We start from the raw sequence: 57671 nt of genomic DNA, 5'->3' as shown, positions 1-57671 counted from the left end.
CTACGCGACGCTGCGGCTGGGCGCGGTGGTGGTCGAGCACAACCCGCTCTACACCGCCCAGGAGCTGGACCAGCAGCTCACCGACCACGGCGCCCGGGTGGCGGTGGTCTGGGACAAGGTCGCCCCCCTGGTGCGGGGCCGGGGCGCGGTGGAGACCGTGGTGGCGGTGGACCTCACCGGCGCGCTGCCCCGGCTCAAGCGATGGGCGCTGCGGCTGCCGCTGCCCAGCGCCCGCGCGACCCGGGCGGCGATGACCGGCCCGGCCCCGGGCGCGACGCGCTGGGCGGACCTGCTCGCCGCCGCCGGGCCGCTGCCGGCCGACCATCCCGCGCCCGGCACGGACGACACCGCGCTGCTGCAGTACACCGGCGGCACCACCGGCACCCCGAAGGGCGCGGTCCTGACCCACCGCAACCTGCGGGCCAACGCCGCGCAGGGCCGCGCGTGGGTGCCGGGCCTGCGCGACGGCGCGGAGACGGTGTACGCGGTGCTGCCGCTGTTCCACGCGTACGGGCTCACGCTCTGCCTGACCTTCTCGGTGAGCATCGGGGCGACCCTGGTGCTCTTCCCCCGCTTCGACCTCGACCAGGTCCTCGACGCGGCCCGCCGCCGCCCGCCGACGTTCCTGCCCGCCGTCCCGCCGATCTACGAGCGGCTGGCCTCCGCCGCCCGGGAGCGCGGCGTCGACCTCGCCTCCGTCCGGTACGCCATCTCCGGCGCGATGGCCCTGCCGCCGGCCACCGTGCAGCTGTGGGAGTCGGTGACCGGCGGCCTGCTGGTCGAGGGGTACGGCATGACCGAGTCCTCGCCGATCACCCTGGGCAACCCGGTCTCCCCCGCCCGCCGGCCCGGCACCGTGGGGGTGCCCTTCCCCTCCACCGATGTGCGCGTCGTCGACCCCGACGACCCGTCCCGGGACCGGACCCCGGGCGAGCCCGGCGAGCTGCTGGTCCGCGGCCCGCAGGTCTTCACCGGATACTGGCGACGCCCCGAGGAGACCGCGAAGGTGCTGCTGCCCGGCGGTTGGCTGCGCACCGGCGACATCGTGACGATGGACGCGGACGGCTTCGTCACGGTGGTCGACCGGATCAAGGAACTGATCATCACCGGCGGCTTCAACGTCTACCCGTCCGAGGTGGAGGACGCGCTGCGCCGGCTACCCGGCGTACGCGACGCCGCCGCGGTGGGCCTGCCGGGCGAGCACGGCGGCGAGGAGGTCGTCGCGGCGGTGGTCGCGCACCCCGACGCCGACCTCGACGAGGCCGCGCTGCGGGCCGGCTGCCGTGAGCACCTGGCCGGCTACAAGGTCCCCCGCCGAGTGGTGATCGTCGAGGACCTGCCCCGCTCGCAGATCGGCAAGGTCCTGCGCCGGGAGGTCCGCGACCGGCTGCTCGCCGGACACTGACCGGCCCGGTGCTCGCCGACGGCGAAGACGTCCAGCCCGGCCTCGTCGGCGAGCTGCCCTGCCCGGACGATCTCGCGGATCCGCTGTTCGGCGGTGGTTGGCCGGTCGGTGTGCGGATCGGGAGTGAGGTCGGCGAGGCTGACCAGACCGATCTCCATGAATCTACCTAAGACTTGGCAAATGCCGACAGCGGCTATATATCCTGCCATCCTGCCGTCGCCCGCCGCGGCACCGCACCGTTCGCTACGTCAACGTCTCACACCGTCATGGGTCCCTGAACGGATACGCCGCCGCAGAGAAATCGAGGCCCGTGACGGGTCGTGCCAGGACGGTAGATCGCGTAACGTCGAACCGACCTCGGCAAGATCACCGCGCCGACCGGCGTTCCACGGGAAGGAAGCGGCTTGAAGGTATCCCCTGTCCACCCTCCGTCTGAGCCTGTCGCCGGCCCCAGCACAGCCAGCCTCGGATCGGCAGCCCCGGATCGGATCCGTTGAGGGCCCGATCCGTGGGGAGCGGGCGGCGTCGCGTTTCCCCTCCCACGTCGGCACACCCGACGTAGCACGCCGGTCGGCGCACTTCCGCACCGCAACGGCGCGATGATGTCCGGCCTGACGCTGTCGACGCTCACGCCGGCTGCGGCGATCCACTCTGGTCCTTCCGTCCCCCACGTCGAGCGACCGTCCCGGGCAGCTCCATCGAGCTGGCAGACGAATCGCCAGTCCACCATGCCGAGAGGGCAGGCAAACATGGTCATCGAGCAGCCTGGACAAACCTTCATTCCTGTCGAGAGCCTCAATGCTCGCACTTTCGGGCACGGCATCCGGGCAGCCGCGATCGGCCGGCCGCTGGTCGTCTTCCTGGCGCACCTGCACAGCACGACCGGAAAGAACCTGCGCGTGACGGTTCCGCTCGGGATGACCTACGTGCACTCCTATCTGAAGGCGCGGTTCGGCGACGCGATCCAGATCAAGCAACTCGCCACGACGCAGCAGATCAACGAAGCGCTGAACGAGCAGGTGCCCGACGTCTTCGCGTTCGGCAACTACTCGTGGAACACCGCACTGACCAACGCGGTGATCGGTGTCGTGAAGCAGCGACACCCCAAGGTCGTCGTCGCGGTGGCCGGGCCGAACATCCCCACCGAGAAGCCCATCGCGCAGGCCGGCCTGCGCAGGAACCAGGCCGCCGATTTCTACATCTCCCGCGAGGGCGAGCACCCGCTCGCCAACCTCGTCGAGACGTGCCTGGGCCTGGCTGACCCCAGCGACGTCAAGGGGACGGTGGTGGACGGGTGCTACTCGCTCACGCAGGAGGGGCTGATCCTCCAGGGTGACCCGCTGGACCGGGTGGGCGTCCTGGAGGAGATCCCGTCGCCCTACCTGACCGGCCTGTGTGACGACTTCCTGGCGAATCCCGAGTTCATCCCGTTGCTCCAGACGTCACGCGGTTGCCCGTACCGGTGCACGTTCTGCGTGGCGGGTCACGACTGGTGGTCCAAGCTGCGGGCGTTCAGCGTGGAGCGCGTCAAGGAGGAGATCGACTACATCCAGGCTCGAACGTCGAATCCCCTGCTGCGCATCGCCGACGAGAACTTCGGGATCCTCCCCCGCGACGTCGAGATCGCCGAACACATCCGGAAGGTGAAGGACACGTTCTCCTACCCCTCCGTGGTGCAGGTCTACACCGACAAGCACCTGACCAAGAACGTCAAGCAGGTGACCCTGCTCATGCGGGACCTCATCCCGCTCAACATCAGCTTCCAGTCGCTGGACAAGCAGGTCCTGAAGAACATCAAGCGGGTCAACGTCAAGGACACCGCGATCGAGGAGGCTGCCGCCTTCGCCCGGGAGCACAGCCTGGTGCTCTCCACCGAGCTGATCTTCGGATTGCCCGGTGAGACGATCGATTCCTTCACGAACTCCCTGGACAAGGTCCTCGACCACCGCTTCGACAACGTCGTCATCTACGCGCTCAACATTCTCGACCAGGCCGAGATGGCCTTCGCGGAGTACCGCGAGAAGTTCGGCCTGAAAACCCGATTCGCCCTGTCCGAGAACGGTTACTCCGAGTACGACTCCGTGCAGACCTTCGAGATGGACGAGCTCGTGGTCGCGACCTCGACGATCCCGGAGCAGGAGTACCTCCGGTTCTTCAAGTTCATCTTCTTCTTCAACTTCGCGCTGTTCTACGGCTGGCTGCGGGAGTTGGTCTTCTTCTTCGAGACCAACGGCGTCCGGGCGACCTCCGTGATCCGCTCCATGTTGGCGGATCCCGAGCAGTGCCCGACCCTGGCCGAGTTCGCCAGTCGGTTCCTCACCGGCCATCGGGCGATGATGCGCGACACCCGCGAGGAGGTCGCCGAGCTCATCCGCGAGCTGGCCGAGAGTCAACCCGAGCAGGTCACCGACAACCAGTTCGGGGCGATGCGTTACCAGTACGCGGTCTTCAGCGACCTGTTCACCGAGGGCCGGTTCGCCGAGGTCGTCCACGAGTTCGCGCAGAGCGGCCTCCGGCTCCACCGCGAACTGACCGGTGAGGCGCCGTCAGACTCGTTCCGGGCGCAGCTGGACGTGATCACCCAGTTGCAGATCCAGTCGTTCATCCCGCTGCACGAGCCCGTGCCCGAGACCGTGGTCCTGGAGTCCGGCTACGACCTGGTCGGATGGAAGAACTCCAACTTCAGGCAGCCGCTCGCCGACTTCGCCCTCGTCGAACCGGCGAGGTTCTCCCTGCGGATCGAGGGCTACCAGCACCACGAACGGCTCTGGGACGCACGGGGCAACGACGACATCCGACGTATCTATCTGCGCAGCTTCGCCAGCACCAACGCGAACCGGCGGCGGCACCTCGAACTCTGCGAGGAGTCCCCGCAGGCCTGATCGGGGTGGGCGGCGTCGGCACACGACGGTCCCGACGCCGCCCGCCGACCCCGAGCGGGAGACGCATGACCATCGACACCGGATCTGGACGCCGGACATCGGATGAGCCGATGCGGCACGACCACGGGCGTGGGGGAACACATGGATGACATCGACCTCGACGGCTTCACCCACTCCCACGTTCCACTCATGTACGACCGGGACGGGCTGCACTGCTTCTGGGTGCCCCGGGCGCTCGCCGCATCCCGGTGGGGCCGGGAGCGGCACGACGCCTTCTACGTCCATTTCCAGCTCTGGGTCCACTACAACCACCGGTGGGATCGCTACGACGTCGGTGATCGCTGGCGGGGCGCCGACAGCGCGACGGGCTGGGACACCGGGCTGGGCACCGAGGTGGACGCGGTGCAGGACCGCATCTTCCGCACCCACCTGGGACTGCGTCTCGACACGTTCAGCTCCGGGGGCGAGAACGTGGTGGAGACACTCGCCGGGCTCCTGCGCGACGGCCGCGTCCCGCTGCTCCCCATGGACATGGGTGAGCTGCCGTCGTGCCGCGCCTACTACGACGGCCACCACTCGGGGCACGTCACCGTGGTGACCGGCTACCGCAAGCAGCGCGAGATGTTCACCGTGCTGGACGGGCTGCATCTCGAGTCGCTGACGAACGCCAGGCTGTTCCACGTCGACTCGACGGGCGGGCAGGCACCGCTCGACCCCTGGGAGACACCGTTGCGGTTCGCGGTGCCGTTCGAACCGACGGTCACCCTCCGGCAGGTCCTCGGGGACATCTGCACGACGGCCTACGTGCCGAGCGAACACCTCGCCCGCGCGCACGCGGCCTGGGCGGCCCACGGCGTTCCCTACCTGGTCGGGCAGGTCCTGACCGTCTCGGCCGGGCCCACGCCGACGACTGCCGCCGAGGTGGTCCGCGACGCCGCGAGCGAGCTCGCGGACGTCGCCGACGCGGTTCTCGCCGGCGAGGAGCCGGTACGGGCCAAGGCCGAGTTCCTGGCCGGGGTCGTGCCGGAGTCGTCGTGGCGTCAGTTCGGGTACGTGGACAGCCAACACATCCTGGGCGCCGCGGCGCGGCTGGTCCTGTACCGGGCCGGGGCGAGCCCCGCCGACGCGGCGGCCTGCCAGCTCGCGGCGGCAGCCGCAGCGGGCCGGTGGCGCGCGCTCGTGGAGCGGGCGCTCGCCGACGGCGGGACGCTCGATGGCGCGCTCGCGCAGACCTACGACGACGCCCTGGCCGCCGAGCGGGCCTGGGCGACGACGGTCCGGCGGGCGATGGGGCGCGGTTAGCCGGGCCCTGATCCGAGAGATGGAGAAATGGTGAACAAGATCAAGATTCCGGAGCTGACGCTGTGCCTCATCGTCAAGGATGAGGCCGCATTCCTCCCGAGGTGCCTTGCGGAGGCCGGGCCCGTCTGCGGCGACGTCGTCATCGTGGACACCGGTTCGACCGACGGCTCTCAGGACATCGCGCGTTCCCACACCGACACGTTCATCCAGACGACGATGGACGGCGGCTACTCGGCCGCGCGGAACCTGGCCCTGGAGCAGGTGAAGACGCCCTGGGTGTTGTTCCTCGACGTGGACGAGGAGTTTCCCGCCACCGAGTGGCCACGGGTCGCCGCCCTCATCGAGCAGGCGCCCGACGACCATCTCGCCTACACCGTCCTTCGGTTCAACCTCACGGCCGTGGGCGCGATCTGGGTCGACCGCCCGGTGCGGCTCTTCCGCAGCCACCCGGACATCCGGTACCGGCGGCTCGTCGGTGAATCGGTGGAGGAGGCGGTGCAGGACATGGGGGGCGTCATCGCGTCCTCGGGTCTGGTCCTCAACCATCCCGGCAACGTCCGGCCGGTCGCGGACCGCACCGCCAAGCTGCGGCGCTACCTCGACCTCACCGAGAAGCAGATCGCCGACTACCCCGACCTCGGTCTGTGGCCCGCCTACGCGGGTTTCCTGCACCGCGCCCTCGGCAACTTCGAGCAGGCGGTCGAGTGGAGTTCCAAGGCCGTCGAGTCGGACCCGTCGGCACCGCGGGTGTGGGCCTACCACGGCCACGTGCTCCGTGCGGCGGATCGTCCGCACGACGCCCTCGCGGCGTTCCAGACCGCGGCCAAGCTGGCCCCGGAGGACTCCATCTTCCTCAACATGGTCGGCGTCATGCACCTCATGCTCAACGAGCTGGAGGAGGCCGAAGCGGCCTTCAAGGGGGCGCTCGAGCTGGAACCCGACCTGTTGCACGCCGAGATCAACCGTGGGCTGATCCGGCAGGCCCGGGAGGAGTACGAAGCCGCGGCCGGGATCCTGCGCGGCGTCGCTGACCGCAACTCCGGTCTTCTCCTGCAGGACTGGCGTGGGCGCGTCGAGATCGACCACTTCACGTATCTCTTCAACGAGACGGTTCCGCACTTCGCCGGCCTCGCCTATCACCTCGCCTACTGCGAGTTCATGGCGGCGTCCTCCCGCACCGAGGTCCGGTACCCGGTGGACGGGAGATTCACCCGCACGAGGTAGGGCGTCGGCCGGGTGGCCGTCGATCTGACGCCGCTCACCGTCGGCGGCCGGGACGACCCGGCCGCCGACGCGCGGCCACCGTCACCGGTAGGCGCTCGCCTGGACGGTGAACAGGTCGGCGTAGAGGCCGTTCGCGCTCATCAGCGCGTCGTGGCTGCCCATCTCCCACAGCCGTCCGCCATGCAGGACGGCGATCTGATCCGCCGCCCGGACGGTGGAGAAGCGGTGTGACACGAACAGAGTGATCACTCCGCGCTCTCCGCGCACGTCCGCGGCGGTGTTCACGAGTCGTTCGAACAGCGCGTTCTCCGCCAGGGCGTCCAGGGCCGCCGCCGGCTCGTCGAGGGCCACGAGCAGCGGGTCGCGTCGCATCAGGGTGCGGGCGAGCCCCAACGTCTGCCACTGCCCGCCGGACAACTCCGTCCCGTCCCCGTAGCTGTGCCCGAGCAGACCGTCCAGGCCACCGGCAACCCTCCGCACAATGCCCCGCGCACCGGCCCGGTCGAGCGCCGTCATGATCTCCTGGTCGGCGTCGATGGCCGCCGGCCGGCCCAGCCCGACGTTCTCCCGAAGCAACAGCTCGAAGCGCGCGAAGTCCTGGAACAGCGTGGCGACCCGGGACCGCCACTGTTCGGGGGTCAACTCCCGCAGGTCGATTCCGTCAACGGTGATCCGGCCCGAGGTCGGCTGGCAGAGGCCACAGATCATCCTCACCAGGGTGCTCTTGCCCGCACCGTTCTCACCCACCAGCGCCAACGTGCTGCCGGCCGGGATCTCCATCGAGACGTCCCGGATCACTGGCGCGTCGGCGCCGGGATATGCGAAGGAGACCTGTTCCAGCCGGATCCCCCGACGCAGCCGGGCGGGCGTCCGCGACACCACCTTATGGCCGGCCGGCTCCTGCGACGGATCCGACCTCGACGGCGACGCGGCAGGAGGACGGACCGGGCCGATCGCGGGCGCACGCCCCGGACCGGCCGTCAACTGCCGCAACACGTCGATGCGCTCGACGGTACGACCCATCTGCTGCAACGTCCCGAGCATCCCCAGCAGACCGGCCACCTGCACGCTGACCTGAACTGCGAGGGTGAGCACCAGGACGACCTGCCCGATGTTCGCCTCGCCGCGCACCGCGCTGCGGACGACGAGGAAGATCGCCGTCCCGTACGCAGCCGCGAACAGCACCTGCCCGCCGGCACGCAACAGGGCGCTGCGCCAGTGCGCCCGCCACAGCCGGCCGGTCGTCGCGGCCCAGGCCGCTCGCTGCCGCGAGATCACCGCGTCCCGGGCACCCGCGAGCCGGATCTCCTTCGCGGAGCTTCCGGTCGTAGCCACCTTCACCAGGTGCCGGGACACCTGGATGTCGACGGCGGCGGCCTCCTGGGCGTCGTCGATCACCCGCTGCGCACGGTTGCTGAGCAGCACCGGCGGCAGGGCGGCGAGCGGCAGCATGACGAGCCACGGGTCGACGCTGACCAGCAGCACGGCGGTGAGACCGATCTGCAGCACGACTCCGCCCAACTGCAGCGTCGACTCGAGCGCGTTCCGCACCCGGATCAGGTTCTCGTTCACCAGGGTCAGGGCCTCGACGAACCTCGGATTGTCGAAGTGGTCGATGCCGGCGCTGCCGTGGACGATCGAGGCGACCTCGTCGGTGAGGGCCAGTTGCTCCAGGTCTCCCAATTCGAAGTAGGACAGGTGCGCGAAGTGCATCATGGTCAGCTCGAACACCAGCAGCATGGCTACGGCCAGGGCCAGCAGCACGGCAGCAGTGCCGTCCCGGCCGATCGCCGCGTTGGTGAAAGCCGCGAGGACGACACCGATCAACGGCGTCGCGAGATAGCCCACGGCCATCAGGACGATCGCGGTGAACAGCCTGCGTCGGTCGGTTCGGTAGCCGAGGCGCAGGAGGAAACCGGCCGCGAGGGCGATCTTTCTCATCCCACCGCCGTCGGTTCGGCCGCATCCATCCGGAATCTCCTCGCCTGCAACTCGAACAGCTCGGCGTACCGGCCGTCGTGCCGAATCAGTTCGTCGTGGCTGCCGCGTTCGACGACCCGGCCGTGCTCGATCACCACGATCTGATCCGCGTGGCGGACCGTGGAGAAACGGTGGGAGATCAGGACGCTCGTGATCCCCTTCGCGGTGGCCAGGAACCGGTCGTGGAACTCCACCTCCGCCCGGACGTCGAGCTGCGCGGTCGGCTCGTCGAGCACCAGCACCGAGGCGCCGCCCTGGACGGCCAGCAGCGCCCGGGCAAGGGCGATCCGCTGCCACTGGCCGCCCGACAGGTCCGTGCCACCGGGATAGCGCGAGGACAGCGGCGTCCGGAGCGGGTCCGGCGCTCCGCGCAACGCGTCCAGGGCACCGGCCCGTTCGGCCGCGGCCGTGATCGCCTCATCGTCCGCGAGCAGCCGCGGCGCACCGAGACCGATGTTCTCCGCCACCGTCAGCTCGTAGCGGACGTAGTCCTGGAAGGTCATCGCGAGTTGGCGGCGCCATTCGTCCGGGTCGAAGCGGGCCAGCTCAGCCCCGTCCACGGTGATCCGCCCGCTCGTCGGCTCGTAGAGGCGAGCGAGCAGCTTCACCAGGGTGGTCTTGCCGGCGCCGTTGAGGCCGACGATGGCGGTGGAACGGCCGACCGGGAGCGTGAGGTCCAGGCCGTCGAGAATGGTGGGACCGTCCGCGGAGTACCGGAAGCTCACATTGTCGAAACGGATCTCCCGGCTCGGCCGCACCGGCATCGTCGTCGCCCGCGCACCGACCGTCCGGGCGGCGCCCGCTTGTTGCTCGAAACGCTCCAGGGCGTGGAACGAGTGCAGTCCGAACTGCGTCTGCACATCGCATTCCGGGAAGTAGACGCCGAAGCGCATGGGGATCAAAATCCCCTGTAGGGCGACGGCGAGTTCGAAAAGGTCGACCTGCCCCCGGCCGGCCGCCACGGCCAGCATCGTGATGGCGACCGCTCCGCCGACGAAGCCGACCGCGGAGAACCCGACGAACGGCCAGAACTGCAGGCGTCGGCTACCGGCCCACATCGGCCGGAGGTTGGCCATGGTGTCGGAGCGCAGCCGCTCACGCAGCCAGCCGAGCAGCCCGAACACGCGGATCTCCTTGGCGGCGGTCGCACCGGTCGCCAGGCCACCGATGTACCCGGCCCTGCGTCGATGCCCGGCCAGGGACTCCGACACCGCCGCGAACCGCCCGAGCGTGCCGCGCACCCCCATCCGGATGACCAGTGCGGTGATCATCAGGATCAACCCCGCGAGCGGACTCAACACCACACCGACGAGGACCACGGCAGCTGTCAGCTGGCAGTAACGGGACACCAACGCGGGGATCGCGCCGACGGCATCGCCGGGGGTGTACGCCTGCCGCTCGAACGCCGCCCGCGCGTCGGCGAGCAGGTCCAGCGCCTCGGGGTTCTCCAGCAGGGCGATCGGCGCGTCGTCCAGCGCCGCGTCGAGCAGCCGCCCGATACACACCTCGTCGACCCGGCGCGCGATGACCTCGGTGACCGCGGACTGGAACGGCGTCAGCAGCTGTTGCAGGGTGAACGCGCCCAGGGCCACCGCGAAGACGACCGCGATGCCGTCCCACGAGAGCCCCGTGGGCTCCGCGGCGAGGGCCGGCACGCGAGAGAGCAGCAGGCTGGTGGAGACGATGAACGCCGACGGCAGCAGGCCGAGCGTGACGTTCAGCGCGAGTGCGCCGAGGGCCAGTCCGCGCCCCGCGTGCGGCAACAGGCGGAGCATCTGGAGCCAGCGGGTGGACCGATCCCTGATGGCGAGCGCCAGAGGTGCCACCGAACCTCCCATGTCACCCACGGTCATCGGCGTGGGAACCGACCACCAAGTTCGGGGAGCCTATCGGCGGCCCGATTGATCATCAACAGGGCCGGTCTACCGGGAAGAGTGACGCGCCGCCGGGAGGTCGCGGCCGGAGCGGGACGTCCCTCGCGCCGTTTCCAGGCCCCACTGCGCCGCCGCGTCCACGACAGGTGCGAGTTGTTCACTCACCGTGGGAAGGGCATGGCCGTCCACGAAGTTGCGCAGTCCACCCGGCACCAGCGTGGCCAGCGCGGCGGCCGCGACCGGTTCCTTGGTCCGCCCGCCGTCGGCGGGGGCACCGCACTCGCCCGCCAAGAGCCCCACGGCCACCGCCGCCGTCACAAGGGCCTGCGTCAGGTGGGTCGGCACCTCGCCGTCGCCCGGGCGTCGCGGGCAACCGTCGGCGATCAGCCGCCGCACGTCGTCGTCCCCGAGGCCGTAGGCCCGCAACAGGTCGACGGCCGGCACCTGCCGCCAGTCCTCGGTGGCCGGCTGATCGCGGAACCGGCAGATGGCATCCCCGGTGAACCAGGAGAAGAACGGCACGAGAGCGATCCGGTCGAGGACGGTCTCGCCCGGCGTCACCAGGTCGGGCCGCCAGCACGCGGCCTTGCGCAGGCCGTGCCAGCCGTTGCCGGCGATGCTCACCTCGTCGCCGTGCTGGACGAGATTCGACACCGACACGACCATGGGCACGCCCATCGACCGCAGGAAGCCCAGGAGCACCTCGTCGTCCGGTTCGTCGCCGGCGGTGGCCCGTGCGGCGTACCGGTCGAACTCGCGGGCGACGTCGGCCGGCAGGATGAGCGCCTGGGCCGGCATGTACCCGTCGACGACCTCGACCCAGTCGGCGCCGACGAGCGCGGCGACCCGCAGGGCGTACGAGGTGAACGACCCCCACTCGGTGAACAGACCGAGGGCATGCCCCGGCAGCGCGCGCGTCCCGGCGAGCGCGTGCCGCACGAAGTCCGGCACCAGGACGGAGTCGTCCTGGACGACGAGGTGATGCGTCGCGCCCGGCGCGACCCGCGACCACGCCATGCGCGAGGTGCGGAGCGTGCCGCCGGGCCGGCCTGGCTCCGGGTCGGTCGCCACGCCCGCGTCGAAGTCCGTGAGCGCCACGGCGAGACGCTCCGCGGCCGCCTGCCGGGCGGGATGCGCCATGACGCAGGCCGAGAGCCGAACCGGCGGGTCGAACCGACGTTCGGCGGCCGAGGCGGGCCGGGCACGCGTCGACACATCGTGGGCGGTCATGGAGATCACTGTATCCACCGTTGATCACCTGGGCACCGGCCAGCACGGCATGCTTGACGACGGAAGAACCGGCCGGGCAGGATTCACCGCTGTGTCCAGTGAGAGCTCAGACGGCGGGCTGATGGAGTGGACGTGGGCGGTCGCCACGGATTCGTCGGAGGCGCACGCCCTGCTGTGTGCCAGTGACGGACACCAGGCGGCCCGGTACGGGATGGTCGCTCCCGTCCGCAACCTCGACACCACCGAACGCCGGGTGCGGGCGGGCTCGGTGCACCTGCTGCGGCACGGCACCGCGGCGGCGGCATCGTTCACGCTGTCCCAGGAGCCCCCGCACGGCCTGGACCTCTCCGTCTACCCGCCCGCCACCAGCCCGGTCTACCTGCAACGACTGGCCGTCGCGCCGGCGTACGAGGGATCGATCGTCGGTGTCCGGTGCCTGCGCCGGGCCGTCGAGCTCGCTCAAGAGCAGGGTGCGGACGTGCTGCGCTGCGAAGCCAACCCCGACCTGCTGGCGACGCGGCGGATGCTCGACACGCTCGGCTTCACCCAGCACGGGCCGACCCTGGCGGAGGACGGCGTGCGCCGGGTCCACCTGCAGAAACCCGTCACCGGCTAGCCCACGGCGGCGGGCGACGACGAGCGACGACGAATCAGCGACGTGACCCGACGGGGTCCGCCGGGTACGGACAGCCCACGGCTGTCGTCCGAAGGGAACGGGACTCTGTAGTGGACGAGCTGAGAAAGACCATCGCCGAGCTGGTGCGGCCGTACGTCCATGCTGCCGACGCGCGCGCCCTGGACGATCCCGACGCGGAGCTGGCCGCGCTCGGCGTCGACTCCCTCGCCGTCGTCGAGCTGATCGTCCTGCTCGAGAGCAGGTTCTCGGTCACGTTCGCGTCCGACATGCTCGACTGGTCCACTTTCCGTACCGTCACGTCCATCGCGGACGCGGTCGAGGCCCTGCGCGGACCCACCCGCGCCGACGGGCCCGATCCGGGCGACCTCGATCGCCCCCACTCCCCGAATCGGTTCGCCTAGACATGCGCACAGCTGAAGCCACGGATCACGATCTCGCCCACAGCTACCTCGGCCACCCCTTCGGGCCGCCCTGGGAGTACGGCGGCACCATCGTGGCGACTCTCCTGCGCCAGGTCGCCACGCTCGGCGACGCCGCCTTCCTGACGACCGCCACGGCGGACGGCGAGACGACGACGCTCTCCTACCGCGACGTGGATCGCCTGAGCCGGCGAGTGGGCGCCTGGCTGCGCCGGGAGGCGCGGGTGGGAGCGGGCGACGTCGTGGCGCTCGCGCCGGTCAACGACGCGCGGTCGGTCATCGGCATCCTCGGGTCCCTCCGCGCGGGCTGCGCGGTGCTGCTGCTCAGCCCCGCCGATCCGGTCGCCCGGCTGCGCCCGCAGGTCGAGTCCGCCGGGGCGAAGGTGGTCCTGCACCCCCCGGCGGTCTCCCTCGACCCGTCGTTGACGCCGGTGGTCATTCCGGACCCCGACACCCTGGCGGACCCGGCGGAGGGTGAGGCGGACGCGCCGGTGCAACCGGGCGCCGACGCGTTCCTCATCGGCACCTCCGGATCGACGGCCGCCTCCAAGCTCGTGGCGCAGTCGCACTACAACGTCGTGGCGAACGCCGCCGCGCTGCGCAGCCATCACCGGATCAGGCCGGGCGAGCGGATCCTGGGGTGCCTTCCGATCCACCATGTGAACGGACTCCACTTCACCGTGCTGGGCCCGCTCGCGGCTGGTGCCCACGTGCTGCTCGCGCACGCGTTCGACCCGTTCGGCTACCCCCGGCTGCTCGAACGGTTCCGGCCGCGGATCGCGAGCGTGGTGCCGAGTCTTCTCGAAGCCCTCACCCACACGTGGCGGTCGCCGCGGTTGCCGGGAGACTTCGGGTACTTCGTCTCGGCCGCCGCGCCGTTGACCGCCCAGACCGCGCAGGAGGTGTCGCGGCGTCTCGGAGTGCGGGTCCTGCAGGGCTACGGGCTGACGGAGACCACCAACTTCTCCACCACGGTGCCCACGGACGTCTCGCCGGACACCTACCGCCGGCTGGTCCTGGAGGCGGACATCCCGTCCATCGGGGCGGCGATGCCCGGCAACGAGGTCGCCGTGCTGCTGGAGGACGGCAGGGTGGCCGAGCCGGGCCAGGTCGGCGAGCTCTGCATGCGTGGCCACAACGTGATGAGCCGGTATGCGGGTAACGCCGCCGCCACCGCCGAGGCTTTCCGGCACGGCTGGTTCCATTCGCAGGACATGGGCTTCGCGGTACGCGACCCGGACGACGACCGGCCCTACTTCGTCATCACGGGACGCAGCAAGAACATCGCCAAGGTACGTGGCGAGACGGTTTCCCTCGAGGAGATGGAGCGGGCGCTACGGGCACTGCCGGGCGTTCGCGACGCGGCGTGCGTCTGCCTGCCGCACCGGTTCCTGGGTGACGAGATCGTGGCAGCGGTGGTGTTCGCCCCCGGCGAGCGGCCGGATGTCGGCTCCGCGCTGCGCGCCTCGTTCGCCACCACCGTCGTGCCGCGACGGGTCCTGTCGCTCGACGCCATTCCCCGGACCGCCACGGGGAAGATCCTCCGGCCGAGGCTGGCCGAACAGGTCGCCGCACACCTCGACGCACCGCTGCCGTAACGGTGTCGGACAGGACCGCCGCCGCGGCGGCACCGCAGGGCTCGTGGGACCGGTGCCGCCATCGCCGCGGCGACGAGCGATGGGTCGACGACGCCTGGCGCCGAGCGAAGGTCCTGGTCATCGACGTTTCCGGGGGCGGCGACGTCCTGGTCCGGGACTCCGACCGGCCTGACACCGACGGCGTGTCCGCCACGCTGCCGCTGATGGATTCCGCCGAGGCGCCGCCGGGAGAACGGCTGTTCCTCGGCGCCATCGGCGGCACACCCGTCTTCGCCGTCGTCGCGCCCCTGCCCGCCGTCCCGGGGACGGGCACGGGAAACCTGCGCGGGATCGGGCACCGGCTCTCCGAGACGGAGGCGGCGCTGCTCACCGCGGCGACCGCCCTGCGAAACTGGCACGCCGCCGCTGCGTACTCCCCCGCCACCGGGGCGGTGACCAGGCCCGCCATGGGCGGCTGGGCCAGGGCCGACGACAGCGGCGCCCTGGTCCGGCCGCGGGTCGACCCCGCGGTTCTCGTGCTGGTGCACGACGGCGGGTCCGGGCCCGACGGGCGCTGCCTGCTGGCGCACCGGGCGCCGGGCACGATGGTGGCGGGGACCCGGCAGTTCTCCAGCGTCGCCGGATTCGTCGAGCCCGGGGAGTCGCCGGAGCAGGCGGCGGCCCGGGAGGTCGCTGAGGAGATCGGTGTCACACTCACCGGCCTCCGGTACGCGGGCAGCCAGGCCTGGCCGTTTCCCGGCTGCCTGATGTTGGGCTTCCGCGCCCTGGCGGATCCCCGGGAACCGATCCGGACCGACCCGACCGAGATCGCCGCCGCCGGCTGGTTCACCCGTTGGCAGATCGCCGAGGCCCTCGCCGGCGCCCCGGTGGAGACCGTCGCCGGCGGACTCCTCGCCCTGCCCCCACGGGCGTCGCTGGCCTGGTCACTGCTCGCCGACTGGGCACGCGGCCCGGACACGCGCCCGGCGGCGGACGAGGGGCAGGGGTGACGGCGGGGCGCCGGACCGACGCCACCGGTCACCCCCGGCCCACCGGCCTCGGGGCCGCTCCGGCGGTGCGGCGCGTGGGTTACGATATTGCCGCGAGGCGCAGATGGGGACGAGTACCGCCGCACGCAGCCAAAAGCGACCCGGGGATGGTGGAAGCCCGGGGGTGTTGCACGGCGGGAAGATCACCCCGGAGCCGTCGGAGGAAAGGCCGCGAGGCCGAGTAGAACCGACCGCACCCGAAGAGAGAGGGCCGCACGCGGCCAAGGAGGGTGGTACCGCGGGGCCGCAGGCCTCGTCCCTCCGCCGGAGCTTCACCCCATGCATCCGTCGGAGGAACCATGTACCGCAGCGTCCCGACTCAGGTCGATCTGCCCGATCTCGAACACGAGGTCCTGCACTTCTGGCACGCCAACAGCGTCTTCGCGCGCAGCCTCGAACAGTCCAGCAGCCGCCCGGAGTGGGTGTTCTACGAGGGGCCGCCCACGGCCAACGGCATGCCGGGAGCCCACCACATCGAGGCGCGGGTCTTCAAGGACGTCTTCCCGCGCTACAAGACCATGAAGGGCTTCCACGTCGCCCGCAAGGCGGGCTGGGACTGCCACGGCCTGCCCGTCGAGCTCGCCGTCGAGAAGGAACTGGGCTTCTCCGGCAAGCAGGACATCGAGAAGTTCGGCGTCGCGGAGTTCAACGCCCGCTGCCGCGAGTCGGTGACCCGGCACACCGACGCGTTCGCCCGCCTCACCGAGCGCATGGGCTACTGGGTGGACATGGACGACGCCTACCGGACGATGGACCCGGAGTACATCGAGTCCGTCTGGTGGTCGTTGAAGCAGATCTTCGACAAGGGCCTGCTGGTCGAGGACTTCCGGGTCGCGCCGTGGTGCCCCCGGGACGAGACCGGCCTGTCCGACCACGAGCTCGCCCAGGGGTACGAGACGGTCGTCGACCCGTCGGTGTACGTCCGCTTCCCGCTCGTCTCGGGGCCGCTGGCCGGGCGGGCGTCGCTGCTGGTCTGGACCACCACGCCATGGACCCTGGTGTCGAACGTCGCGGTGGCCGTGCACCCCGACGTGACGTACGTGGTGGCGACCGACGGCAACGAGCAGCTGGTGGTCGCCGAACCCCTGATGGCCCAGGTGCTCGGCGACGGCTGGGACCTCACCGGGGAGTCGTTCAAGGGCCAGGAGCTCGAGCGGTGGGGCTACCGCGCGCCATTCGACCTGGTCGACATCCCCGACGCGCACATCGTGATCCTCGCGTCGTACGTGACGACGGACAGCGGCTCGGGCCTGGTCCACCAGGCGCCGGCCTTCGGCGCGGACGACCTGGTGAACTGCCGGGCGTACGGGCTGCCGATGGTGAACCCGGTGCAGCCCAACGGCCGGTTCCTTCCGGAGCTCCCCCTCGTCGGCGGCGTCTTCTTCAAGGAGGCGGACCGCCCGCTCATCGACGACCTGGCCGCCCGGGGGTTGCTCTTCCGCCACGTCCCGTACGAGCACAGCTACCCGCACTGCTGGCGCTGCCACACCGCGCTGATCTACTACGCCCAGCCCTCCTGGTACGTCCGGACGACCGCGGTACGCGAGGCCCTGCTGCGCGAGAACGACCGCACCACCTGGCACCCCGCCACCGTGAAGTACGGCCGGTACGGCGACTGGCTCAACAACAACGTCGACTGGGCGCTGTCGCGGCGGCGCTACTGGGGCACCCCGCTGCCGATCTGGCGTTGCGAGAACGAGCACCTGACCTGCGTCGGGTCGCTGGCCGAGCTCAGTGAGCTGACCGGATCCGATGTGACCGGGCTCGACCCGCACCGGCCGTTCATCGACGACGTCACGTTCACCTGCCACTGCGGGACGACCGCCCGGCGGGTTCCCGAGGTGATCGACGCCTGGTACGACTCGGGTTCCATGCCGTTCGCGCAGTTCGGCTATCCGTACCAGAACGTCGAGCTGTTCGAGAAGCGGTACCCGGCACAGTTCATCTCCGAGGCCATCGACCAGACCCGTGGGTGGTTCTACACCCTGATGGCGATCGGCACGCTGGTGTTCGACCGGTCGCCGTACGAGAACGTGGTCTGCCTCGGCCACATCCTGGCCGAGGACGGCCGGAAGATGTCCAAGCACCTGGGCAACATCCTCGAACCGATCCCCCTGATGGACCAGCACGGCGCGGACGCGGTGCGCTGGTTCATGGCCGCCGTCGGCTCGCCCTGGTCTGCTCGACGGGTCGGGCACACCGCGCTCCAGGAGGTGGTCCGCAAGATCCTGCTGACCTACTGGAACACGGTGGCCTTCCAGGCGCTGTACGGGCGGACCGCCGGCTGGTCCCCGTCCGACGCCGACCCGGCCCCCGCGGACCGGCCGGTCCTGGACCGGTGGCTGCTCTCCGAGCTGAACACGCTGGTGCAGCAGGTGGACGCCGCGATGGACACGTTCGACACCCACCAGGCGGGCCGGCTGCTGGCCGCGTTCGTCGACGACCTCTCCAACTGGTACGTCCGGCGCAGCCGGCGGCGTTTCTGGCGGGGCGACCCGGCGGCGCTCGCCACCCTGCACGAGGTGCTCTCCACCGTCACGCTGCTCATGGCGCCGATCACACCGTTCATCACCGAGCGGGTGTGGCAGGACATGGTCGTGCCGGTCACCCCGGACGCGCCGCCGTCGGTGCACCTGGCCCCGTACCCGGTCGCGGACGAGTCCCTGATCGACCCGGCCCTGTCTCGGCAGTCGGCGCTCGCGCGGCGGCTGGTCGAGCTGGGCCGCGCCGCCCGCGCCGACTCCGGGATGAAGGTCCGGCAGCCGCTGTCCCGGGCGCTGGCCTCGGCACAGGGCTTCGAGGAGCTGTCCGCGGAGCTGCTGGCGGAGATCACCGCCGAGCTGAACATCGGGTCGGTGACCGCCGTGGGCGGGGCCGGCGAATCGCTGGTGGACACCACGGCGAAGGCCAACTTCCGCACCCTCGGCAGGCGGTTCGGGAAGACCGTGCAGCAGGTGGCCGCGGCGATCGCGGCGGCCGACGCCACCGCCCTCAAGGACTCCCTGCGGGAGTCCGGATCCGCGACGGTCGTGGTGGGCGACGAGCCTGTCACCCTCGGCCCGGACGAGGTGATCATCGTCGAGACGCCGCGCGAGGGCTGGGCGGTCGCCAGCGATGCCGGCGCCACCCTGGCGCTGGACCTGCACCTGACGCCCGAGCTACGGCGGGCCGGGGTGGCCCGCGACGCGATCCGGCAGATCCAGGAGGCACGCAAGGCCAGCGGCCTCGACGTGACCGACCGGATCGCGCTGCGGTACCGGGCGACCCGGGAGGAGACGGCCCTGGCCCTCGCCGAGCACCGCGACCTGGTCGCGGACGAGGTGCTGGCCGTCGACTGCGCCGACGGGGAACCGTCGTGGGCCGACCCCGAGCCGTTCGCCGACGAGTCGCTCGGCCTGACGTTCTGGCTCCGCAAGGCCTGACGTCGCGGCGCCCCGGCTCACCCACGTGGGTGGGCCGGGGCGCGACAGGCCGGGTCAACCGACGGAGAACTCGTGCACCGTACGGTGCCGGTAGGTCTGCCCGGGGTCGAGCCGGACCGACGGCACGTCCGGAAGGTTCGGCGCGTCCGGCCACGCGCCGGCCTCCAGGGCCAGCCCCGCGCGGGGCGCGAACAGCCCGTCGCCGCTGTACACACCGAGCCCCGGCTGGTCGGTGACCACCCGCATCCGGCGACCGCTGCGCTCGTCGTGCAGCTCGGCGGCCCACCGTGGTTCGTCGAGGACGAAGAAGTTGTCCAGCCGGGCGGCCCCGATGCGGCGCGGGGCGCGGAAGTCCAGGTGGGTCCCGGCCAGCGGGGACAGCGGACCGGCCAGCGGGAACAGCTCCTCGTCGAACGGGACGATCCGCTCGGCGTTGAGCGCGAGCAGATGGGTGTCCACCGTCCCCGCACCGGCCAGATTCCAGAACGCGTGGTTGGTCAGGCCGACGAGCGTCGGGGCGGTGGTCGACGCCCGGTACTCGAAGGTGAGCCGGCCCCCGGCGTGCAGGCGGTACGCCACCTCGGCGGTCAACTCCCCCGGGTATCCCTGGTCCCCGTCCGGGCTGACCAGCGTCAGGACCGCCGCCACCTGGTCCGGGCCCTCCTCGACGCGGGCCAGCCACACCCGGCGGTCGAAACCGTTCGTGCCGCCGTGCAGGTGGTGGCGGCCGGCGTTGCGGTCCAGCGCGTACCGGGTGCCGTCGAGGAGGAAGGTCCCGTCCCGGACGCCACGGCAGTACCGCCCGACGGTGGACCCGACATAGGCGTTGAGCGCCCGGTCCTCGTACGCGGCCAGGTCCGGCAGCCGGCACACGACGTTGCTCCGGTCGCCGGCCCGGTCGGGCACCACCACCTCGACGAGGGTCGCGCCGTACGTCCAGACCATCACGTCGATGTCGCCCGCCGAGAGCGTGATCTCGTCGACGGCGCGTCCGGCGTCAGGGCCGTCGGGTCCGGTCACGCCGACCTGCCGCTGCCGCACGCGCGTCGCGTCAGACCGCGTCATCTTCTCCCCCGTCATCCGTCCGAGCGGGCCGATGATAGAGCCGGCCTCAGACCTCCCGCAACGACGCGTACTCACGTAGCGCCGGAGCCACCCGCGTGATCATCAGTTCCACGGTCTGCCAGTCGATCGGCGGCTTGACCGCCAGGAGGAAGTCCCGGACGCCGAGGTCGACATACGGCCTGAGGTCCGCCACGCACTGCTCGGGCGTGCCGAAGCTCAGGTACTCGGCGCGCACCTCGTCCGGCGCTCCGCGCAACAGCTCCGCCGATCGCGCGTCGACGCCGGACGCCCGCTCGACCAGCACCGCCCGGAACGTGACCGATCGACGGATGCTGGCCTCGTCGCGCCCCACCTCCAAGCAGTGCCCACGCAGGGCGGCGAGCTGGCGACCGTAGTCCTCGGTGGTGGTCGCGAGGGTGTTCCAGATATCGGCATGCCGGGCCGCTGTCCGCAGCGTCCGCCGCACCCCGCTCCCGCCCACCACGAGGGGCACGTGGTCCTGCCGGGGCTTTGGCGCGAGCCGGGCCCGGTCCAGCTGGAAGTGCCGCCCCTCGAACGTCGTCTCGGGCTCCGTCCAGAGCCGCCGGAGGATCTCGCAGGTCTCCTCGAGCCGGTCCCCCCGCTCCCCGGCGGCGGGGAACGGGATGCCGTACTGCTCGTAGGCCAGATCCGGTCCGCCCGCGCCGAGGCCCACCTCGAGCCGCCCGTCGCAGACGTGGTCGATGGTGGCCAGGGCGGCGGCGGTGACGGCGGGATGACGCCACATCGCGCCGGTGACCAGCATGGCGCAGCGGATCCGCTCGGTCTGCGCGGCGAGAGCGGCCAGCAGCGTCATGCCCTCGAAGCAGGGCTGGTCGGGGCCGTACAGGTGCGGCCGCAGATGGTCGATCAGCGAGATCCAGTCGTAGCCCAGTTGCTCCGCCCGCCGCCAGAGATCACGGCAGATCTCGTAGCTGCCGTGCAACTGTCCGGAGTGGATCCCGAACCGGAGGGCGTCACCGTACAGCCCCGTCGGGGGCAGGGTGTGCGCGTGGCCGTCGCGGGCCGGGCTGACAGCGTCCATGGCGACGACCCTAGGGTCTCCGCCGGCCCGTCGCCCACCCGCGTCGCCCACCTGTGGACGCCGTCAACGACGGTGGAACGGGACCCGGCCCAGCAGTTCGGCCAGGTCGGCGGCCAGCGGCGCGGCGAAGGCGTGCTCGATCAAGGGGGACCAGGCCGGGGAACACCCCTCGGGCAGCGGCAGCACCAGGTGCGCCTGTTCCCGGATCTCCTCGTCGCCGGGCTCGGCCAACGCGGCCACCAGGTGACCGCGGCCGCGGGCCTGCGCGCACAGCCGCACGGCGCGTTCGTGGCTGGGCCCCGGCGGCGCCAGCACGATCAGGGGGGCGTCGGCCTCGGTGGCGAACCGCTCGACGTGCCACCACTCCTCGAGATCCCGGCCCAGTGCCGGCACGCCGGCACCCTCGATGACCTTCGCCGCCGCGTACCGTGCCGTTCCCAGAGCCGGCCCCCCACCCAGCACCTGCACCGGAGCCGTCCGCAGGATCTGCTCTGCCAACTGTCGGCACGGCTCCACCTGCTGCCGCACCGTCCGCTCCACGAGGTCCGGCAGGGCGGCGAGCCCGCCGGACCCGAGCACGGCGGGGTGCGACGAGGCGTCCGCCCACCCCTCGGCCAGGAGCAGGAGGGTGAGAAGACTGGCCTGGTAGCTCCGGATCCCCGGGGACGGCGGGCGCTTCGGCAGCTCCGTGGTGACGCTGTGGTGTGCGCTGCGGCCCACCGGAGTGTCGGCGGATCCGACGATCGCGACGGTACGGAAGCCGTCCGCCCGGGCCCGTTCCAGCCCGGCCGCCAGCGTGGCGCTGGTGCCCGAGGCCGAGACGCCCACCACCAGGGTCGCCGCGGCGGGCTCCGAGAGCGATCGGCCGACGCCGTGGTCGAGCAGCCGTTGCGTGCTGCGAAGCACGCACGTGGTGCGCGGCAGCCGGTCGAAGGCGTACTCGGCCGCCTGGGCGGCGTACAGGGAGTCCCCGCTGCCAGACAGGACGATCCGGCGGGGAACCGGCTCGACGGAGCGCAGTTCGTCCAGCTGCGTGCCGAGCACCCCGGTCAGCACGGCCAGGTCGGAGGCGAGGCCGTCGACCTCCGCCCGCATCGCGGCCACGGTGTAGGAGCTCATGCGGTCTCCCGGTGCGGCAACGAGTTCAGAATATCCATGTACGACCGGACCTTCTGCTCGGACACATCCCCGGCCCAGCCGCCGACGGTGACGCAGCTACCGACGAAGACGCCGTCGGCGGCGCCGACCAGCCGAGCGGCGTTGTCATGGTCCGTGTGACCGGCCAGGTAGATCGGAGCCGCCGGGGCCGCGCGCCTGACCTGCGAGATCAGCTCGAGGGTACGGGATTCGTCCGGGTCGCCCAGGCAGACGGCGTCGGCGCCCGCGTTCATCGCCGAGCGGGCCACCTCGCCGGGCTGCTTGTCGCCGTTCGGCCAGCTGAAGTGCATGCTGGCGACATCGGCGATCACCTTGACGTCCCACGCGTCGATGGCCCGGCGGTACGCCATCACCGTGGCGGGATCGGGTCGCACCGTGCCCTGCCAGCTCAACGTCTCACCGACGATGGCGCCCACCCGGACGAAAGTCCCGCCGCAGACCTTCGCTGCGGCCAGCGACGCCCTGGTCGCGTTCCGCATGATCTGGACGCCGACCTGAAAGGCCGGGTCCGTCGCCGCCCGGACGGCCTCGGTGATCACCGTGACGGCCGCGAGCCGTGCGGGATCGCAGTCGTCCTCGACCCCGTAGACCCGGTCTGCGGTCTGCAGCAGGCAGCCGTGCGCGCCACCCCGGTCGAGGGCGCGCGCCGACTCGACCGCGCGGGCCAGGGTGTGGCGCAACGAATCGGGCTCGTAGAACGCAGTGCCGGGCAGCGGGGCCAGATGCACGACCCCATAACAGGTTCTGGTCGGCCCCGGCAGTCCCATGGCATCTCCCTCACAGCCCCGCCGGGCCCTGTCGTCGGCCGTTCCACCGGCGCTCTCCCCGTGCCCGGCGAGCGTAGTCGATGGCGGCCGGGGCTTACAGGTGTCCGGCCCTCCGCGTGGGAGGCGGGGCCACGGGACCCGGATCGGGCTCTCCACTGCGGATAGGATCATGCCCATGACCGCAGAGACCGTTGATGTCCCGCATTCGCCGACCGGTCTCCGGCTCACCGACCCACGGACCGGGCGGATCCGCGCCGGCCTGGCCGGTGCGGGCGAGTCGACGGTCACCGACACGGTCGAGGCGGCGCGGGAGGCCCAGCGGTCCTGGGCGGGGCTGCCGACGGGTGAGCGGAGTCGTCGCCTTCTGGCATTCGCCGACCGGATCGACGGCGCCCTGAGCGAGTACGTCGCCGCCGAACAGGCCGGCACCGGCAAGCCCGCCCACGAGGCTGAAGGCGAGATCCGCGACAGCGTCGACCTGTTGCGGTTCTACGCCGGCGCCGTGCGCGCCGCGCTGGCGCCCGCTGCCGGGCATCACCTCCCGGACCGGGAGAGCTGGGTGCGGTGGGAGCCGCTGGGCGTGGTCGGCGCGATCGTGCCGTGGAACTATCCGATCCTGATGGCCGCCTGGCGCATCGGTCCGGCGCTCGCCGCGGGGAACGCGGTGCTCCTCAAGCCGGCCGAGAGCACTCCCGACAGCGCGCTGCTGCTGGCCAGGGACGCCAGGGACTCGCTCGGCCCGGGGGTGCTCAACGCACTGCCCGGCGACCGGGCGACGGGCCGGCTGCTGGTGGAGAGTCCCATCGACGCGATCGCGTTCACCGGCAGCATCGCCGGCGGGCGGGACGTGGCCGCCCGGGCAGGGCTGCGCCGGGTCAGTCTGGAGCTCGGGGGCAACTGCCCGGCGATCGTGCTGCCGGACGCGCCCGAGCACACCTACGCCGACCTGACCGGCGCGGCCACCTACAACGCCGGGCAGAGCTGCGCCGCACCGGCTCGGGTGATCACACTGCGGTCGAACTACGCCGAGGTGGTGGACCGTCTCGCCGAGGCGATGAGCCGGCGGCAGGCGGGCCGTTCGTTCGGCCCGCTGAACAACGCCGACCAGATCCGCCGCTACCGGCAGATCCTCTCGGGCTCCGCCGCCGGGGTGAGCCACGCCGCCGGGCTGGCGCTCGGCGACGACTCCCACGAGGAGGGCTACTGGGCCGAAGGGCGGATCCTGGCCGACCTGGAACCCGACGATCCGGCGGTCGCCAACGAGTTGTTCGGCCCCTGCCTGACCGTGCAGGCCGCCGAGGACATCGATGACGCCGTCCGCCTGGCCAACAGTGTCGACCAGGCGCTGGCGGGCAGCGTCTGGGGTGCCGCGACCGGCCAGTTACTCTCCGTCGCCCGGGCGCTCGACGCCGGGGAGGTGTGGGTCAACTGCGTGCTGGAGCAGTGCCCCGAGCTGCCGCACGGCGGGCGAGGAGCGTCAGGTCACGGCACCGACCTGAGCGTCCTCGCCCTCACCGAGTTCCAGCGGCCGAAGACGGTGACGGTCAGACTGGTTTGATCTCACGCTCCTGGTAGCGCAGCAGCCGGGGCATCGCCTCGGCAAAGTCCGACCAGGGGCGGGACGTCGTCAGCCGCATGAACGCGCCGGAGAGGCAGAAGGTCAGGATGCCGGGGAAGAGGGACACGTTGGTCTCCCGCAGCAGTTCCCGGAAGCAGAGGTACGAGTCCTCGTGGTCGTCGAACGACGTGGTCAGGTTGATGGAGTAGCGCGCCGGCAGCACGGAGACGCCCGGCAACCGGATGCCGTTGTGGTAGGCGTCGCGGATCAGCGTCAGGGACCGTTCCCGGGACCTCCGCTCGACCCGGTAGTTGTCGTACGCGCGCTGCAGGCCGGGCAGGCGCAGGCCGTACGTCGACTCGAACTCCCGACAGTGCGCGGGGGTCAACTCCTCGTCACCGCTGACCAGCCACCGTTCCATCCGGGCCAGCACCTCGACCACGGTGTAGAAGAACGACGGCGGCCCGCCGAAGGTGGTCGACGCGTACTCGTAGTAGCGATCGATGAAGCCGCTGTCCGCCATCAGCCAGCCGACCTTGAGGCCCGGGGCGGACCAGTTCTTCGACAGGCTGCTCACCCGGATGACGTTGGCCGCGGCGCGGGCCGGTGAGTTTGCCACCGGCTCCCCCAACCACTCGTGGCACTCGTCCAGCACGATCAGGGTGTTCGGCGAGGCGGACTTGATCAGCAGCTCCAGCTCGTCCTCGCAGACCAGGGCGCCGGTCGGGTTCGCGGCCGTCTGGAGCAACACGATCGGCGTGTCCGGACGCAGCGCGTCGATCAGCGGTCGCAGCGACGTCCGACCGTCCGCGCTGGACGACAGCGGCACCAGCGACACCGGCCCTCGACGGGCCACGGACTCCACCAGGGGCGGATAGTTGGGTATGGCGCACAGCGACGCGGCGCCACCCGGGCTCGCCTCGAGCAGGATGAAGTCGACCACCGTGCTGATCGCCAGCGTCGCGCCCATGGTCAGCGCGACGTTGTCAGCCGTGTATCCCGCGCTGGGCAGCCGGGCCGACTCGTACGCCGCTACCGCCTCCCGGGCCGGCTCGCGGCCCCGGGAGTCGGAGTACCCGTACCAGTCCCGGTTCAGGGCGTAGGCGATGCAGTCCTTCAACGGGCCGGGCAGACCCCAGTGCTCCTCGTCCACGGACCCGCTGGAGAGGATGATCCCCGCCTGCGAGCGCAGGTCACCGTAGAGGTCGTCGCGGAAGTAGGAGTTGAACAGCTCCTTGATGAAACGTACGGTCGCCCGTGAGTTGAGCACCGCGGCGGCGTCGACCTCACGTCTGCGCCGGGACTGTCGCCACCGGGCCGCCAGGTCGGGACGGTGGCTCTCCACCCCGAGTTCGCACTCGACCCGGCCCAGGTAGAGATCGCGGAGCTCGATCGGGTCCTGCGGGTTCACCGCTCGGGCGTACACCTCCAGCAGCCGCGCGTCGGGGCCCGGGTCCAGGGCCATCGGCACCCGCGAGGGGTCGGGGCGCTGTGCCGCGAGCATCTCGACCTCGGCGGGCACGACCGACAGCCGAGGCTCTCCGACGTCGCCGAACAGCCCTTGGACATCCGTCATCCGGCCATCTCCCCCGATCGGTCCGTGATCCGCAGTCGCTTGAGATGCCGGTGCCGGGTCGAGCCGTGGAACGGCGCCGCGGATCGGCCGTGGAAGGCGTACGTGTTGTCCAGGACCGCGAGGAGCCCACGGCGCCACTGGAGCCCGCGGGCGACGCCGCCCTCGTACATCCCGGCGAGCAGTGCGGCGAGGGCATCGCGGACCGCCGCGGCGTCGAACTGGTCGGTGTCGGACACCCAGCGCAACGTGTCGGCCTGGAAGTCGCGGAACGAGAAGACCGGCCGCCCGTCCACCCGTCGCCGGATCGGCGGCACGCCGGGGCGGTCGTACCGGACGTGCGCGAGGATCTCGCGGTCGGTCTGCCGGAGCCGCTCGTCGACCCCGGCGAACGGGACCAGGACGGTCTGCGCGGCGTTCTCGTCGTCCCCGGCGTGCAGGCACATCAGGACGATGTATCGCGGCTGGTCACCGGCCGGCCGCCCGCTGCCCTCGGTGTGCAGGCTCAGGGCGCTCGTGGCGAACGGTTGCCGCGCGGCGTCGGCGGTGTCACCCTCGGCGCTGATCAGGTGCAGGATCCGGCCGTCCTCGACGTTGGGCAGCACGGCCGGGTCGGTCTCCGGCATGACCTCGCCGAACCGGTTGCCGAGCTCCAGCAGGTGAGCGCTGGTCATCGGCTCACCGAGGTCGACGAGGCCGAGTCCGTGCTCGGTGAGCTGACGCCGCAGCACCGCCTCGACCTGGCCCACCGGGCACCCGGCCGGCACGGGCTCCGGCACCAGCTCGGGCTGGGGCAGCGGTCGACCGCCGAGGAGTTCGGCCCGCTTCGGGATGTGCCGGTCGTGGGGTCGCTCCAGAAAGCTCCCCCGCGAGGTTGTCGACCCTGGACTGTCAGGCACCGGTGGGGCCGAACACGACGGGACCGTGCGAGCACCCCGCGGCACGCAACTCGTCCCCGCTGCCGGCCTTGATGCCGCAGATGCGGCAGACGATGTGCCCGTCGTCGGTCAGCAGGTCCTCGAACGGCCTGAGTTCCTGCCGGTTCGCACTGTCGAGCGGCTGGTGGGCGACGCCCACCGAGAGCAGGACGTGGTCGGTGATCGCGCCGACCGCGTGCGGTTGCGCGCCATCCACCATGTACACCAGACCGGGCGTGGTCTCCAGGATCTCGCCGGCGGCGGTGATGGTGCCGCGACCGCCCACCACGAAGAGAAGGTGATCGCCGGGGTGGGTGTGCGGAGCGAAGCCCTCGCCCGCGGGAACATGGATGAGGTCGGCGCCGAGGAACCCATTGGTGATCAACGACCGGCCGGTCGCCTCGCGCGTCTTGGCGATCTGGATCGCGCCGGGCCGCATGTCGACCTTGAGCAGCTGCTCACTCTCTGTGGCCCCTGCGTCGAGGGCCCACTCACAGAGCGCCACCGCGCGGTTCTCTTCGGCCCGGTCGGACACGCCGCTACCGATCTGGAGGTGCGTGCCCGGGGTGGCCGCCAGGAGCCGGACCATCTGCATCAACAACTCTCGACGCTCACGCGGATCGAGGTTCTCAAGCTCGTGGCTCAAGGAATCCACCATGGAAACAACGGAGCGGTTTGTTTGCGCCATTGGTACCCTCCGTAGTCAACACACCGGTTGTTGATCAGGCTACCCAAGCTCGAAACAGTTATAAAGTCACCGAAAGCTGCAACATATTGACACATTGTCATACGGCCAGGTCAGGATACCTACAACGGGGGCAGTTCCGATAACCATGACAGCCATTGGCCGTGTCCTTTTAACGACGCAGGGGCGCAAGGAGGACACGCCCGGTCGCGACATGGCCTGCTGGGCGACCGGAGGCCGGTCAGCGAAGCGGATCAGGCTCACGAATATGAACTCCGAGGTCCTCCCGCATCGCCGCACCGAGCGCGGCGAACCGTTCCTGGCGGTCTCCCGGAGCCGGGCCGGCGGGCAGACCGGTGATCCGCCCCGGCACCTGGTCGCCCTGATCCCGCAGTTCCCTGGCCAGTTCCCCGGCGATCCGGCTGACCTCACCGGGAGCGAGTAGTTCGACCGCGTGCCAGGCCCGATCGACATCGGCACCCACAGAGGGATCAGCAGGGACATCCGAGCCCGGTCGACGGTGGTCGACCGGGCTCGGACGCTACGGCCGGTTACACGTGGGCCAGCGCCGGGGCGGGCAGGTCGTCCGCCGGGCGCGGGGCCGGGGTGGAGCGGTTGGGCAGCGAGAGCCGGATGACCTTCCACCAGGCCGAGGCGACCTGCTTCGGCAGGGGGCCGACGGTGTACGTCAGGCCGTACTTCGCGAACAGCTCCCGCACCTCGGGGGCGATCTCCTGGTACCGGTTGCTCGGCAGGTCCGGGAAGAGGTGGTGCTCGATCTGGAACGACAGGTTGCCGGTCATGATGTGCATCAGCCGGCTGCCGCTGATGTTGGCCGAGCCGAGCATCTGCCGCAGGTACCACTCGCCCCGGGTCTCGCCAACGATGGACCTCCTCTCGAAGGTCTCCACCCCCTCCGGGAAGTGCCCACACATGATCACCGAGTGGCTCCACAGGTTGCGGATCAGATTCGCGGTGAAGGTGGCGGCCAGGGTGCTGAGGAACGACGGCCCGGACAGCAGCGGGTGGATGATGTAGTCCTTGAGGAACTGGCGGCGGATCTTGCGGCCGACCGCGCGGGCGCGGGCCCGGAACTCGGGTGCCTTGTGCCGGCCCTTGCGCAGGTTGCGGCCCAGCTCCAGGTCGTACGCGGCGATGCCGTACTCGAAGAAGCAGGCGTTGATGAAGTTCCACAGCGGCTGGCCCAGGTGGAACGGGTGCCACCGCTGGTCCTCGTCGACGCGCATGATGCCGTACCCGAGGTCGTTGTCCTTGCCGATCACGTTGGTGTAGGTGTGGTGCAGCTCGTTGTGCGAGTGCTTCCACTGCTCGGCCGGGGAGACGTGGTCCCACTCCCAGGTGGTCGAGTGGATCTTCGGATCGCGCATCCAGTCCCACTGGCCGTGCAGGACGTTGTGGCCGATCTCCATGTTCTCGAGGATCTTGGCCACGGCGAGGCCGGCGGTGCCGACCAGCCAGGCCGGCGGGAAGAGCGAGAACAGCAGCACGGCCCGGCTGCCCAGCTCCAGCCGGCGCTGGGTGGAGATCACCCGGCGGATGTAGGCGGCGTCCTGCTCCCCCCGGTCGGCGATCACCCGGTCACGGATGGCGTCGAGCTCCCTGCCCAGGGCGTCGATGTCCTCGGCGGTGAGGTGGGCGATCGGGTTGACGGGCTTCTTCTGGATCGTGGTCAAGTCCGATTCTCCTGTCAGAGGTCGATGTCGCAGGTACCGGCCGCCGCCGACACGCAGGTCTGGATGAGCACGCCGTCGCCGGGAACGGCGGTGGTGACGTCGCCGTTGCGCAGGTCGCGGACGGCGCCCTGGCGCAGCGGCACCACGCAGCCGAAGCAGATGCCCATCCGGCACCCGGACGGCATGAGCACCCCGGCGTCCTCGCCCACGTCGAGCAGGGCCGCGCCGCCGTCGGCGTCGACGGTGACCCCGGCCCGGGTGAAGGTGACCGCGCCCCCGGCCCCCGGGGAGATCACCGTGGGCCGGAACCGCTCGGTGTGCAGCCGGTCGGCCGCCCCGTGGGCGGCCCAGTGCGCCTCGACCGCGTCGAGCAGGCCGACCGGGCCGCACGCCCAGGTCTGCCGGTCGAGGTGGTCGGGCACCAGGTCGGCCAGCTCGGCCACGCCGAGCACGCCGTCGGTGTCGGTGTGCCGCTCCACGAGGCGGATCGCGCCCCGCCCGGCCAGGCCGCGCAGCTCGTCGGCGAACACCACGTCGGCCGGGGTCGGCGCGGAGTGCACCAGCACGACGTCGGCCGGGCCGGTCGCGCCGGCGCGGAGCATCCCCATCACCGGGGTGACGCCGCTGCCCGCGGTGACGAACAGGATCCGCTCCGGGGCGGTCGCGGGCTGCACGAAGTCGCCCTGGGCCTGGTCGAGGTGGACCAGCGTGCCGGGCCGCACCCGGCGGACCAGGTAGTTGCTGACCCGGCCGTCCGGGATGGCCTTCACGGTGACCGAGATCAGCCCGTCGCGGTGGCCGGGGACCGAGGTGAGCGAATACGCCCGCCACTGGCGGACCCCGTCGACGTCCACGCCGAGGCGGACGTACTGCCCGGGGGTGTGTCCGCGCCAGCCCCGCCCCGGTCGGATGGTCACCGTCGCCGCGTCCCGCGTCTCGGGGCGGACGTCGACGATCCGCCCGCGCAGGGCTGCCCCGGAACGCAGCGGGGCGACCAGGTCGAGATAGTCCTCGGGCAGCAGCGGCGTGGTGACCGTCTCGGCGAGCCGGAACAGCCTGTCCCGGACTGTGAGCTTGCCGGGCGGGCGCGGGACGGTGGTCGTCATGCAACCAGGGTGACCCGCCCGATCGCATAACATCTTGGCCAAGGAAGGTGAATCAACCGCAGGGTCTTGTTCCGGGAGAACAATCTATGTCGGAAGGGTCCGGGACCAGCCGCCGCGCTGCCCACCTCGAACTGGACGAGCCGATGGCCGCCCGGCTACGCGCCGCGCTGCCCCTGGTCGCCGAGCGTACGATCACCGCGATCACCGCCGAGGTGCCTGCCTACTCCGGCGCCCTGACCGGCCAGATGCGGGCGAAGATCGAGAACGCGGTACGCATCGCGCTGGGCACGTTCCTCCAGCTCCTCGGGCGTCCCCAGCCCTCGGAGCCGAGCACCCCGCTGATCTCGGCCCTGGAGGCCGCGTACGCGCTGGGCAGCGGCGAGGCCCGCTCCGGGCGCAGCATGGACGCGCTGCTCGCTGCGTACCGGGTGGGAGCGCGGGTGTCCTGGCGGGAGGTCTCCACCACCACCGTGCGCGGCGGGCTCGCCGCGGCGACGGTCGCCGAGTTCGCCGAGCTGATGTTCGCCTACATCGACGAGCTGTCCGCCGCCAGCGTGGCGGGGCACGCCGACGAGCTGGCCACCGTCGGCCGGGCCCGGCGGCGGTACCTGGAGCGGCTGAGCCAGCAACTGCTGGCCGGCGAGGCCGAGGACGTGCTGCGCCTCGGCGCCGAGCGGGCGGACTGGCCGGTGCCGCAGACCCTGACCGTCGTCCTGCTGCCCCGCAGCAGCCTGCGCACCGTGCTGACCGCGCTGAGCCCACACACGCTGGAGAGCGGCGAGGACATGCCGGGGGTGGACCCGACCGAGGAACTGGCCGTGCTGCTGGTGCCGGACGCGCACGGCGGCCGGCGGCGGCCGCTCGCCCGGGTGCTGCACGGGCACCGGGCGGTGCTGGGGCCCGCGCGGCCGTGGCACCGGGTGGCCGGGTCGTACGTGCGGGCCACCCGGGCGCTGCGGCTCGGGCTGCCCCGCGTCGGGGCCGACGCACCGCTGGACACCGAGCAGCACCTCGCCGAGCTGCTGCTCAGCACCGACCCGGAGGCCCTGGCCGACCTACGCGCCCAGGTGCTGCGTCCGCTGGCGTCGCTGCCGCCGGCCACCGCCCACCGGCTCGCCGAGACGCTGCGCGCCTGGCTGCTGCACCAGGGTCGCCGCGACGACGTGGCGGCGACCCTGTTCGTGCACCCGCAGACCGTGCGCTACCGGATGGCCAAGGTGCGGGAGATGTACGGCGACCGGCTGCACGACCCGGCGACCGTGCTGGACCTGACGCTGGCCCTGGCGGTCCTGCCCGCCCCGACGGAACCGGACTGACGGTCCGGGCCGGGCCGGCACGGCCAGCAGGCCCCGGCCGGACGGCGGGCCGTCGTCGGCTCAGGGGGCACGGGGGTACGGCGCGGACCCGGGGATCACGGGGCGCGCAGGATGAACGCGACCGCCTCCCGGGCGGAAGTGCTTCGCGCCGTCGGCCCGACCAGGTAGTCGAGGACCCGGGACCAGGCCGGCACCACCAGCAGGTGACCGGCGTCCGGGACGACCTCCAGGCGCGCGTCGGGCAGCGCGTCGCGCCACCACCGACCGTGCTCCGGCCCGGCCAGGCCGTCGTCGGCGCCGTACAGCAGCAGGGTGGCCGCGCGTACCTGGTCGGGGGTGAAGCCCCAGGGGCGCAGCACGTACCCGGCGATGTCGTCGACCATCCCCCGCGCGCCCTGCGCGAACGCCTCGGCCAGCATGCCGCCGACCCGGCGGGCGGCGCCGGGGGCGTCCAGCGCGGGCTGGTCGGCCGGGCCCGCCCCGAGCAGCAACCGGTACGCCCGCGCGTCCCACGGGTCGGCCGGAACCATGCCGGCCAGCGCGGCGTCGAGCTGGGCGCGGACCTGGTCGACCGGCTGGCCGCGCAGCGTCGCCATCATGTCCCGCTGCCCCGGGTCGACCCAGGGGATCTCCTCGTCGGGGGCGGGGGTGGCCAGCACCGCGAGCCGGCTCACCAGCTCCGGCCGGCGGGCGGCCAGCGCGAGGGCGACCCGCCCCCCGCCCGACCAGCCCACCACGGGCACCGGGCCGAGGCCCCGCTGGTCGAGCACCTCGGCGAGGTCGTCGGCGGCTGCGGGCACGTCGGCCCAGCCGGTGGCCGGGTCGGAGCCGCCGTAGCCGGGCCGGTCGACGGCGAGCAGGGTGACCCCGGCGACGCGGGTGACGGCCGGGTCCGGATCGAAGGCGCCCGCCCCCGGGGCGGAGTGGCAGAACACCACCACCCGGTTGCCGGCCGCCCCGAGCCGGTGCACCACCGCCCGGCGGCCGCCCCTGAGCGCGATGATCTCCCCGGTGCTGGACATGCGGCCGAGTCTGGCAGCGACCGTGCGACCCCGAGCCGCAACGACGGGCGGTCACCCGATCGGGTGGCCGCCCGTCGTTGACGCGTACACCTGCGACCTCCACTGCGGTTTCCGGTCAGGCCGGGCCCGCCCGGCGGACCGCCGTGAACAGGGCGGCGAGGGCCACGGCCAGGCAGCCGCCGCCGGCCAGGGCGAACGTCAGCGGGGCCCCGTGGCGCTGGGCCAGCCAGGTGAACACCGCCGCGCCGACGCCGCCGAGCGAGAAGTGGATCGTCCAGAACGCGGCGGTGACCCGGCCGAGCAGATGCTCCGGCGTCACCTCCTGGCGTAGCGACAGCGAGCAGATGCCGCCGATGCTCAGGCAGCCGAAGTAGACCAGCATCAGCGCGCCGACCTCGACGGGCCGGCCGGTCGACGCAAGGGCCGCGACGGCGACGCCGGTGACCGCCACCGCGCCGACCCAGCACGCGCCGAACCCGAACCGCCGGCGCAGCGGCGCGACGACCAGCGAGCCGGTCACCGTCCCGGCCGCCCCGGCGGTGAGCACCAGGCCGACCATGCCGTCGGACTGGCCGAGGCCGTGCTTGAGGTGGTAGATGACCACGTCGTCCATGCCGTAGGTGAGCAGGAGGAAGACGGTCAGCAGCGCGGTCAGCGGGCGCAGCACCGGGTGACGGAGCAGGAACCGCGCGCCGGCCAGGAACTCCGCCAACGGCCCCGTCCGGTCGCCCGCGTCGGCCGACAAGGCGGCCCGGCCGGGCAACCGCACCAGCATCAGCAGCGCCGCGGAGAGCCCGAAGCTCGCGGCGTCGACGGCGATCGCGCCCGCCGGGCCGAGCCAGCCGGACACCAGGCCGGCCAGCGCGGGCCCCCCGACGGAGGCCAGGGCGGTGCCGGCGTACAGCCGGCCGTTCGCCCGGGTCAGCTCCGGGCCGGGGACCAGGCCGCGCATCGCGCTGACGGCGGCGACCTGGAACAGCATCCCGGCCGCCGCGGCCAGGGGCAGCAGCACGAACAGCGGCCAGATCGGCGGGGCCGGGGCCAGCCACCACACCAGGGGGGCCGCCGCGAACAGCAGCATCCGCGCCACATCGGCGCCGATCAGCAGCGCCCGCCGGTCGAACCGGTCGACCACGACCCCGGCGAGCAGGCCGGCGACCACCGCCGCCGTGCCGGAGACGCCGGTGAGCAGCCCGGCCGTGGCGATCGAGCCGGTCGCGTCGAGCACCAGCAGCGGTACGGCGAGCTGCGAGAACGAGTCGCCGAGCACGGAGAGGATCTGCGCCGACCAGAATGCGTTGAAGCCACGGTTGCGCCACAGCGAGGCGGGCGCGGCTGACACCCCCGTGGTGACCGTCACCGGGCCGAGCGTAGCCGACGGCCGGGCGGCGGCCGGGCGGACCACTTCGGCTGGCCGCGGTCGGCGGGAATTGCGCCACTCACAATTTGCCGATAGCGGGAGCCAGGATCGTTCCGCGCCCGAGTCGCATTTCTTACAACGGTCGATGCCGTGCCCCACCTGATGAGGATTGTGCGAATACCATGCTCTGGGTGAAGGAGAGTCATGGCCGTCAGCCATGGCCGGTCCGCATCCGTGGGGACGGCGGCCTGATTCTGGGCAGCGGGACGCTCCTGGGCGACCGGCACGTCCTCACCTGCGCCCATGTGATCGACAGCTCGGCCGGCCGGCGGGGCGCGGCGACGGGCGGCCCGCCCGCCACCCGGGTCATGGTCGACCTGGTCCGGCTGCCGCACCTGGCCGCCCGGTCGGCGCGCGTGACGCCCGGCGGGTGGGCCCCGCTGGACGGGGACGGCCACGGCGACGTCGCCCTGCTCGAACTGGCGGACCCGGTCCCCGGCCAGCAGGGCGCCGAGCTGCGCCGGCTGCCCCTCTGGCAGCAGCAGGTCTACGCCTTCGGTTTCCCGAGGGAGTTCAGCGACGGCGAGACCGTCCACGCCGTCCTCGACGGACAGGTCGGGCCCGGCGGGGAGCAGGTGCAGATGACCCCGGCGAACCCCGGGCTGTGGGTGCGGGGCGGGTTCAGCGGGGCGGCGGCCGTCGACGAGCGGACCGGCCACGTGGTCGGCATGGTCGTCTCCTACTACAGCGACCCGGCCGCCGGCCGCTCGTACATGGTCCCGGTCGAGACGATCCTGCACCACGCGCCCGCGGTCGCGCGGTGGGTCGTCGGCGGGTCCTCGGTGGACGAGGAGCTCGCCTCGCTCAGCGCGGGCCACCGGGACGGCCCGGCCGCGCTGCGGATCGCCCGGCTCTATGCCCGCCGCTCGCCCGAGAACGTCCTGGTGATCGTCACCGGCCGACCCGGTTCCACGGTGTCGGCCGCGCTGCGCCGGGCGGTGGTGCTGTCCAACCGGGAGCTGCGACCGGCCTCCGCCGGTCAGGCCGAGCCCGACGGCGACCCCACCGTCCCGCCGCTGGGCAGCATCGACCTGTCGCTGGACGCCGCCGGCAAGCCGCCCCGGGAGCTGGCCGAACGGATCCTGGAGTTCGTCGGCGCGGGCGAGCCTGCTGCGGGCCCGGTGGGCGACCTGGTCGGCGCGGCGGCGCCACGGTCGGTGCTGATCGACGGCGTGGACGAGTCCACCGACCCCGAGGAGCTCCTCGCCGAGGTGGTCGGGCCGATCGTCGACCGGGCGGCCGAACGCGACCTGCGGGTGCTGCTGGGCTTCCGGGGGCCCGCGATCGACGTCCGGCTCGGGCTGCTCGCCCGGCGGATCGCCGGGCTGCGCGCCGCCGAGGGCCTGGCCCGCGCGCACCACCGCGAGCTGGCGGCGCAGCTGACCGGGCTGCCGACGGTGCCCGCCCGAGCCACCCGGCTGCGGGTCCGGCTCACCGCCCTGCGCGCCGCAGCCGGGCAGCCCGACCCGGGCCCGCTGCCCGAGCACCTGGCCGCCGTGGAGCGGGCCACCGACCGGGCCCTGCACGAGATGGCGGAGCTGCGGCGGCGGCTGACCGAGCTGGCGTCCGCGCACCAGCGGCTGCGGGGGCTGCTGGACGCGCAACGGGCCCGCGCCGGCGCCGGCGGGCTCACCGAGCACCACGAACTGGGGGCGTCCTACCGGCGGGCCCACGACCTCCTCCGGGGCGGCCCGTGCGAGCTCGCCGAGGCCACCGCCGCCGTGCACGGGTACGCCGACCAGGTCCGGCGCGCCCTCGACGACCGGCAGGAAGGAGGGCCGTCCTGATGCGCTGCCCGCGTACCCCCGGGTGCCTCGGGGACGTCGACGCCGACGGCTTCTGCACGGTCTGCGGCCTCACGCCCGAGCCCGGGCGCCCGGCGGCACAGCCCGTGCTCCCGGACGGTCCGGCGGCCGGTGAACCGGTCGGGGACAGCTCCTGGACGGTGGCCGGCCTCGTGTCGCTGCCGGTGCTGTCCTTCCCCCGGCACGGCCGGGTCTCGCCCCAGCTCAGCGTGCCCGAGGGCAGCCGGTCCTGTGCCCAGTGCGGCGGCCGGGTCGGTCGGGGTGGGGCCGACCGGCTCGACCACGGCTACTGCCCCGCCTGCGGGACGCCCTTCGCGTTCGTGCCCGCCCTGCACCACGGCGACCTGGTGGCCGACCAGTACGAGGTGGTCGGGTACCTGGCCCGGGGCGGTCTCGGGCAGGTCTACCTCGCCGAGGACACCCACCTGGACCGCAACCCGGTCGCCCTGAAGCGGCTGCTCAACAAGACCAGCGCGGGGGCGTTGGCGATCGAGGTCTCCGAACGGCGGTTCCTGACCACACTGGACCATCCGAGCATCGTCCGGATCTTCAACTTCGTCACCGCCGAGGACCGGCTCTTCGGCGGGCAGACCAGCTACATCGTGATGGAGTACCTCGCCGGGATGTCGCTGCACGAGCTGCTCCTGGCCGTCCGCCTCGGCCGGCCGGGAGTCACGCTGTCGCTGGTGGACATCCTCGCGTACGGCCACGAGATCCTGACCGCGCTGGAGTACCTGCACGGCAAGGGCCTGCTCTACACCGACCTGCACCCGGGCAACGTCATCCGGACCGGGGACCGGATCAAGCTGATCGACCTCGGCGGGGCGCGCCGGGCCGACGACGACGCCAGCCCGCGGGTCCTCACCCCCCACCCGTACCGGGTCGGCGACGAGGAGATGGCGACGCACGGCTTCACCGTGCGGTCGGACCTGTACGCGGTCGGGGTCCTGCTGGAGGAGCTGAGCAAGCCCGTCGCCCGACCGCTCGCCCCCGACCCGGTCGGGGAGGAGTCCTTCCACCGGCTGGTCGGCCGGGCCAAGGCCGGGTGGCGGCACCGCTTCGCGTCCGCCACGGAGATGTCCGAGCAGCTCAGGGGCGTGCTGCGCGAGCTGCTGCGGGATCCTCCGGCGGGCCGCGCGCAGGAGCCGTCCGCCGTGTTCGCGCCCACCGCCGCGCTGCTCGACGCGGGCCTCGGCGCGGTGCCGCCGCTGGCCGCCTGGATCGAGCCGACGGCCGGTAAGCTGCCGCACCACGGCCGCCCGGCCCCGGACGCCGTGGCCGTCGGCCTGCCGGTGCCCCGGCCGGCGGCCGGCGACCCGGCCACCCCGGCCCTGGCCCTGATCGGCGCCCTTGACCCGCGCGGCCTGCTGGCCCGGCTCGCGGCCGTCGAGGCGGAGTCGGTCGAGCTGCACCTGGCCCGCTGCCGGGCCCACCTGGAGCTGGCCGAGCCGGGCCCCGCAGGGGAGGCGCTGGCCGCCGCCCGTGCCCTGCTCGGCGAGGACGCGGTGGCCGACTGGCGGTTGACCTGGCACGAAGGGCTGCTGGCGCTGACCCGGTCCGACATGGCAGAGGCCACCGGAAGGTTCGACGAGGCGTACCGCGAGCTGCCGGGCGAGGTGGCGCCGAAGCTGGCGCTCGGCTACTGCTACGAGCAGCAGGGCAGGGCGGAGCCTGCGGGTCGGTACTACCACGCGGTGTGGCGTCGGGACCAGTCGGCGGCCAGCGCCGCGTTCGGGCTGGCCCGGCTCCGGCTGGCCGCCGGTGACCGCGCGGCGGCGGTGCGGTGTCTCGACGAGGTCCCCCGCGTCTCCCGGCACTACGACGCCGCCCGGATCGCCGCCACCCGGGTGCTCGGGACGTGGCTCGGCGCCGACCCGCCCGACGCGGCCCAGCTCAACGAGGCGGCCCGCCGCCTCGACGAGCTGCGGCTCGACGGGGGCGCACGGCACGGGGAGTCCCGGGACCGGATGACCGCCGCGATCCGGCAGGCGGCCCTGGACCTGCTGCTGGCCCAGGGGTCCGACGGGCTGGCCGGCGGCGAGACGCTCGGCGGCGAGGTGTCGGAGCGCTCGGTGCGGACGCTGCTCGAGAGTTCCCTGCGCGCCCTGGCCCAGCAGGCGCGCACGCAAGACGACCACGGCGTCCTCGTCGACCGGGCGAACGCGGTACGGCCGCTGACCAGACGCTGACCCGTGAGGAGCGATAACGGTGCGTAGCAGGCTCGACTTCAATCTGACGATCGGCCACGACAGGTTCCTCGCCACCAGGGACCGCCACCTGCACGCGATCCTCACCGTCACCGCCCGGGCCGGACAGGCCGGTGCCGGGGTGGACCCGGACGGGCCGGGACACGCCGAGGTGATCGTCGTCGACTGCTCCGAGTCGATGGCCTATCCCCCTACCAAGATCGCCGCCGCCCGGCGGGCCACCGCCGCCGCCGTCGCCGTGCTGCCGGACGGGGTCCGCTTCGCCGTGGTCGAGGGCACCCACGAGGCCCGGATGGTCTACCCCCGGCACCGGGGCCTGGCCATCTCCTCGCCCGCCACCCGCCGCGAGGCCCAACAGGCGGTGGGCAAGCTCGTCGCGATCGGCGGCACGGCGATCGGAACCTGGCTGGAGCTGGCCCGGGAGCTGCTGGCCGCGCACCCCGAGGCGATCCGGCACGCCCTGCTGCTCACCGACGGCCGCAACCAGCACGAGACGCCGCAGCGACTGGCGGAGGTGCTGGCCGGCTGCGCGGGGCAGTTCGTCTGCGACGCCCGGGGCATCGGCGACGGCTGGGAGCCCCGCGAGCTGATGCGCGTCGCCGAGGCGCTGCACGGCACCGCCGACGCGGTACGCCGGCCGGCCGATCTGGAGTCCGACTTCCGGGAGACCATGCGGGCGGCGATGGCCAAGCAGGTGGCCCGGGCCCGACTGCGGATCGCCCTGGTGCCGCCGGCCCGGGTGCTGTACTGCCGCCAGGTGCACCCCACGGTGACGGACCTGCCGGTCACCCCGGTCGACGACCGGACCGTGGAGTGCCCGACCGGCTCCTGGGGCGAGGAGAGCCGGGAGTACCACCTCTGCCTGGAGCTGGACGGGACGGACCGGCCGAGGGGCGAGGACATCCGGGTCGCCCGGGTCGACCTGCGGGTGGGTGACGCCCCGTGCGTCCGCCCGGAGAACGTCCTGGCGCACTGGACCGACGACCTGCTGCTGTCCAGCCGGATCGATCCCCGGGTCGCCCACTACACCGGGCAGGAGCAGCTCAGCCAGCTCATCGCCGACGGGTGCGACGCGTACGACACGGGCGACCGGGAGGCCGCCGTCGGCCTGTTCGGCCGCGCGGTCGAGGTGGCCACCGCCGCCGGGGACGACCTCCACCTGGAGCAGTTGCGGCTGCTCGTCGACGGCGTCGACACCGGCACGGTACGCCTGCGCGACGACCTCGCCCGGCTCGACGTGATCAATGTGGCGCTCCGGTCGTCGTTCACGGTGCACGACGGCGAGCCCGGGCCGGTGCCGCCGCCCGCCCCCGACGACCCGCCCGCGCCCACCCCCGCCCCCGGCGCCCCGCCCCGGCTCTGCCGCTGCGGCCACCGGTCGCCGCCCAGTGCCCGGTTCTGCGAGCGCTGCGGCGAGCGGTTCCCGACCGGCGACGAGGCCGGGCCGGTGCCGGCGTGAGCACCGACCGGCCGACCAGCACCACCCGGCGGAAGCTGCGGGGTCTCCTCGCCACGCTGCTCGTGGGCATTCTGGCCACGCTGGGCGGCTGCCTCACTGTCTTCGTCGGGGTGCACCGGACCACCGACGCCGCCCACGACCGGTCCGTGCCGGCGGTGCTGGCCGTGTACGACGCCCAGCTCGCCCTCCGGCAGGCGCACGGCGAGGCCCTGGCCAGCTTCTCCGCCGGCACCCGCCTGCTCGCCAGCCCCGGCGAGGGCTACCAGAACCAGATCGCCCGGGCCGGCCAGCAGCTCGCCCAGGCCGCCGAGGACAACGCCGCCGGGGAGACCGGCAGCCGGGACATCCAGGTGGTCGAGGCGTCGGTGGTGACCTACACCGGGCTGGTCGAGCGGGCCCACGCGTACTTCGCGCAGGACGGGGGCAGCGCGCTGGGCACCGCCACGCTGTGGGACGCGTCGACCCTGCTGGAGGAGATCCTGCGCCGCCTCGCCGCTCTCGGGGTCAAGCAGATGGACGCGCTGAACGGCCAGGCCGACGGCCCGTGGACCAACGGGAAGATGACGCTCCTCTGGCTCGTGCCGGTGCTGGCCCTGCTCGCGCTGCTGGTCTCCGCGCAGCGGTTCCTGCGCCGGCGGTTCCGGCGCCGGCTGAACGTGCCGCTGCTGCTGGCGACGCTCGCGGTGGTGGTGATGGGCGCCACCACCGCGATGAGCCTGTGGTCGGCGAACCAGCTCGCCGACGCCCGGGGCGACACGGACCAGGCCACCATCGACCGCGATGCGCAGCTCGCGGCGCTGTCCGCCCGCGACAGCGAAAGCCTGGCCGCCCTGCTGACGGCCGCCTGCGGGTCGCCGGGCTGCCCGGACACGATCGCGCGGGTCAGGGGGGACGCGAGCCCGACGCCCGCGCCCGCAGGCAGCCCGACGCCCGCGCCCGTCCCGTCCTCGAACGGCGCGGCGACGGCATCCTCGCCGGGGGTCGCCGAGGCCGGTGCCCTACACGGCGAGCACGCCGTCCGATCCGCCGAGCGGGCCGCCGACAGCCGGGCCGGGGAGGTCGTTCTGCTCGCCGCCGCCCTGTTCGCCCTGGCGATGGTCGCCCTCGGCCTCCAGCCCCGTCTAACGGAATACAGGTTTTCACAGCGATGAGACGCGTAGCCTTCGCCCTGATCCCGGTCCTGCTGGCCACCGGCGGACTCGTCGCCTGCGCGCAGGCGCGCACCCTGAGCGTCGTCGCGTCCTGGGCCACGAGCGACGCCAGCAAGACCGAGGTGGACAGCGCCGACGAGAAACGCATCAACGCCGAGCTCGGCAGCGGCAGCGAGGCCGCGCCCTTCCTGGCGGTGCTGAGGGCCTTCACGAAGGAGACCGGCATCAAGGTCACCTACCAGGGCACCCGGGACGTCAGCCAGGTGCTGCGGTCCGGGGTCGACCGAAACCGGCCGCCGGACGTGGCGGTGCTGCCCCGGCTCAACGACCTGCAGACGTACGTCCGGAGCGGCGACCTGCACGCGCTCGACGGCACCCTCGTCGCACGGGAGCGGGCGGACCTCGCGCCGCAGTTGCTCCACCTCCAAGACCCGCGCGACGGGCACCCCCGGGTGTACGGCCTGTCCGTCGCCGCCCACGCCAAGAGCCTGGTCTGGTACGTCCCGGGCGTGCCCGGCGGTCCCGACGCGCGGCGCCCCCCGGCGACCTGGGCGGAGCTGGTCCGGCTCACCGGGGACATCCGGGCCCGCGGAGGCGTGCCGTGGTGCCTCGGAATGGGCGCGCAGCCCCTGTCCGGGTGGCCCGGCACCGACTGGATCGAGGACATCCTGCTGCACCAGTCCGGGCCCGCTTTCTACGAGAGCTGGGCGGCCGGGGACGAGCCGTGGACGTCCGCGCGGGTGCGGGCCGCCTGGAAGGCGTGGGGCGAGCTGGTGGCGGCCGGCCGGCGCACCGACAACGCCCTGCTGACCAACTTCGACACGGCCGGGCTGGGCATGTTCGCCGCGCCGCCGAAGTGCCACCTGGACCACCAGGCGTCGTTCATCGTCCGGGGCTACCAGTCGCACGACCCGTCCCGCGGGTTCGACTTCTTCCCGTTTCCGGCGTCCGGCCCGGCTGCGACCGCTCCGGTCCAGGAGATCTCCGAGGACGTGGTGGGCATGTTCCGGGACACGCCCGGGGCCCGGGAGCTGATCCGCTACCTGGCCGGCGATCCGGCCCGCACGGTGTGGCGGGAGGCGGGCAGGCACCTGGCGTTCACCTTGAACGCGGGCACCGACCCGACGGCGTACCCCGACGGCCTGGAGCGCCGCATCGCGCGGACCCTGACCACCGGCACCCGCTGCCGTGACGCCTCGGACATGATGCCGGCGACGATGACCGCGGCTTTCCAGTCCGCCGTGCTGCAGTACCTGGACGATTCCGCGCTGCTCGATCGGTTGTTGACCGAACTCGATACCGTGCGGGGCCGGACGCCGGAGGACCAGTGGATGAGGCTACCCTGCCTCAGCGCCTGACGGCGGTCGATCGAGAAAGGACGTGGCCGATGACCGAGGTGGTCGAGTTCGCCCTGGACGGCGGCGGCAGCGTGCTCGTCGCCGTGGACGACACGCCGGGGATCGCCCCGGCCTCCGCCGCCGAGGACGTGCTGCGCAAGGCCGGGGTGAGCTTCAACCGGGCGATCGGCCAGGCGCGCGACGCGGCGTCCGCCGCGTTGACCGAGTTCCGGTCCATGGCCGACCGGCCGGACGAGGTGGAGATCAGCTTCGGGGTCCAGCTCAGCGCCGAGGCGGGCGCGCTGATCGCCCGCACCGGGGTGCAGGGGCAGCTCCAGGTGACCGTGCGCTGGCACCGGTCCCCCACCGCCTGACCGACGCCTCCCCGGGGACCGCCGGCGCGGTGGTCGAGCCCGGCCCCTGCCGCACGCGAGCCCCGACCGGGCCGCTGTCCGGCCGGCATGCGAGGCGGGGCCGGGATGACTCCCGGCCCCGCCCCACCCGGTGGACCTTCCTACCTAGCGCGCGCTGCGGAGGCCGTAGGCGCGGTGCAGGGTCTGCTCGACGGTGCTGCCGTTCTCGTCGACGGCGTGGACGCGGATGCTGACCGCGCCCGTCGTCTGCTCCAGCTTCGGGTGGCTGATCCGTCCGGTGAACGTGCCGTTGTGCTTGTCCACCTTGACGGACTTCCAGTTCGCACCGTCGTCGGTGCTCACCCACATCTTCAGGCTGCGCAGCTTCGGCGCGGCCAGGCCGTTGCCGTAGTGGCCGCCGATGGTGATCTTCTGCGACCGGCCGGCGACGGCCTGGTTGGCCAGGTCGACCTCCGTGTCGTAGCGCAGCCGCAGGATCTGCTCCGCCTGGCACAGCTCGGCCCGTCCCAGCAGGGTCTGGCCGATGCAGGACGCGAAGTCCGCGGTCTCGGCGGTCGGCCGCTGCGACCGGAACGTGTAGACGGCGTCCTCCTTGGTGGCGTACCGCTGCTGCGGATTTCTGGCGGTGGCGGTGTGGGTGAGCCGGTACCGGCCGGGTTCGGCCGGCACGTCGAAGGTGTCGACCGGGAACCGCAGCATGAGGAAGATGGCGTTCACCAGGTATCCCCGCTCCTTGACGGGAATCTCCTGGCCGTCCCGCGACAGCGTCCACTCGCCGGGCCGGCCCTGCGTGCTGTGGCCGGCCTGGTCGAGCGATTGCGTGTCGAAGACCATGGTGTCGCCGGCGCGGCAGGTGAAGCAACTTTTGGCGGCCCACGGGTGGGCCAGCACGTTCGCGGGCGAGCCGTGCGGTCCGGTGGCGAGCGGTTGGGAGTTCCACGCCTCGGTGCGCCGTCCGGGCTTGGTGAAGATCTCGTTCGCCCAGGGGGCCGGCCCGGCCTGGACCCCGTTCACCGGCTCGTCGTACTGGTACTCCGCCGAGCGATTCCACAGCACGTCGCCGGAGACCGGGCCGACGTACGAGGTGACCGTGCTCTGCGCCCGGCGTGGCGCCGGCATGGTGATCGCGGACACGAGCATGTCAGCGTGGTTGGCCGACCATAGCTGGCCGACGGTGGCCGGGGCGTCGGAGTGGAACCGGTTGTCGATCCGGTAGAGCTGCCGGTCGGTGACCCGGTAGGCCAGCTTCTGAGGCACGCGGCCGAACTCCGGGAAGGCCAGTACGTACTGATAGGGGCTGACCGCCGTACCGGAGGTGTTGACGCTGACCGCGCCGCCCTTCAGCCGTCCGATCAGCGTCCGGGCCTCGGCCACCGGGATGCTCATCGTCGGGATCGGGTAGACCGGCCAGGTGGTGTCGCCGATCATGACGTGGCCCTGCTTGCCGAAGCCCAGCACCGCCGCGGCCCCGGCCTGCGCGGCGTTGCCGACCCGGGTGGCAGCCTCCTCCCCGCACACGATCAGCGGGCAGGCGTCGGAGAGGTCGAGCAGCACCAGCTTGCCCTTCGCATCCACCGCGGCGAAGTCCTCGGTGGTGCCGGTGCCGGCATGGACCACCGGCAGGGTGCGCCGGCCGTCGAGCTTGGGCAGCACCGCGTCGGCGGCCTGGTAGCGCGGGTGCAGGTCGAGGCCGCGCGGACCGCGCACCGACATGGCGATCTGCGGTGCGCCGAGCAGGTGCTGGCTGAACGCCTGGAACACGCCCTGCCGCACCGGCTTCGTGGGCAGCAGCCAACCGTCCCAACCGTCGGCCGGTCGGGCCATCGCGGAGCCCTGCACGCCGCCGTAGTTGTTGACGCCCAACCGCAGCGCCCCGAACACCATCTGGTAGTTGTCGCTACCCTTCGGCGTGTCGACGGTGATCTTTCGGAGCTTGCGCAGGTCCAGGGTCACCGTGGTGTCCTCGGTGACGTCGAACTCCGGCTGCACGGCGATCGCGCTGTTGCGGCCGTCCGAGTCGAACCAGTCGACCAACACCGCCAGGGTGTGTTCACCACCGTAGACGCGGGCCGTCGTCTCGGTCCCCGCGCCGCCGAGCACCGCTCCGCCGCGGTCCATGCGGCCGTCGGTGCGGGCGAACACCCAGTTGCCGGTGTAGAAGTACGCCGGGTCCACCCCGTCCGGCAGGATCAGCTTGCCGGTGACCTGGAACGACTGGGGCTCCTTGTAGAGACCGATGGCGGTGCCGACCTCGATCCCCTCCGCGCTGGCCCGCAACGCGCCCTCGTACCAGGTGGCCTCGCTGCCGGCTACGGGGTGCACGGTCGCCGTCACGTCGGCGGTGCCGTTGGCCGGCACCGTCACGGTCTCCCTGTCGAGGGTGAGCATCCCGGCGGGGGCGTTGCCCTTGTCGGTGGACAGCGTCGCGGTCAGCCGCAGCGTGACCGGCGTCGTCGAGTTGTTGACGTAGCTGACGGTGCGGCTCGATGCCGCGGTCTGCCCGTACGTGATCAGACCGAAGTCGAGGCTGTTGGTCGCGTACACCTGCTGGCGCACCGCCCGGGCCACGTCGACCCGGCCGGCGCCCTGCTCGTAGGCGCGGCTTCCGGTGTCCTTGGCGGTGCTGACCAGCACCGGCTTGAGCTGCTTGGCCGACCAGTCCGGGTGCTGCTGGCCGAGGATCGCCGCGGCGCCCGCCACGTGCGGGGCCGCCATCGAGGTGCCATTGGCCGCCAGGTAGCGCTCACCGGCCGCGCCGCCCATGATGCTCGGCTCGGAGCGGGCGGCCACGATGCCGACGCCCGGGGCGGAGATGTCCGGCTTGAGGGCATGGTCACCCCGCCGGGGCCCACGGCTGGAGAAGCTGGCCGTCTTGTCGTCGCGGTCCACCGCGGCCACGGTCAGCGCCGCCTCGGCGACGCCGGGCGCTCCCAGGGTCTGCGGTCTGGGGCCGCTGTTGCCGCCGGACACCACGAAGAGCGTCCCGTACTGCGAGGTCAGGTTGTTGAGAGCGACACTCTGCGGACTGGTGTGGTCGCCACCGCCACCGAGGCTCATGTTGACGATGTCGGCGCCGGCCGCGGCGGCCCACTCCATGCCCGCGATCACGTTCCGGGTGTTGCCCGTGCCGTAGTCGCCGAGCACCTTGCCGACCATCAACGATGCGCCCGGGGCCACGCCCCTGTACTTGCCGTTGGAGGCGGCGCCGCTGCCCGCGATGATCGAGGCCACGTGGGTGCCGTGGCCGAAGTTGTCGTGGATGGACGGGGCGGAGGTGTGGTTCACCGCCGCCACGATCCGGCCGCCGCCGAAGTCCGGGTGGTTGAGGTCGATGCCGCTGTCCAGGACGGCGACTTTCACCCCGGTCCCGTCGAGGCCGACCTTCCACGCCTCGGGCGCGCCGATCTGCGCCACGCTGCGGTCCAGCGTCGGATAGACCCGCTGGTCGAGCCAGAGCTTGGTCAGCCCGGCACCCAGCGTCGACGCGCGGGCTCCCACATCGCTGCGGGTACCCGCCACCGCGGCCCAGAAGTCGCCGGCCTGCTGCTTGGTCACGTCGAACCCGGCGCCACCGACGCTGGGCAGGGCCGCCACGTCGGTGTTGGCCGGCAGGGCTTCGGCCCGCGCCTTCAGCGTGCTCGCGGTCGGCGACTTCGCGCTGCGCGCGCCGGTGCCGTACTGGGCGATCACCGGAAGCTCGTCGGTCAGGTCGTCGGTGTAGCCGTTGTCGACCAGGTAGTCGACGTCGAACAGGGCCCGGTCCAGCTTGCCCGCGTTGACCAGCGGCATGGCGTCGGACGGGTAGACGAAGTACGAGTCGCCGTCCCGGACCTGCAGGAAGCTCATCGCGCCGCGGCCGGAACGCAGCGCCGGCTCCAGCGTGACGCGCGGCGTTCCCTCCTTGTCCACCTGGTAGTGGACGACGTCGCCGGTGATCAGGGTGACCCGACGCGCGCCCGGCGCGACACCGGTCGGGGTGCCAGCGGTCGGGACGGCTCCGGTCGGGGTGACGGCGGCCGGGACGGTCGGGACGGTCGGGCGCGCTGTGGCCGGTGCGGCGCCGGAGAGGACCAGTCCGAGGACGGAAACCCCGACTATCGTGTCGCGCGATCTCCATCGTCGACGACTCATGGATGCTCCTTGGGATGCGGGACTGGGGATGGTGGGTCTGAGGATCGAGCAACGCGCCACCAGCACGGAAGTGCTGGGCACGGCGCGTTCACGTCGCTGGCGTGAATCCGCCAACGACGAGGCCGACCTGACCAGGCATGATCAATACATGCTCGACGCCCTTGGCCTCGACGGCACCGAACAGCTCATCTACCAGGCACTGATTCGCCAACCCAGCGCGTCGGTCGACGACCTCGGCGACATGACGCGGCTGACGCCACAACAGATCCACGACGCCTTGGCCGCACTCGAAAAGCTCGATCTGGTCCGTCCGGTGCCCGGACCCGTCGTGCGGTACCCGCCTGCGCCGCCGGACGTCGCCCTGGAGGCGCTGATCCTGCGCAAGGAGGCCGAACTCAAGTTGGTCCGGGCCACCGCCCTGGAGCTCGACGAGGCATACCATCGTGCGCTGGCCACCCAGCACCCCACCGGACTGGTCGAGATCATCGTCGGCCGGGAGGCGGTCCACGAGCGCGGCCTGCGCCTCATCGGCGCCGCGCGGCGGGAGGTGTGTGGCTTCGACCGGCCGCCCTACGTCAGCGACCCCGTCGCCACCAATCCGGTCGAGCTCGACATGCTCGCCAAGGGCGTGAACTTCCGAGTGGTCTACGACCGGACCACCCTGGAGATCGCCGGCTGGTGGGCCGGGCACTACCAGTCGGTCGCCGCCGCGGGCGAGCAGGCCCGGGTGCTATCCGGGGTACCGGTCAAGATGTACGTCGTCGATGGTCAGACCGCCCTGGTGGCCCTGCAAACCGGAGACCACACCATCCATGCCTGTGCCATCGTTCGCCCCTCGGAGCTGCTCGACGCCCTCCGATCGCTGTTCGACGCCCTGTGGCGGCAGGCGATGCCGCTGCCGGAGCTCGGCGCGACGGCTCCGGACCCGGAAGACCTCGCCCCGGCGCAACCCGTGCCCACCCCGTTCGAGGCCACCCTGGTGTCGCTGCTCGCCGCAGGCCTGGGCGACGAGGCGATAAGCCGCCAGACCGGGCTCTCCTACCGCACCCTGCAACGCCGGGTCCGGAGTCTGATGGACCAACTTGGCGCCCAGACCCGATTCCAGGCCGGACTGCAGGCGGCGCATCGCGGCTGGGTCCGGCCACCGAGCGCGGACTGACGTGACGAGCGCAGGCGCTTCTGCCCTCGGGATTCGGGTGACAGCCCCGGGCGGCTCGGACTCGACCCGGCGTCCCTATGATCCGGGTATGGCGTTGCTGCACCGGGCGGAACTGCGCCCCACGAAGCTCGAACTCCTGGCGACCTGGCTGCCCGGCCGCCCCTGGTTCCGGGGGGCCGACCGGGGCACGGTCGAACGGGTCGCGGCCTGCCGGTTCGACGACCCCGCCGGAGCGGTCGGGATCGAGACGATGCTGGTCCGAGCCGGGGCGGGACCGGTGTATCAGGTGCCGCTGACCTACCGGGGCACGCCGCTGGACGGCGCCGAGGCGTGGCTCGTCGGGACCTGCGAGCACTCGGTGCTGGGCCGGCGCTGGGTGTACGACGCCTGCGGCGACCCGGTCTACGCCGCGGCCCTGGCCCGAGCGGTCCTCACCGACGGCGCCCAGGCGGAGGAGTATGTCGAGGTGGACGGCCGGCGCGAACACCGGGCGCCCAGCATGGCGGTCGCCGCCGACGGCCCCCGGCCGGCCGACGTCCCGGCGATCGGTCCGGTCGACCGGGTCGAGGACGGCGACCCGACCCGGATCGTCGCCGGCCCGGTCGAGCTGGCCGTCGTCCGCTGCCTCGGTGCCGATACCGGCCTGACCGGGCACCGGCTGACCGGGACGTGGGCCGGCCAACCCGCCGTGCCGCTGGCGTACGCCGCACTGCGCTGACCGTCGCGGCGGCGTCGGGCACTCCCCCGGCCGACGCGCGGCCCCGATGGCTCAGTGCGCCGCCACGACCACCCCGTCCGGCTCCGGCTCCAGCTCGGCGAGCCGGGCCGGGCGCACCACCAGCAGCAGCACCACCGTCGCCGCCACCATGCCGCCGGCGACGACCACGGCCATCGCCACCGCGCCGGTGCCCAGCGCGCCCACCAGGGGCGCAGCCAGCGCGCCGACGCCGAACTGCACCGCGCCGAGCAGCGCCGAGGCGGTGCCGGCCGCCTCGCCGTGCCGGGACAGGGCCAGGGCCGGCGCGTTCGGCATCGCCAGGCCCGCCGCCGCCAGCACCACCCACAGCGACGCCAGCAGGCTCGGCAGCCCGCCGAACCCGGTCGCGGCGAAGGCGAGCATCGCCAGCCCTGCCACGGTCCCCACGGCCAGGGCGGCCACCAGGATCCGCTGCGGCGAGTAGCGGCGCAACAGTCGTACGTTGCCCTGGGTCGCCGCGATCAGGCCGACCGCGCCCGCGCCGAAGGCCAGCCCGAACTGCTGCTCGTTCAGCCCGTACTGCTCCTGCAGGACGAACGACGACCCGGCCACGTACGCGAACAGCGCCGCCATGGCCAGCCCGGCGACCAGGACCAGGCCGACGAACGTGCGGTCCCGCAGCAGCGAGCCGTACACCCGTGCCGTTGCGCGCACCCCGCCGCGCCGGCGCCGTTCGGCCGGCAGCGTCTCGCGCAGGCCGAGCGCGGCGACCACGACGAGCAGCACACCGAAGGCGGCCAGGGCGACGAACACGCCGCGCCAGTCCGTCCAGCGCAGCAGCCCGCTGCCGAGGGTCGGCGCGAGGATCGGCGCCGCGCCCATGACCAGCAGCAGCCGGGACAGCAGCCGGGCGAACTCCGTGCCGTCGAACAGGTCGCGGACCACGGCCATCGCGACCACCGACGCGGCGGCGACACCGAGTCCCTGCACCACCCGCAGCGCGCCGAGGACCGCGATGTTCGGCGCGACGACGCAGAGCAACGAGGCCACGACGTGCAGCGCGATGCCGGCGATCAGGGGCTTGCGTCGCCCGACGGCGTCGGACAGCGGGCCGATCACCAGTTGGCCGAGGGCGAGGCCCGCCAGCGTGCCGGTGAGGGTCATCTGGACCGCCGCCGACGTGGTGTCGAAGTCGGTGACGAGCGCGGGCAGTGCGGGCAGGTACATGTCGATGGTCAGCGGGCCCACCGCGATCAGCGAGCCGAGGACGAGGACGAGTCGCAGGCGCTGCCGCCGGCTCATCAGGTCGCCCGGCATTCGGGGCGTCGCCGGCGCCCGGGAGACGTCGAGACCGGCGGCGGTCACCGGGACGGCTCCGACCGGTGGGCGCAACGCCGGGCGGGGATCGGTTCAGCAGTCACACCTGGCTGCAAACCCGGATCTGCCGAGCTCATTCCCCTTCTCCCCAGAGGTGACAGAGGTCACCGCCTGTGACGATCGGCGTCGGGACCGGTACGTGACCGGGCGCCGCCGGAGGGTTGTGTCCTCCGGCGGCGCCCGGCGCTGATGGGGTCAGTTCCGGTTGATGGTGAAGGTGGACGTGGTGTTCTTGACGTCCTGGGCGTTGTTGCTCATCCGCAGGTTGTTGAAGGTGACCGAGCCGACCGCCGGGCCCTGACCCGCCTCCGGCATCTCGTTCACCCAGATCCCGAAGCCGGACTTGGCGTCGAACGCGTCACCGCTCTTGCGGGCTCCGCTGATCGAGACGTTGGTGAAGATCGTGTCCTTGACCGGGAACTGCGGCTGACCGCCGACGTAGTTGGTCTGGAACATGATGCCGCTGTAGGTCGGGTCGACGATGTCGACGTCGCTGACCCGGATGCCCTGGAACACCTTCGAGGCGGAGAAGACCCAGATGGCCGGGAAGGTCTGCCCACCCCAGAAGTGCCCGCCGGCCCGCACGATCGAGATGTTCTCGAACCTGGTGGGCGGGTCGGCCCCGAAGCCGTTCATCGGGTACCCGAAGTCGAGCGAGCTGATCGTGATGCCCGAGTAGACCAGGGTGTCCGCGATGTAGATGTTACGGAACGTGTTGGCGTAGCCGCCGTAGACGGCCACCCCGGCGGCCCGCCAGGTCAGGGTGGAGGTCAGGTTCTCGTAGATGTTGTCCCGCATGTCGGCGCCACCCGCGTCGATCGCCGAGAAGAGCGCGAAGCTGTCGTCGCCGGTCGCCCGGGCGTCGTTGTTGCTGACCAGGTTGTTGGTGCTCCCGTTGGTCATGTTGATGCCGTCGGCGAACATGTTCCGGATCCGGGAGTTCCTGATGGTCATGTAGTCGGTGTTCGCGCCCCAGTAGAGGCACACCATGTGCTCGTTCCAGATGTTGTCGATCACGATGTTCGACACGTTGGAGAAGTCGAACACCTTGCCCGGGCCGTCGATCCGCGAGGTGTAGTTGCCGAAGTAGGCGAAGTTCGCGAAGGACGAGCCGGCCGCCGAGTTCTCGGCGCGGAAGCCGATGTCGGTGTTGTCCTGGCCCGACGGGGCGTTGAAGCGGGTGTACCAGGGGCCGGCGCCGGTCACCTTGACCGCCTTGCCGTACACCTGGAACTTCGACGCGGTCGAGTAGTTGCCGGCGGGCAGGTAGACCCCGACCAGGTTGCCGGTGCTGTCCATCCGCACCCGGTCCAGGGCGTTCTGCACGTCGGAGTGGGTGAAGCCGGCCGGCGTGGTGTACTTCGCCGGGTCCGGATTGGCGATCGGCGCGACCTGCTCGGTGTTGACGAAGTCGATCGCGTACGTGGTGGTGTTCGCCGGGTCCTTCTGGAGCCGGATCCTGCTGCCGGCCGGCACCGTCGAGTTGAGCATGACGTTGGCCTCGTCGTAGATGTGCCGCGGTCCGCCCGCGCCCGGCGAGTTGCCGGGGCTGGCCTCGGCCCCGTAGAGCCAGGCGTACCGGGAGGTCAGGTCGATGGCCTTGTGGAAGGCGCCGTTGACGTAGACGTTCAGCGTGGAGTTGATCCCGCCGCCGCCCGGGGCGTCCGGGATGGAGAACCGGGTGACCAGGGTGTTGGTGCTGCCCCGGGTGGTCCACTCGACGTAGCTGCCGGTGGTGTTGAGGGTGACCGCCCGCCGCCCGGACGCCTCGCCGGCCAGGTCGCCGATGTCCCGGTTCGGCCCGAGCACGGCCGCGCCGCCGCCGACCACGCCGTCCTCGGCCTCGTACATGTCGTACGGCATGTTGGCGCCCCGGCCGACGAACAGCGGCCGTTCGCTGGTGTTGTTCTGCTGCTTGACCGGCAGCTCGTTGGCGTCGACGGCGAGCGCCACCCGGACGGTGTACCTGCCGTTCGCGGCGGTCCAGGTGCCCAGGTTGACCGGGCCGACGGTGGCCCCGGCGTTGATCACGCCGGAGTACGAGCCGGTCAGGGTGCGGACCACGGCGCCGGCGTCGTTGAGCACGGTCAGCGTGATGCCGTGCGCCCCGGACGCCGACGCGACGGTGCCCGCGTTGCGCAGGGCGACGGTGAAGGTGACGGTGCTGCCCGCCGACGGGTTGCCGGGCGTCCAGTCGACCGACTGGGCGACCAGGTCCGAGCTGGCGACCGGGCTGACCACCAGCGGCGACGGGCTGGTGTAGCTGTTGTTCGTCTCGTCCTGCTCGATGACGGTGTTGGCCTCGTCGACCTTGGCGCTCAGCGGGTAGCTGCCCGCCGCGCGGGCCCCGATGTTCGCCGTGACGGTGGTCGAGGCGCCGGCCGCCAGGGCGCCGACGGCGGCGGTGCCGACCCGCACGCCGCCCAGGTAGAGGTTGACGTTGGTCGCGGCGGAGGCCGCCGTGCCGGCGTTGCGGACGGTGGCGGAGACCGTGACGGCGTCGGTCTCGGTGGGGTTGGCCGGGCTGGCCGACAGGCCGGTGACGGTCAGGTCCGGGTTGGCGGCCGGCGTGCCGATGACCTGGAACTCGGCCACCTGCCCGCCGGGGGCGCCGGAGTTGGCGGTGAAGGTCAGCCGCACGTCGGCGGCGGTGGCGGAGACCGGGATGGTCACCGTGTTGCCCGACGCCGGGTTGAACGGGTAGCTGGCCGGGCCGACCAGGCTGGTGAACGCCGAGGCGCTCTGCTCCCGGCCGAGCACCTGCACCGTCTGGGTGCGGGGGCCCCACGACGAGTCCGGGTTCAGCCTCAGCACCACGGAGCTGACGCCGGCGTTCGCCCCGAGCTGCACGGTCAGGGTGCCCGGCTGGCCGTTGCTCTCCCAGTACGTCGCCGCGTTGTTGTCGTTGGCGTTGGTCGCGACGAACGTGTGCACGTACGACGAGGCGGTGATCGGCTTGCCGACGGCGAGGTTGGTGCCGCCGGTGCCGCTGCCGGTGCGGGTCACCGTGTTGCTGTTCGCCGACTGGTTGCCGGCGGCGTCGCGCGCCCGCACATGGTACGAGACGGTGGCGCTGGCGGGCTGGTTGTCGGTGTAGGTCAGCACGGTGCCGGCGACGCTGCCGCGCAGCGCGTTGTTGGCGTAGACGTCGTAACCGGTCACCCCCACGTTGTCGGTGGAGGCCGTCCAGGTCAGTCTGATCTGTCCGCTGGCCGGCTGGGTGTAGGCCAGGTTGGCGGGCGCGCTCGGCGCCTGGGTGTCCCCGGCCGCCGGCCCGTACAGCTCGAACTCGGAGACCTGGCCGGCGGGCCAGCCGGTGTTGGCGGTGAGGTTGAGCCGGACGTACCGGCTGCTGGCGGCGGCGAACGTGATGGTCACCGTGTTTCCGGTGGCCGGGTCGAAGGTGTACCCGGCGGACGCCTTCAGGGTGGTGAAGGACGAGCCGTTCGTGCTGCCCTGCACGGACAGCGTCTGGGTGCGGGTCTGCCAGGCGGCGGCCGGCGGCAGCTTCAGCACCAGCCGGTCCACGGTGACGGTGGCGCCGAGGTCGGCCTGGAGCCACTGCGGGAAGGCGGTGTTGGCGCTCTCCCAGTAGGTGTCCGGGTTGCCGTCGTTGGCGTTGCCCGGGCCGTAGTTCTGGCTGACGCTGCTGGCGGTCATGGTGGCGGAGATCCCGGCCAGTGCCGCCGCGGTCGCGGGCACCGGCGCGGCGGCCGGCGCAGCGCCACCACGGGGTCCGGCCGGGGCGGCCGACGCGGCTGCGGGCAGGGCGGGGACGCCGGAGACCAGCAGTCCGGTGGCCAGCAGGCCGGCGGTCAGCCACCGGCTGGGGGTACGTCGTCTCGTGCTGTTTCCGGGCATGGCGGAGCTGCACCTTCTCTCGGGGGTGGTGGTGCCGCCGCTGACCGGGGGATGCCGCGGCGGGGTGGGGCTGCCGGGCCGGCCGGGTCGCGGGGACGCACCGACCGGCCCGGAGACTGGCGCCGTCAGGCGGAGTGGACCTCGAACTCGGAGAGCTGCCCGGCCGGCCAGGCGGTGTTGCCGGTGACGGTCACCCGCACGTACCGCTGGGAGGCGGCGGGGAAGGTGACGGTCACGGTGTTGCCGCTCGCCGGGTTGAACGCGTAGCCGGCGGAGGGCTTGAGCGTGGTGTACGACGAGCCGTCGGTCGAGCCGAGCACCGCGACCGTCTGGGTGCGGGTCTGCCACGCGGTCGCCGGGGGCAACTTCAGCACCACCCGGGACACCGACCGGGCGGCGCCCAGGTCGACGGTCAGCGACTGCGGGAAGGCGTTGTTGGCGCTCTCCCAGTAGCTGGCCGGGTTGCCGTCGACCGCGTTGCCGGCCACGTAGTTCTGCGACGCGCTCGACGCGGCCACCGGCCGGCCCTGGGCGAGGTTCCCGCCGGTGGGGGGCGGCGTGGTCGGGGGCGGCGTGGTCGGCGGCGGCGTGGTGGGCGGGGTACCGGTGGGCGGCGGGGTGGTCGGGCCGTTGCCCCACTGCGGCGTGGGCCACGGCCCGCAGTACGGGGTGGCGGTGTACCAGCCGGAGTTGCCGGCGCCCTGGCTGATCTGGAAGCCGCCGCCCACGCAGTTGTGCATCGGGTTGCTCTGCGCGATCCCGGTGGCCCGCACGCCGGTGAACGACACCTGGCTGGGCGCCTGCACCTGGAGCGCGTACGTCCCGGCGCCGTCGATCCGGACGTTGTTGAGGTTGATCCCGCTGCTCTGCCCCTCGATCCAGTGCAGCGCCGCGTAGGAGCTGTCCAGGATGTCGGTGTCGGTGATGTTGACCGTCGCGCCCTGGATAGCCTCGTTGAGCGCGGAGAACCAGATCGCGCCGACGCCGAAGTTCCAGTTGTAGTCGGAGTTGCCGTTGCGGATCAGGGTGTTGCGGGCGATCGTCCAGGTGCCCTTGACGGACGTGGCGCCCTGCACCCCGGGGTAGCGGTTGGCGACGTGGATGCCGCCGCCGTTGGTCACCGAGTCGGCCGTCACGTTGTCGGTGATCCTGATGTCCCGGCCGCCGTAGCTGACCAGGTGGTTCGCCAGGATGGTGACGCCGATGGTGTTGCGGGTGAAGGAGTTGTTCACGTTCGGCACGCTCTGCGCCCACATCGCGAGGGCGTCGTCGCCGGTGTTGCGGACGAACGTGTTGGTCACCGTCGAGTTGGTGACCCCCCAGTGGAAGTTCACCCCGTCCGCGGTCTGGTCGAGGATCCGGCTGTTGCGGATGGTGAGGTTGTCCATCGGGCCGTCCATCCAGGCCCCGACCTTGGTGTGCTGCATCCAGACGTTGTCGACCACCGAGTCGGTCATCGCGCCGCCCATGGCGTTGACCTGGTCGTCGTCGACCCGCTCCCGGATGTCCCCGATGATCGCGAAGTCGCGCAGGGTGACGTTGCGGCTGGGGCCGCCGGCCTCGTGCGGCCGGATCTCCCCCGTGTACCCGCCGCCGGGGACGTACTTGCCGTAGATGCCGGCCGCGCGCTTGCGGTCGGTGGGGTGCCGGCCGCCGAGCACCGAGTACCACGGGCCCGCGCCGCGCAGGGTCACCCCGTCGACGACGACGTGGTCCCAGAGGGTGAAGGTGCCGGCGGGAATCCAGACCGCCCGGCCCTGGGCCCTGCCGGCGTCGACCGCCGCCTGGAACTTCGCCGTCGAGTCGGTGGCCCCGCTCGCGTCCGCGCCGAAGTCGGTGACCACGTCGAGGACGCCGGCGGGCTTGGCGATCGCCGTGACCAGCTCGAAGTCGGCCAGGTCGATGGTGAAGGTCGGCGACTGGGCGGTCGAGGAGACCTGCAACCGGATCTTCGTGCCCGCGGGGTACGTGGTCCCGAACATCGTCCGGGACTCGTCGTAGAAGTGGTGCGGGTTGGTGTCGCCCGGGTTGTTGTTGAACGGGTATCCGCCGTAGTACCAGCCGTACCGGGAGGTCACCGGGACGGCCTTGACCAGGGAGCCGTTGGCCCGCAGGTCGATGCTGGCGTCCCGGCCGGTGCCGGCGGCGTTGTCGGGCAGGCTGTAGCGGAAGGTCACCGCGTTGGCCGGGGCGGTGAGGGTGAACTCGACGTACTCGCCGACCGCGTCGAGGGTGACCGCCTCCCGGCCGGACGCCTCGGACGGCAGCTGGCCGTAGTAGCGGGTCGGGCCGATCTTCGTGCCGGTGTGCGCCGCCTTCTCCGCCTCGTGCTCGACGAACGGGACGGTGGCGCCGCGGCCGACGATGTCGAACGGGGACAGCCCGGCGGCGCGGGCCGGGGTCGCGGTGGAGAACGAGACGACCGAGACGGCGGTCGCCACGAGCGCGGCGCCGGCGAACGCGGCCAGCACGGCGCGGGCGGGTCTTCCGGTGGGTGCAACGGTGGTGCCGGTGGTGTGGTGGGCCATGCGAGTGGCTCTCCGTTTCGTCAGCAGGCCAGGTCCCCCGTGGAAGGGTGTTTCGCTGCGGCTGGTCCTCCTTCCGATCGGGCGGGCGGTGTGTCGGCGGTGCGCAGCCAGACGGCGGTGTCGGGCGGGAGGAGATCTCCCTCCAGCGGCCCGCTGGCCAGCAGCCGCGTCTCGTGCGCGGGCAGCGGAACCGGGGTCGCGCCCAGGTTCACCAGGCAGACGAAGGCGGCCCCCCGGGTGAAGGCGAGCACCCCGTCGGGCGAGCCGAGCCAGCGCATCTCCCCGTCACCGAGGCCCGGTTCGGCACGCCGGACGCCGATCGCCGTCCGGTACAGCTCCAGCATCGAGTGCGGGTCGTCGGTCTGCGCCCGGACCGTGCGGTCCTTCCACTCGGCGGGCTGGGGCAGCCACGGCGCCCCCGCAGCGCCGTCGGGGTTGAACCCGAACGGCGGCGCGTCGCCGGCCCAGGGCAGCGGCACCCGGCAGCCGTCCCGGCCGTGCCCCGAGCGGTTCCACATCGGATCCTGGCGCAGCTCGACCGGGATGTCCTCGACCTCCCACAGGCCCAGCTCCTCGCCCTGGTAGACGTAGACCGCGCCGGGCAGGGCCAGGCTGAGCAGCGCCGCCGCGCGGGCGCGGACGGTGCCCAGCTCCAGGTCGGTGGGGACGCCCTCGCGCTTGGTGGCGAAGCTGAACGTGGTGTCGTCGCGGCCGTACCGGGTCACGTGCCGGGTCACGTCGTGGTTGGAGAGCACCCAGGTGGCGGGGGCGCCGACCGGAGCGTGCGCGGCGAGCGTGTCGTCGACGCACCGGCGCAGCGCCGCCGCGTCCCAGGCGCAGCCGAGGAAGTCGAAGTTGAACGCCGAGTGCAGCTCGTCGGGACGCAGGTAGTTGGCGAACCGCTCCCGGTCCGGCAGCCACACCTCGCCGATCAGCGCCCGGTCGCCCGGGTACCCGTCGGCGATCCGCCGCCAGCCGCGGTAGATGTCGTGCACCGCGTCGAGGTCGACGAAGGGGCTCGGGGCGCCGTCGGTCACCTCGGGCAGCGCCGGGTCCTTCACCAGCAGGGCGGCCGAGTCGATCCGGATGCCGTCCACCCCCCGGTCGAACCAGAACCGCAGGATGTCCTCGAACTCGGCACGCACGCGCGGGTGGTCCCAGTTGAGGTCGGGCTGCTCCGGGGCGAACAGGTGCAGGTACCAGTCGCCGGGGGTGCCGTCCGGGTTGGTGGTGCGGGTCC

General features: G+C 72.4%; 40 protein-coding genes (2 of these 40 running past the window's edge). 20 read left to right on the top strand and 20 right to left on the bottom strand.

Annotation, left to right across the window (positions count from 1 at the left end; translation table 11 throughout):
- The 5 genes from OG559_RS23850 to OG559_RS23830 form a co-directional block, all read left to right on the top strand.
- A protein-coding gene (locus OG559_RS23850) for a long-chain-fatty-acid--CoA ligase (protein ID WP_405107224.1) crosses the window boundary here: on the top strand, window positions 1-1405 show its 3' portion. Its footprint begins 278 nt before the window's first position; only the last 1405 of its 1683 coding nucleotides appear in the window; its start codon lies off the left edge, out of view; its stop codon occupies window positions 1403-1405.
- An 8-nt stretch (window positions 1406-1413) separates the two neighbouring features.
- Complete coding sequence (locus OG559_RS23845) at window positions 1414-1575, top strand: hypothetical protein (RefSeq protein WP_405107221.1); 162 nt, start codon at window positions 1414-1416, stop codon at window positions 1573-1575.
- Window positions 1576-2154: 579 nt separating this feature from the next.
- Window positions 2155-4287 carry a B12-binding domain-containing radical SAM protein gene (locus OG559_RS23840; protein ID WP_405107219.1) on the top strand — a complete coding sequence of 711 codons (2133 nt, stop codon included), beginning with the start codon at window positions 2155-2157 and terminating at the stop codon, window positions 4285-4287.
- Between the two features lie 141 nt (window positions 4288-4428).
- A complete protein-coding gene (locus OG559_RS23835) occupies window positions 4429-5589 on the top strand; it encodes a BtrH N-terminal domain-containing protein (protein WP_405107216.1) in 1161 nt (386 codons plus the stop codon).
- A 27-nt stretch (window positions 5590-5616) separates the two neighbouring features.
- On the top strand, window positions 5617-6813 hold the full coding sequence (locus tag OG559_RS23830) for a glycosyltransferase (RefSeq protein WP_405107214.1): 1197 nt from the start codon (window positions 5617-5619) through the stop codon (window positions 6811-6813).
- 81 nt (window positions 6814-6894) lie between these two features.
- On the opposite strand, the gene OG559_RS23825 is transcribed toward OG559_RS23830, so the two are convergent.
- The 3 genes from OG559_RS23825 to OG559_RS23815 form a co-directional block, all read right to left on the bottom strand.
- On the bottom strand, window positions 6895-8754 hold the full coding sequence (locus tag OG559_RS23825; RefSeq protein WP_405107211.1) for an ABC transporter ATP-binding protein: 1860 nt from the start codon (window positions 8752-8754) through the stop codon (window positions 6895-6897).
- The gene (locus tag OG559_RS23820; protein ID WP_405107208.1) at window positions 8751-10619 is read right to left on the bottom strand and encodes an ABC transporter ATP-binding protein; all 1869 of its coding nucleotides are present in this window, start codon (window positions 10617-10619) and stop codon (window positions 8751-8753) included. Before OG559_RS23820 ends, OG559_RS23825 begins: the two co-directional genes overlap by 4 nt.
- Before the next feature lie 96 nt (window positions 10620-10715).
- Window positions 10716-11897 carry a hypothetical protein gene (locus tag OG559_RS23815; RefSeq protein WP_405107205.1) on the bottom strand — a complete coding sequence of 394 codons (1182 nt, stop codon included), beginning with the start codon at window positions 11895-11897 and terminating at the stop codon, window positions 10716-10718.
- On the opposite strand from OG559_RS23815, the gene OG559_RS23810 reads away from it, so the two are divergent.
- The 5 genes from OG559_RS23810 to ileS all read left to right on the top strand — a co-directional run bounded on the left by OG559_RS23810 (window position 11896) and on the right by ileS (window position 19001).
- Window positions 11896-12513 (top strand): GNAT family N-acetyltransferase, encoded by a 618-nt coding sequence (locus OG559_RS23810; RefSeq protein WP_405107203.1) that lies wholly within the window; start codon window positions 11896-11898, stop codon window positions 12511-12513. The genes OG559_RS23815 and OG559_RS23810 overlap by 2 nt on opposite strands.
- 110 nt (window positions 12514-12623) lie before the next feature.
- Window positions 12624-12935 (top strand): phosphopantetheine-binding protein, encoded by a 312-nt coding sequence (locus OG559_RS23805; protein ID WP_405107200.1) that lies wholly within the window; start codon window positions 12624-12626, stop codon window positions 12933-12935.
- A gap of 2 nt (window positions 12936-12937) precedes the next feature.
- Window positions 12938-14551: a class I adenylate-forming enzyme family protein gene (locus tag OG559_RS23800; RefSeq protein ID WP_405107197.1), complete on the top strand. Its 1614-nt coding sequence runs from the start codon at window positions 12938-12940 to the stop codon at window positions 14549-14551.
- Window positions 14552-14553: 2 nt separating this feature from the next.
- Window positions 14554-15540: an NAD(+) diphosphatase gene (gene nudC, locus OG559_RS23795; RefSeq protein ID WP_405107194.1), complete on the top strand. Its 987-nt coding sequence runs from the start codon at window positions 14554-14556 to the stop codon at window positions 15538-15540.
- A gap of 338 nt (window positions 15541-15878) precedes the next feature.
- Window positions 15879-19001, top strand: a complete 3123-nt coding sequence (gene ileS / locus OG559_RS23790; protein WP_405107191.1) for an isoleucine--tRNA ligase — start codon at window positions 15879-15881, stop codon at window positions 18999-19001.
- A gap of 54 nt (window positions 19002-19055) precedes the next feature.
- On the opposite strand, the gene OG559_RS23785 is transcribed toward ileS, so the two are convergent.
- From OG559_RS23785 to OG559_RS23770, 4 genes are all read right to left on the bottom strand, one after another.
- Window positions 19056-20066 carry an aldose epimerase family protein gene (locus OG559_RS23785; RefSeq protein ID WP_405107188.1) on the bottom strand — a complete coding sequence of 337 codons (1011 nt, stop codon included), beginning with the start codon at window positions 20064-20066 and terminating at the stop codon, window positions 19056-19058.
- Between the two features lie 46 nt (window positions 20067-20112).
- Window positions 20113-21129, bottom strand: coding sequence for an LLM class flavin-dependent oxidoreductase (locus OG559_RS23780; protein WP_405107185.1), 1017 nt, complete (start codon window positions 21127-21129; stop codon window positions 20113-20115).
- A gap of 63 nt (window positions 21130-21192) precedes the next feature.
- Window positions 21193-22248 (bottom strand): SIS domain-containing protein, encoded by a 1056-nt coding sequence (locus OG559_RS23775; protein ID WP_405107183.1) that lies wholly within the window; start codon window positions 22246-22248, stop codon window positions 21193-21195.
- The gene (locus OG559_RS23770) at window positions 22245-23054 is read right to left on the bottom strand and encodes a BtpA/SgcQ family protein (RefSeq protein ID WP_405107180.1); all 810 of its coding nucleotides are present in this window, start codon (window positions 23052-23054) and stop codon (window positions 22245-22247) included. Before OG559_RS23770 ends, OG559_RS23775 begins: the two co-directional genes overlap by 4 nt.
- Window positions 23055-23229: 175 nt before the next feature.
- Here OG559_RS23770 and OG559_RS23765 point away from each other — a divergent pair, with 175 nt between their 5' ends.
- Complete coding sequence (locus tag OG559_RS23765) at window positions 23230-24612, top strand: aldehyde dehydrogenase family protein (RefSeq protein WP_405107177.1); 1383 nt, start codon at window positions 23230-23232, stop codon at window positions 24610-24612.
- Here the strand turns inward: OG559_RS23765 and OG559_RS23760 are convergent.
- The 6 genes from OG559_RS23760 to OG559_RS23735 all read right to left on the bottom strand — a co-directional run bounded on the left by OG559_RS23760 (window position 24599) and on the right by OG559_RS23735 (window position 30587).
- Entirely contained in the window at window positions 24599-26188 is a 1590-nt protein-coding gene (locus tag OG559_RS23760) for a pyridoxal phosphate-dependent aminotransferase (RefSeq protein ID WP_405107174.1), read from the bottom strand. The two genes, OG559_RS23765 and OG559_RS23760, sit on opposite strands and share 14 nt — an antisense overlap.
- Window positions 26185-26964: a TauD/TfdA family dioxygenase gene (locus tag OG559_RS23755; protein ID WP_405107171.1), complete on the bottom strand. Its 780-nt coding sequence runs from the start codon at window positions 26962-26964 to the stop codon at window positions 26185-26187. Before OG559_RS23755 ends, OG559_RS23760 begins: the two co-directional genes overlap by 4 nt.
- A gap of 112 nt (window positions 26965-27076) precedes the next feature.
- Window positions 27077-27790 (bottom strand): cupin domain-containing protein, encoded by a 714-nt coding sequence (locus OG559_RS23750; RefSeq protein ID WP_405107168.1) that lies wholly within the window; start codon window positions 27788-27790, stop codon window positions 27077-27079.
- Between the two features lie 238 nt (window positions 27791-28028).
- Complete coding sequence (locus OG559_RS23745) at window positions 28029-28271, bottom strand: hypothetical protein (RefSeq protein ID WP_405107165.1); 243 nt, start codon at window positions 28269-28271, stop codon at window positions 28029-28031.
- Window positions 28272-28338: 67 nt separating this feature from the next.
- Entirely contained in the window at window positions 28339-29481 is a 1143-nt protein-coding gene (locus OG559_RS23740; RefSeq protein ID WP_405107162.1) for a fatty acid desaturase family protein, read from the bottom strand.
- A 14-nt stretch (window positions 29482-29495) separates the two neighbouring features.
- The gene (locus OG559_RS23735) at window positions 29496-30587 is read right to left on the bottom strand and encodes a ferredoxin reductase (RefSeq protein ID WP_405107159.1); all 1092 of its coding nucleotides are present in this window, start codon (window positions 30585-30587) and stop codon (window positions 29496-29498) included.
- Between the two features lie 86 nt (window positions 30588-30673).
- Here OG559_RS23735 and OG559_RS23730 point away from each other — a divergent pair, with 86 nt between their 5' ends.
- The gene (locus tag OG559_RS23730; protein ID WP_405107156.1) at window positions 30674-31903 is read left to right on the top strand and encodes a PucR family transcriptional regulator; all 1230 of its coding nucleotides are present in this window, start codon (window positions 30674-30676) and stop codon (window positions 31901-31903) included.
- Between the two features lie 95 nt (window positions 31904-31998).
- Here OG559_RS23730 and OG559_RS23725 read toward each other — a convergent pair whose 3' ends face one another.
- Both OG559_RS23725 and OG559_RS23720 read right to left on the bottom strand, forming a co-directional pair.
- Window positions 31999-32925 (bottom strand): alpha/beta fold hydrolase, encoded by a 927-nt coding sequence (locus tag OG559_RS23725; RefSeq protein WP_405107153.1) that lies wholly within the window; start codon window positions 32923-32925, stop codon window positions 31999-32001.
- A gap of 115 nt (window positions 32926-33040) precedes the next feature.
- Window positions 33041-34285 carry an MFS transporter gene (locus OG559_RS23720; protein ID WP_405107150.1) on the bottom strand — a complete coding sequence of 415 codons (1245 nt, stop codon included), beginning with the start codon at window positions 34283-34285 and terminating at the stop codon, window positions 33041-33043.
- 191 nt (window positions 34286-34476) lie between these two features.
- Between OG559_RS23720 and OG559_RS23715 the strand changes: the two genes are divergently transcribed.
- Genes OG559_RS23715 through OG559_RS23690 form a run of 6 tightly spaced genes read left to right on the top strand, consistent with a single transcriptional unit; the run spans window position 34477 to window position 42678 of the window.
- The gene (locus tag OG559_RS23715) at window positions 34477-36132 is read left to right on the top strand and encodes a trypsin-like peptidase domain-containing protein (RefSeq protein ID WP_405107147.1); all 1656 of its coding nucleotides are present in this window, start codon (window positions 34477-34479) and stop codon (window positions 36130-36132) included.
- Window positions 36132-38339 (top strand): tetratricopeptide repeat protein, encoded by a 2208-nt coding sequence (locus OG559_RS23710; protein ID WP_405107144.1) that lies wholly within the window; start codon window positions 36132-36134, stop codon window positions 38337-38339. The genes OG559_RS23715 and OG559_RS23710 overlap by 1 nt, the downstream gene beginning before the upstream one ends.
- Window positions 38340-38358: 19 nt before the next feature.
- A complete protein-coding gene (locus OG559_RS23705) occupies window positions 38359-39816 on the top strand; it encodes a VWA domain-containing protein (RefSeq protein WP_405107142.1) in 1458 nt (485 codons plus the stop codon).
- Window positions 39813-40967 (top strand): hypothetical protein, encoded by a 1155-nt coding sequence (locus OG559_RS23700; protein WP_405107139.1) that lies wholly within the window; start codon window positions 39813-39815, stop codon window positions 40965-40967. The genes OG559_RS23705 and OG559_RS23700 overlap by 4 nt, the downstream gene beginning before the upstream one ends.
- Window positions 40964-42325: an ABC transporter substrate-binding protein gene (locus OG559_RS23695; RefSeq protein ID WP_405107136.1), complete on the top strand. Its 1362-nt coding sequence runs from the start codon at window positions 40964-40966 to the stop codon at window positions 42323-42325. The genes OG559_RS23700 and OG559_RS23695 overlap by 4 nt, the downstream gene beginning before the upstream one ends.
- A gap of 29 nt (window positions 42326-42354) precedes the next feature.
- Window positions 42355-42678, top strand: a complete 324-nt coding sequence (locus OG559_RS23690; RefSeq protein WP_161689692.1) for a CU044_2847 family protein — start codon at window positions 42355-42357, stop codon at window positions 42676-42678.
- Between the two features lie 144 nt (window positions 42679-42822).
- Here the strand turns inward: OG559_RS23690 and OG559_RS23685 are convergent, their stop codons facing one another.
- The gene (locus tag OG559_RS23685; RefSeq protein ID WP_405107133.1) at window positions 42823-46809 is read right to left on the bottom strand and encodes a S8 family serine peptidase; all 3987 of its coding nucleotides are present in this window, start codon (window positions 46807-46809) and stop codon (window positions 42823-42825) included.
- Here OG559_RS23685 and OG559_RS23680 point away from each other — a divergent pair.
- Complete coding sequence (locus OG559_RS23680) at window positions 46778-47968, top strand: helix-turn-helix domain-containing protein (RefSeq protein WP_405107130.1); 1191 nt, start codon at window positions 46778-46780, stop codon at window positions 47966-47968. The two genes, OG559_RS23685 and OG559_RS23680, sit on opposite strands and share 32 nt — an antisense overlap.
- 88 nt (window positions 47969-48056) lie before the next feature.
- The gene (locus OG559_RS23675) at window positions 48057-48686 is read left to right on the top strand and encodes a CG0192-related protein (protein ID WP_405107127.1); all 630 of its coding nucleotides are present in this window, start codon (window positions 48057-48059) and stop codon (window positions 48684-48686) included.
- 51 nt (window positions 48687-48737) lie between these two features.
- On the opposite strand, the gene OG559_RS23670 is transcribed toward OG559_RS23675, so the two are convergent.
- From OG559_RS23670 to OG559_RS23655, 4 genes are all read right to left on the bottom strand, one after another.
- Entirely contained in the window at window positions 48738-49967 is a 1230-nt protein-coding gene (locus tag OG559_RS23670; RefSeq protein ID WP_405116908.1) for a multidrug effflux MFS transporter, read from the bottom strand.
- 270 nt (window positions 49968-50237) lie between these two features.
- The gene (locus OG559_RS23665; protein ID WP_405107124.1) at window positions 50238-53903 is read right to left on the bottom strand and encodes a discoidin domain-containing protein; all 3666 of its coding nucleotides are present in this window, start codon (window positions 53901-53903) and stop codon (window positions 50238-50240) included.
- 125 nt (window positions 53904-54028) lie between these two features.
- On the bottom strand, window positions 54029-56431 hold the full coding sequence (locus OG559_RS23660) for a discoidin domain-containing protein (RefSeq protein WP_405107121.1): 2403 nt from the start codon (window positions 56429-56431) through the stop codon (window positions 54029-54031).
- 20 nt (window positions 56432-56451) lie between these two features.
- Window positions 56452-57671, bottom strand: partial view of a glycoside hydrolase family 13 protein gene (locus OG559_RS23655; RefSeq protein ID WP_405107118.1) — the 3' portion only. Its footprint extends 469 nt past the window's final position; the window shows 1220 of its 1689 coding nt (coding positions 470-1689); its start codon lies beyond the right edge, outside the window; its stop codon occupies window positions 56452-56454.

Origin of the sequence: Micromonospora sp. NBC_01405, assembly GCF_045040155.1 — a bacterium.
Classification (GTDB): Bacteria; Actinomycetota; Actinomycetes; order Mycobacteriales; family Micromonosporaceae; genus Micromonospora.
Note: the sequence above shows the minus strand (reverse complement) of the source record. Positions and strands in the feature narration are given on the sequence as shown.

Excerpts from the sequence above, each read along its gene's own strand:
- OG559_RS23840 (WP_405107219.1), top strand. The coding sequence starts at position 2,155 with ATGGTCATCGAGCAGCCTGGACAAACCTTCATTCCTGTCGAGAGCCTC.
- OG559_RS23835 (WP_405107216.1), top strand. The coding sequence starts at position 4,429 with ATGGATGACATCGACCTCGACGGCTTCACCCACTCCCACGTTCCACTC.
- OG559_RS23830 (WP_405107214.1), top strand. The coding sequence starts at position 5,617 with ATGGTGAACAAGATCAAGATTCCGGAGCTGACGCTGTGCCTCATCGTC.
- OG559_RS23825 (WP_405107211.1), bottom strand. The coding sequence starts at position 8,754 with ATGAGAAAGATCGCCCTCGCGGCCGGTTTCCTCCTGCGCCTCGGCTAC.
- OG559_RS23810 (WP_405107203.1), top strand. The coding sequence starts at position 11,896 with ATGGAGATCACTGTATCCACCGTTGATCACCTGGGCACCGGCCAGCAC.
- OG559_RS23815 (WP_405107205.1), bottom strand. The coding sequence starts at position 11,897 with ATGACCGCCCACGATGTGTCGACGCGTGCCCGGCCCGCCTCGGCCGCC.
- OG559_RS23800 (WP_405107197.1), top strand. The coding sequence starts at position 12,938 with ATGCGCACAGCTGAAGCCACGGATCACGATCTCGCCCACAGCTACCTC.
- ileS (WP_405107191.1), top strand. The coding sequence starts at position 15,879 with ATGTACCGCAGCGTCCCGACTCAGGTCGATCTGCCCGATCTCGAACAC.
- OG559_RS23785 (WP_405107188.1), bottom strand. The coding sequence starts at position 20,066 with ATGACGCGGTCTGACGCGACGCGCGTGCGGCAGCGGCAGGTCGGCGTG.
- OG559_RS23780 (WP_405107185.1), bottom strand. The coding sequence starts at position 21,129 with ATGGACGCTGTCAGCCCGGCCCGCGACGGCCACGCGCACACCCTGCCC.
- OG559_RS23775 (WP_405107183.1), bottom strand. The coding sequence starts at position 22,248 with ATGAGCTCCTACACCGTGGCCGCGATGCGGGCGGAGGTCGACGGCCTC.
- OG559_RS23770 (WP_405107180.1), bottom strand. The coding sequence starts at position 23,054 with ATGGGACTGCCGGGGCCGACCAGAACCTGTTATGGGGTCGTGCATCTG.
- OG559_RS23765 (WP_405107177.1), top strand. The coding sequence starts at position 23,230 with ATGACCGCAGAGACCGTTGATGTCCCGCATTCGCCGACCGGTCTCCGG.
- OG559_RS23760 (WP_405107174.1), bottom strand. The coding sequence starts at position 26,188 with ATGACGGATGTCCAAGGGCTGTTCGGCGACGTCGGAGAGCCTCGGCTG.
- OG559_RS23750 (WP_405107168.1), bottom strand. The coding sequence starts at position 27,790 with ATGGCGCAAACAAACCGCTCCGTTGTTTCCATGGTGGATTCCTTGAGC.
- OG559_RS23735 (WP_405107159.1), bottom strand. The coding sequence starts at position 30,587 with ATGACGACCACCGTCCCGCGCCCGCCCGGCAAGCTCACAGTCCGGGAC.
- OG559_RS23730 (WP_405107156.1), top strand. The coding sequence starts at position 30,674 with ATGTCGGAAGGGTCCGGGACCAGCCGCCGCGCTGCCCACCTCGAACTG.
- OG559_RS23725 (WP_405107153.1), bottom strand. The coding sequence starts at position 32,925 with ATGTCCAGCACCGGGGAGATCATCGCGCTCAGGGGCGGCCGCCGGGCG.
- OG559_RS23710 (WP_405107144.1), top strand. The coding sequence starts at position 36,132 with ATGCGCTGCCCGCGTACCCCCGGGTGCCTCGGGGACGTCGACGCCGAC.
- OG559_RS23695 (WP_405107136.1), top strand. The coding sequence starts at position 40,964 with ATGAGACGCGTAGCCTTCGCCCTGATCCCGGTCCTGCTGGCCACCGGC.
- OG559_RS23690 (WP_161689692.1), top strand. The coding sequence starts at position 42,355 with ATGACCGAGGTGGTCGAGTTCGCCCTGGACGGCGGCGGCAGCGTGCTC.
- OG559_RS23685 (WP_405107133.1), bottom strand. The coding sequence starts at position 46,809 with ATGAGTCGTCGACGATGGAGATCGCGCGACACGATAGTCGGGGTTTCC.
- OG559_RS23675 (WP_405107127.1), top strand. The coding sequence starts at position 48,057 with ATGGCGTTGCTGCACCGGGCGGAACTGCGCCCCACGAAGCTCGAACTC.
- OG559_RS23670 (WP_405116908.1), bottom strand. The coding sequence starts at position 49,967 with ATGAGCCGGCGGCAGCGCCTGCGACTCGTCCTCGTCCTCGGCTCGCTG.
- OG559_RS23665 (WP_405107124.1), bottom strand. The coding sequence starts at position 53,903 with ATGCCCGGAAACAGCACGAGACGACGTACCCCCAGCCGGTGGCTGACC.
- OG559_RS23660 (WP_405107121.1), bottom strand. The coding sequence starts at position 56,431 with ATGGCCCACCACACCACCGGCACCACCGTTGCACCCACCGGAAGACCC.